The following is a 56609-nucleotide window of genomic DNA, read 5'->3' as shown; positions in this document are numbered from 1 at the left end:
GGCGGATGGCCGAGCGGTTCGCCCGGTTCCTCGGCACCGCCCGGTTCCTCGTGTACATGACCGTCTTCGTGACGGTGTGGCTCGGGTGGAACGTCCTGGGGCCGCGCGGCTGGCGCTTCGACCCCTACCCGTTCATCTTCCTGACCCTGATGCTGTCGCTCCAGGCCTCCTACGCCGCGCCGCTGATCCTGCTCGCGCAGAACCGGCAGGACGACCGGGACCGCATCCAGAACGAGCTCGACCGCGCCGCCGCCGAGCGCAACCAGGCGGAGGTGGAGTATCTCACCCGGGAGATCGCCGGCCTGCGCCTGGCGCTGGGCGAGGTGGCCACCCGCGACTACATCCGCTCGGAGTTCCAGCGGCTGCAGGACGAGCTGCAGGAGTCCTGACGCGGGACGCCCGGCGCGGGCCGGTCCGGCACGGCCGTGTCACCCGCCCGGCCGCGTCACCCCTCGCCGGACGGCGGCCCGGCGAGTCTGGCGAGCACGGCCGCGCACCGGCTCAGCTCGTCGGCGCCGAGCGCGCCCAGCAGGTGGGCGTGGACCCCGCGCAGGTAGGTGGGGGTGGCCTCGGCCAGCCGTACGGCGCCGTCGTCGGTGAGGACCGCGAACAGGCCCCGGGCGTCGTCGGGGCACGCCTCCCGCTCGACCAGGCCGTCTCGCTGGAGGCGGTCGACGAGCCGGGTCAGGCCGCTGCGCGACAGCAGCACCCGGTCGGCCAGGTCGTTCATCCGCAGCCGCCGGTCCGGCGACTCCGCCAGCCGGGTCAGCACGTCGTAGGAGGCCAGGGCCAGGTCGTGCCCGAGCAGCAGCTCGGCCTCCAGCGCCCGCGTGATGCGCGCCTGCGCCCTCTGGAGCATGCGCCAGAGCTCCGGTCCCCCGGGGCCCCCGGAGCCCTCGGACCCACCGGGGCCGGTGGCCTCTCTTGGCTCGCCCGCCGTCACGGTCACGGGGTAACCTTAGAACGTTGCACATGCATCTACATAGGGGATCTCCCGAATTCGGCGCTCACCGCCGGATCCCGGAATTCCCCGTGACGACCCCGGGTTCATACCATGGGCCGTGACCTCTTCTCCGCTCCCCCCGGGGAGCGGCTCCTCGCCCAGCCGCTGGGCGTCGCGACGCACGGGCACCCGCCCGCACGACCCGCCCGGACGATCATAGACAAGGAGGGACGGCACCCCGTCGCCCCAGGGTGACGGTCGTTGCCGACACTTCGATGGCACCTACCCCGGAACTGGTGACGGCCGCCCTCGCGACCGTCAACGATCCTGAGATCCGTCGGCCGATCACCGAACTCGACATGGTCAAAAGCGTCGACATCTCCCCCGCCGGGGTGGTGCGTGTCGGGATCTTCCTCACGGTGTCGGGCTGTCCCCTGAAGGACACCATCACCCGCGACGTCACCGCCGCGGTCTCCCGGATCGACGGCGTGACCGGCGTCCAGGTGGAGATGGACGTCATGAGCCCCGAGCAGCGCAAGGCCCTGCAGACCAAGCTGCGCGGCGCCCGGGGCCCGGAGAAGGAGATCCCCTTCGCCAAGCCCGGCTCGCTGACCCGCGTGTTCGCGGTCGCCTCGGGCAAGGGCGGTGTCGGCAAGTCCTCCGTCACCGTCAACCTCGCCGCCGCCATGGCCGCGAGCGGCCTCAAGGTGGGCGTCGTGGACGCCGACATCTACGGCCACAGCGTGCCGCGCATGCTCGGCGTCTCCGAGCGGCCCACCAAGGTCGAAGACATGATCATGCCGCCGGTGGCGCACGACATGAAGGTCATCTCGGTCGGCATGTTCAAGCCCGAGGGCAACACCCCGGTCGTGTGGCGCGGCCCGATGCTCGACCGGGCGCTGCACCAGTTCCTGGCCGACGTCTACTGGGGCGACCTCGACGTGCTGCTGATGGACCTGCCCCCGGGCACCGGTGACATCGCCATCTCGGTGGCGCAGCGGATGCCGTCGGCGGAGATCCTCGTGGTCACCACCCCGCAGCAGGCCGCCGCCGAGGTGGCCGAGCGCGCCGGGTCCATCGCCGTGCAGACGCACCAGCAGATCGCCGGCGTCATCGAGAACATGTCGTGGCTGCCCTGCCCGCACTGCGACGAGCGGATCTCGGTGTTCGGCGAGGGCGGCGGCCAGACCGTCGCCGACGCGCTCACCCGCACCCTCGGCGCGCGCGTGCCGCTGCTCGGCCAGGTGCCGATCGACATGCGGCTGCGTGAGGGCGGCGACGCGGGCAAGCCGCTGGTGCTCAGCGACCCCGACGCCCCGGCCGCCGCCGAGCTGATCCGCATCGCGAACGGCCTGGGCAAGCGGGCCGGCAGCCTCAGGGGCATGCAGCTCGGCATCTCCCCGACCCGGGGCCGCTGACGCGGCAGCCGGATCCCGGGACGGCGGAGGACCGGAACGGCGAAAAGGCCCGGACGATGAGAAAGAGGAGGCGCCCCCTTCGGCGGGGGCGCCTCCTCTTTCTCGTCGTCCCGGGCCGACGGCCCTCCCCGGGTCAGGTCGCCTCGGAGTCGTACGGCGGGATCTCGCCGTATCCCAGCTCGCCGCCCGCCTGGGCGGCGTAGGAGCCGGCGGGGGCCGGCGTGGCCGTGGCGGTGGCCGCCGCGGAGGCGCCGTTCCAGTCGTCCTCCAGCTCGCCGGTGAGGTGCTTGCGGACGAAGTTCTTCGGGTTCAGGTCGGCCGGGTCGAAGTCGGCGAACTCCGGCCCCAGCCCGGTCCGGAGGTCCTGCTTGGCGGTGTTGGCCATCTGCCGCAGGTTGCGCAGCGTGCGGCCCGCCTGGGCGGCCGCCTGCGGCAGCTTCTCCGGGCCGAAGACGAGCAGACCGATGACCACGAGCGCCACGATCTCAGGCCAGCCGAGTCCGAACACTGTGATCTCCTAACGGGGCAACGCCGGGCGGCTCCCGGGGCACACACCCCGGGAGCTTCCAGACTAATGTCCCCGCACCTGAGCCCGCACCCGTCCGTCGCCGCCTCAGGAGGGGCTGGGCGAGGGCTGGGCGGTCGCGGTGCCGATGGTCACGACGGCCGTCTTCTCCCGGCCACCGCGCTGATACTTGACCGTCACCTTCTCGCCGGGCGCCTTGTTGCGGATCACCGCGATCAGCTCGCTGCCGTCCTGGAGCACCGTGCCGTCGACCTCCATGATGATGTCGCCGGGCTTGAGGCCCGCCTTGTCGGCGGGGCCGTTCGGCTCGACCGGCTGGGCGCCGCGCTCGGCCTCGCTCGCGATCCGGACCCCCGCGCCCTGGTAGGTCTGGTCGATGGTGACGCCGATCCGCGACTTCTTGGCGACGCCGGTGCTGATCAGCTCCTCGGCGACCCGGCGCGCGTGGTTCACCGGGATGGCGAAGCCGAGGCCGATGCTGCCGCTCTGGCCGCCGAGCGACCTGCCGAGCGTGGCGATCGCCGAGTTGACCCCGATGACCTCGCCGTTGGCGTTGACCAGCGGGCCGCCGGAGTTGCCGGGGTTGATGGCGGCGTCGGTCTGGATCGCGCTGAACCAGGTGGTGTCGGAGCTGTTCTCCTCGCCCGCCTGCACGGTGCGGTTGAGCGAGCTGACGATGCCGGAGGTGACGGTGCCGGTCAGGCCGAGCGGGGAGCCGATGGCCACGACCGGGTCTCCGACGACCACGTTCTCGGAGTTGCCGAGCGTGGCCTGGGGGGCGCCGAAGGTGTCGTCGGGCTTGACCACGGCGAGGTCGGACTCGGGGTCGCGGCCGACGATCCGGGCCGGGGTGGACTTGCGGTTGCTGAACTGGATCTGGATCTCACCGCCGTTCGCGGCCCCGGCGACCACGTGGTTGTTGGTCACCACGTAGCCCCCCTTGATCAGGAAGCCCGAGCCGGTGTTCGCCCCGGAGCCGCCGCTGACCGCCAGCGAGACCACGCTGGGCAGGACCCGGGCGGCCACGCCCGCGATCGAGTCCGGCGGCCGGGCCGAGGAGCCGTTCGGCGGCTTGCCGAGGCTGAAGGACGGGTCGGTGCCGGAGGCCGCGGACCGGGTGAGGAGGTAGGTGCCGAGGCTGCCCAGCGTCGAGGCGAGCAGCGCGATCACCACGGCCAGGATGACAAGGGTGCCGGTGCGCGGCCCGCGCCTGCCGCCGGGGACCGCGCCGCCCATCGGAGGGCCGGGGGGCGGGGCCCAGCCGGGGCCCATGCCGAACGCGTGCTCCGGCGGAGGAGGCGGGCCGGCCGGGGTGGTGAAGATCGCCGTGTCCTGGTGGGCCCTGCCCGACGGGTCGCCCCAGCCGCCGGCGGGGCCGGGCCCCTGGCCGGGGTTCCGGTTCGGGTCCTGGCCGGGATGGTGAGCCGGGTCCTGGCCGGGGTTGTGAGCCGGGTCATGGCCGCCCTCCCCGGGCCGGGCCGCCCACTCGCCGGTCTCCGGCCACCCGGGCCGCTCGGCGGGCCCGGGGTGCTCGCCGGGGTTCCGCTGCCCGTGCGGGTCCGGCCCGCCGTACTGACCCGACTGCCCGGCCTGACCAGGCTGACCGGGGTCTCCCAGCCGGTTCCAGCCGTCGCCGCGCGGCGGCTCGCCGCCGGACGGCGGCGCCTCTCCGGCGGGCAGGAAGTCCGGACGAGAGGGTTCGGGGGCGGCCCCCCTGTCGTCGGCGAAGCCCGACGGCGTGCGCCCCTCGGCGTCGTTCGCCTCGTGGGGGCGGGTCTCGTCGGTCATCGAATATTCACCACTCCTTGCCTCGCACGAGGCCGCTCACCGGAACGATCCGGCAATCCTCCCCTGAGCGGCATACGAGAGATGTAAAACGTGCCTTCCCGAAGGGATCGGAACAGAAGGGTGAACGGCTCGCGCCTTCCCCCGAGTGGTGCGGCGGCCCGGTCCGGGCCCGTGCGGCGGCGCCACCGCTGCGGTGTCGGCCATGCCGGCCGGAACGCCCGCGCAGACGGTGTAGACATGACCTCCACTCGCCCAGATCGTCTCCTGCTCGGCTGAGTCCCGGATCCAGATCGTATGCCCGTTGCGCCGCCCGGCATGCCAGCCATGGAACTTTTCCCATCAAATCCGGCAAAGGGGATTGAATTCGGCGTGGTCCCGGAACACGGCGACGCGCCGCCCGGTGGACCTGGCGGCGCGTCGTCACGGGCGCGGACCGGAGCCGGTCCGCGCGGAGATCAGGGAACGGTGGGCGACGGGGTCGGCGTCGCCGTACCCGAGGGCGCGACCTGCCGGTGGTGGTTGGCGAACATGTCGGCCGGCGGCACGTGCGTGGCCGGGGTCGAGCCGTTCACGGCGAACATCGTGCCGATCGCCACCGCGGCGGAGGCGACGCCCACCGCGACGTAGCCGAACCTCCTGGACCGTCGGGCGCCCGGGGCGCGGCCTCGCGGCCGGTTGTCCGGCGGGGCCACGCTGTGCATGCTCGGGATCGGCGCGCCGCCGAAGGTCCGCCCGGACGGGAAGGGCCGCTCGCGCGGCGGCAACGGGCCGCCGGGCTCGGCCATCCTCAGCAGCGACATCGACAGGTCGGCGGGCACGGCCGGACCGTCCAGGGACCGCAACCGGGTCTTGAGCGCCCGCACGGCGTCGACCTCGGCCCGGCAGGTGGCGCAGAAGGCGAGGTGCGACAGGGCGCGGTCGCGCTCGTGGTGGTTCAGCTCACCGTCGACCAGCGCCGAAACGCGTTCTCCAAGATGACTCATGCGCACTCCTTGCCAAGCGGCCCGCGGTGATGTCCGTCACGACTGAGACCGGTCATGCGAACTCCTCCCCGCGGGTGATGGTCGGGGGAAGCTGGTCGCCCCTGGGCGCGCGGTGCTCCAGCGCGTCACGCAGTTGCGCCCGCCCGCGGTGGATGCGGCTGCGGACGGTGCCGAGCTTCACCCCCAGCGTCGCGGCGATCTCCTCGTAGGACAGCCCCTCGATGTCACAGAGAACGACGGCCGCGCGGAACTCCGGCGCGAGCGCGTCGAGTGCCGCCTGGATGTCGGGCTCCAGGTGGGTGTCGTCGTACGCCTGCGCCGGCGACGGCTCACGCCCGCGCAGCCGCTCGGCGGCGTCGTCGGCGAGACCCTCGAACCTGATGCGCTGCCTGCGGCGCGCCATGTCGAGGAACAGGTTGGTGGTGATGCGGTGCAGCCAGCCCTCGAAAGTGCCGGGCGTGTAGTTCGACAGGGACCGGAAGACCCGGACGAAGACCTCCTGGGTGAGGTCCTCCGCGTCGTGGACGTTGCCGGTCAGCCGGTACGCCAGCCGGTAGACGCGGGCGGAATGAGTGCGGACCACCTCCTCCCAGGTGGGAGGTGTCCATTCGGACACGGGAGCGTCTGCCTGGTGGTTGGGATCCTCCACCGGCACTCCTCTCTCCGGGACCACCGCTATCGCCATAGTGCCTGGTTTCGCCCCCTCATGTGCACTGCCAGTCCTGAGGACCGGCAAAGGCCGCTTAAACCGTGCAACGCACCGCGGGCGACATGAGTTCCCGATCCGGCCCGGCTCCCTTAGGCTGCGACCCAGTGCCTATATGGACTATGGGCCCCACTGCCTGACTGTGTACGGAGAAAGCGGGAGGAGAGGCCGATGGCAGAGTCGCCGACAAGTCCGTTGGAGGCCACTCTGGCCTATGCCGACGGGTTCCACACGGAGGACGAGATTCTGCGCACCGCGCGGCAGCGCGGCGCGGAGGTGGGAGCACCTCCGATCCCGCCCGGAGGCGGCGCGGCCCTCTGCTTCCTGGCCACGGCCATCAACGCCCGAGCCGTCGTGGAGATCGGCACCGGCTGCGGGGCGTCCGGCCTGTGGCTGCTGCGCGGCATGCGCCAGGACGGCACGCTGACCAGCGTGGACGTGGAGCCGGAGCACCAGCGGCTGGCGCGGGAGGTCTTCGCCCAGGCGGGCTTCTCCGGCGGCCGCGTCCGGCTGATCACCGGCCGGGCGCTCGACGTGCTGCCCCGCCTGTCGGACGGCGGCTACGACCTGGTCTTCTGCGACGGCTCCCGGCAGGAGTACGTCGACTACCTGGCCGAGGCGGTGCGCCTGCTGCGCCGCGGGGGCATCGTGGTGTTCGGCGACGCCCTCCCGCGCCACCGGATCGCCGACCCGGCGCACCGCGACCCGGACGCCGTCGCCATGCGGGAGCTGGGCAAGCTCGTGCAGTCCGACGAACGGCTGCGCCCGCTGATGATCCCTCTCGGCGAGGGCGTCCTGGCCGCGGTCAAGCTCGACGACTAGGCCCCGCTCCGCGGGTCCCCGCCACGGCCGGGACCCGTAGGACGGGTCCCGGGTTCCGCGGGTCCCCGCGGAACCCGGCCCGGCTCACCGGCCGGTCAGCCACGCGAGGAGCAGGCGCACGCCGTACCCGGTGGCGCCCTTGGCGAAGACGCCCTCGTCGGCGGTGCTGCGCCCGACGCCGGCGATGTCCAGGTGCGCCCAGGGGCGCTTGCCGGTGAACTCGCGCAGGAACAGCGCCGCGGTGATGGAGCCCGCGCCGTAGGTGGACCCGGCCTCGACGTTGGCCAGGTCGGCCACGGACGACTTCAGGGCCGGCGCGTAGTCGTCGATCAGCGGCATCCGCCACAGCCGCTCGCCGGAGGTCTCGCCCGCCGCGGCCAGGCCGGCGGCCAGGGTGTCGTCGGAGGCGAAGAGCGCCCCCAGCCCCTTGCCGAGGGCGATGCCGATGGCTCCGGTCAGCGTGGCGATGTCCACCATGACGTCGGGGTCGAGCTCGGCGTCGGCGTAGGCCAGCGCGTCGGCCATCACCAGACGCCCCTCGGCGTCGGTGTTGAGGACCTCGACGGTCCGCCCGCCGTACTGGGTGATCACGTCGGAGGGGCGCTGGGCCGAGCCGGAGAAGGAGTTCTCGGCCGCGGCGATCAACCCGGTGACACGGACCCGCGCGCCGAGGGCGGCCAGCGCGCCCAGCACCGCGATGACGACGGCGCCGCCGGCCATGTCGGTCTTCATGAACTTCATGCCCTCGGTGGGCTTGAGCGACAGGCCGCCGCTGTCGTAGGTGATGCCCTTGCCGACCAGCACCACGTGCTCGGTGGCGCCCTCCGGCTCGTACGACAGCTGGATCAGGCGCGGCGGGTTGGGCGAACCCTGGCCGACCGCGAGGATGCCGCCGAACCCCTCGGCGCGCAGCGCCTCGGCGTCCCACACCTTCGCGGCGACCCCCTGCTCCAGGGCGCGCTCGGCGAGCCAGGCGGGGGACTTCACCGACGCCGGGGTGTTGGCGAGGTCCCTGGCGAGCGCCACCGCCCGGGCGACCGTCTCGCCCCGTTCCACGGCGGCCTCGGCCCCCTCGCCGACGAACTCGATCCGCTCCACCGGTCCGGGCTTCTGCGGCTCGCCCATGCGGAAGGTGTAGGTCGCCAGCAGCGCGCCCTCCACGAACGCCTCGACCGGACCCTCGGGCAGCACGGCCCGCAGCCCGTCGCGGCCCCTGCCGCGCCGGGCCACGGCCGCGCCCGCCTTGCGCAGCGCGTCGGCCGAGCCGTCGCCGACGCCGTACAGCAGCACCCGGCCGACGGAGTCGCCGTCGGCGACGGACACCTCGACGATCTCCCCGGCCTCGCCCTTGGCCCGGTGGTGGGCCAGCAGCGCGGCCACCGGCACCGGCAGCGCGACCCCGGCCGCGGCCTCCTGGAGGGCGAGGTCCGGGCCGAACGGCACGGCCAGCAGCCCGGCGTCCCCGGCGACCCGCTCACCCCCCTCGGCGGACGCGCCGGCCGGTCCGGCGTCGGGCAGGCCGAGGCCCGCCGGCGGCCGGGGGACGAGGGAACACGGGGAGATGGGCATGGAAAGCACTCCAGTCAGTCAGCCGGGGACAACACCACGGCCCCGGCGCGAGCCGCCTCTTCGGGCGGTCCGGCGGCCAGGGCCGTGGTCATGCGTTCATCGGTCGCGGTCGCGCGGGTCGTGGCGGGCGTCATGCTCCCCTGGGGAGCGCTCAGGAGGACCCGGTGGCACCGCCGTTTCGGATCGGGATCAGCCGACGACCTTCTTCAGTTCCTCACCGAGGGAAGCAGCCTCGTCCGCCGAGAGTTCGACGACGAGCCGGCCGCCGCCTTCGAGGGGAACACGCATGACGATCCCCCTGCCTTCCTTGACGACCTCCAGCGGACCATCGCCGGTCCTCGGCTTCATAGCCGCCATGCGTGTATCCCTTCCTGCTTCGGGCTCCGGATCTCCGTCAGACCCGAGGGTGGCCGACGCATTCACGTCTTCTGTGATGTCCTATTATCCCGCCTCCGCGCTCGGAATGGTAACGATCAGCCTCCCCTTCGACTCATCCGGCAATCGGCACCGTTGTCCGTGACCCCGTCCGGCGACCAGACTTGTCCCCGTGAACGCCCGCGCCGCACTGTTCGATCTGTACGGGGACCATCTGCGCTCCCGGGGCGACCGCGCGTCCGTGGCGGCCCTCGTCCGGCTGCTCGCACCCTTGGACATCGCCGGTCCCGCCGTCCGCACCGCCGTCTCCCGGATGGTCCGGCAGGGCTGGCTCTCCCCCGCCAGACTGCCCCAGGGGCCCGGCTACGAGGCCACCGCCAAGTGCGTGCGCCGCCTCGACGAGACGGCCATGAGAATTTACCGAGTTGAGACGATCACGTGGAACGGCCGGTGGCACATCCTCGTGGTGGAACCGGTGCGCGAGCGGCCCCGGCGGGAGCGGCTCCGGGCCGACCTCGCCTTCATCGGGTACGCCCCCCTGACGGAGAGCACCTGGATCGGGCCCCGCCCCTCCCCCGAGCTGGACGGGGTCCTCGCCGCCGAGGGCGCGCGGGCCGACCGGTTCGAGGCGGCGCTGGACGGCGACCCCGCGGCGCTGGCCGCCCGTGCCTGGGACCTGGACGGCGTCGGGGCGGCCTACGAGGAGTGGCTGTCCCGGGCCGTCGACCTCGTCGGCGGGCTGCCCGCGGACGCCTCCGGCGACCGGGTGTTCGCCACCCGCAGCAGGCTCGTGCACGGCTGGCGCAACTTCCTGTTCCGCGACCCCGGGCTGCCCGCCGCCCTGCTGCCGCCCGGCTGGCCCGGGGAGAAGGCGCGGGCCTACTTCGAGCGGGAGGCCGCCCGGCTCCTGCCGGCCGCCGCCGCGTTCGTCGACCGCCATCTCACCCTCACCGAACCGCAGGAAGCCAAGGAGCCAGCTTCGTGAACGACGTGAACGACGTCCTCTACGCCGTCGGCGACGGCGTCGCCGCCATCACCTTCAACCGGCCGGAGGCGATGAACTCGCTGACCCTGCGGGCCAAGGCCGCCCTGCTGGACGCGCTGACCCGGGCCGCGCAGGACCCCGCCGTGCGGGCGGTGCTGCTGACGGGCGCGGGCCGGGCGTTCTGCGCGGGCCAGGACCTGGCCGAGCACGCGGCCTCCCTGGACGCGGGCCAGGGGCTGAACGACACCGTGCGGGCCCACTACAACCCGATCGTCCGGACGATCACCGAGATGAACAAGCCGGTCGTCGCCGCGGTGAACGGTGTCGCCGCCGGGGCGGGCGCCTCCCTGGCCTTCGCCTGCGACCTGCGGATCGCCTCCGAGAAGGCGAGGTTCGCCATGGCCTTCACCGGAATCGGCCTGGCCCCCGACTCCGGCGCCTCGTGGACCCTGCAGCGCCTGGTCGGCCCGGCCCGCGCGGCCGAGCTCCTGCTGCTCGGCGAACCGCTCGACGCGGCCCGCGCGCTGGAGCTGGGGGTCGTCTCCAGGGTCGTCCCGGCCGCCGAGCTGGACGCCGCCGCCCGGGAGCTGGCCGTACGGCTGGCGCAGGGCCCGACGAGCGCCTACGGGGCCACGAAGCGGGCCCTGGCGTTCGCCGCGGGCGCCTCCCTGCCGGACGCCCTGGACCAGGAGGCCGTCCTCCAGGACGAGTGCGCGAGGACCGACGACCACGTCAACGCCACCCGCGCCTTCCTCAGGAAGGAGCGGCCCGTCTTCGAGGGCCGCTAGGCGAGAACAGATCAGGTCCATTAGGGATAGTCCACAACAAAACAATCTGTTAGCGTCTCTCCTGTTGCCCCACGGAACAGGAGACGACCCGTGTCGTTCGCATCCCCTCGCAGACCCCTGGCCCTCGGCGTGCTGTCCGCCGCGGGACTGATGACGATCCTGGACGGCAGCATCGTGACGGTCGCGATGCCCGCCATCCAGCGGGACCTGGGCTTCTCGCCCGCCGGCCTCAGCTGGATCGTCAACGCCTACCTCGTCGCGTTCGGCGGGCTCCTCCTGCTGGCGGGGCGGCTGGGCGACCTGGTCGGCCGCAAGAAGATGTTCCTGGCCGGGAACGCGGTGTTCACCGCGGCCTCCGTGCTGGCGGGGGTCGCGGACGGCCAGGGCCTGCTCATCGCGGCACGGTTCGGCCAGGGCGTCGGCAGCGCGATGGCCTCGTCCGTCGTGCTCGGCATCCTGGTGACGCTGTTCACCGAGGAGCGGGAACGCGGGAAGGCGATCGCGGTCTTCGCGTTCACCGGCGCGGTGGGCGCCTCGCTCGGGCAGGTGCTGGGCGGAGTGCTCACCGACCTGCTCGACTGGCACTGGATCTTCCTGATCAACCTGCCGATCGGGCTGCTCACCATCGCCCTGGCGATCCCGGCGCTGCCGCGTGACCGCGGGCTCGGCCTCTCCGCCGGGGCGGACGTCGCGGGCGCCGCGCTGGTCACCTCGGGACTGATGCTCGGGATCTACACGGTGGTCAAGGTCGAGGAGCACGGCTGGCTCTCAGCCCCCACGCTCGGCCTCGGCGCCGTCTCGCTCGCCCTGCTCGCCGGGTTCGTCGTCCGCCAGGCCACCGCGGGAACCCCGCTCATGCCGCTGCGCGTCCTGCGCTCGCGCAACGTCGCGGGGGGCAACCTCGTCCAGATGCTCGCGCTGTCGGCGATGTTCGCCTTCCAGATCCTCGTCGCGTTCTACATGCAGCGGGTCCTCGGGTACGGCGCCCTCGAAACCGGCCTGGCGATGCTCCCCGCCGCGGTGTCCATCGGCGCCGTCTCCCTCTTCGTCTCCGCGCGGCTCAGCGCACGGTTCGGCGCGCGCGCCGTCCTGCTGGGCGGCCTGCTCATGCTGCTGGCCGCCATGCTGTGGCTGGCCCGCGTCCCGGTGAACGCGGGCTACGCGATCGACCTGCTGCCGGTGATGGTGCTGATCGCGGGCGGCGGACTGGTCCTCCCGGCGCTGACCACGCTCGGCATGTCCGGTGCGCGCGAGGACGACGCGGGCCTGGCCTCCGGCCTCTTCAACACCACCCAGCAGATCGGCATGGCCCTCGGCGTCGCGGTCCTGTCCACGCTGGCCGCGTCCCGCACGGAGGAGCTGCTCGGGAACGGCGAGAGCCGGGCCGCCGCGCTCACCGGCGGTTACCACCTGGCCTTCGCAACCTCCGCCGGCCTGCTCGTGGCGGCCGTCCTGGTGACGCTCGCCGTACTGCGCCGGACCGGGGACACGCGGGCCGTGACGGCGGAGCACGACGGCGAGGTCTCCCTCGTCGCCTGACCGCCGCGCCCGGCCACCGGAACCGCCCGACCACGGAGCGGACGAGACCGCGTTCCTCGAACAGATGGTGAAGGACCGGCGCGTGGTGATCAGGCTCCGGGTGTCCCGTCTGTATGGAACGGCCCTGGACGCGCGGAACTGATCCGTGCCGAGCCGGGTCCGGGAGGGCTCACCGGGGCGGCACGGCCCGGCGGCGGGCGGGACCGGAGGTCAGCGGCAGGCGTCGCGGACCCAGCAGTCGGCCAGGTGGTCGTTGACCAGGCCGATGGCCTGCATGAGCGCGTAGGCGGTGGTGGGGCCGACGAAGCGGAACCCGCGCGCCCTGAGCTCCTTGGCGAGCGCCTTCGAACCGGGAGTCTGGGCGGGCACGTCGGCCAGGGTCTTCGGGACCGGGGTTCCGGGGTCGGCGTACCGCCAGACCAGCTCGGACAGGCCCACGTCGAGCGCGACCCGGGCGTTGGCGACGGCGGCCTCGATCTTGGCGCGGTTGCGGACGATGCCGGCGTCGCCCATCAGGCGCTCGACGTCGGCCGGGCCGAACGCCGCCACGGCGGGGATGGAGAACCCGGCGAAGGCCGCCCGGAAGTTCTCCCGCTTGCGCAGGATCGTGATCCACGACAGGCCGGACTGGAACGCCTCCAGGGTCAGCCGCTCGAACACCGGATCGTCGCCCTCGACCCTGCGGCCCCACTCGTCGTCGTGGTAGGCGATGTACTCGGGGGCCGAACCGGCCCAGCCGCAGCGCACCGGCTCGGTCATCGCGCCTCCCGCACTTCCCGGTCGCCGCGGTCGTTCCGGTCGCCGCGGTCGCTCCTGTCATCCTGGCCGGGCCGGTCGTCCTCGCCCGCCCCGTCGGCCCCGTCGGCCCGGTCGTGCTCGCCGGTCCGGCCGTCCCGGTCGTCGCCGCCCGCCTGACCGTCCCGGTCGTCCCGGTCTTCCCGATCGCTTCGGTCACCGTGGGCGGGGCGGCCGCCGGGCTCCGGGGCCGCGCCGGTCCCACCGGTCTCGCCGCCCTCGCCGTCCGCGGCGGCCTCCTCCGGGCCGTCCTCGGCCTCCGGGCCGTCCTCAGCCAGGAGGGCGGGCCGGGCACCGCTCCCGGTCACCCGGTCGCCGTACGGCACGGCGGGGACGTCCGGGGGACCGCCGGGGGCCGCCAGCTCCTCCGGATGGGTCTCCAGCAGCTCCGTGGCGCCCCACGGCGCCTCGGGCTCGTGCTCGGTGCGCGGACCGCTCAGCGGCCCGGCGTAGGCCTCCTGGCGGGCCTTGAGCCGGCCGGCCAGCAGCTCCGACACCCGCTGCTCCAGCACCGCGATCCGGGTGTCGCGCTCGCTCAGCGCGGCGGCGACCCGGTTCAGCGCCTCGTCCACGCTCTCGGTGTGGTAGCCGACGAGGCTCACCGGCAGGTGCAGCGCCATGAGATCGACCGCGCCGAGCTGCCCTGCCTCGGGCAGGCCGAGCGGCGGGACGTCCGGGGTGAACTCCCCCAGTTCGTCACCCCGTCCCGTGGCGACCGCCCAGACACCGGCGAGTATGGCGATGGCGGCGAGCGCGAGCGCGAGTACGACCAGCACATACGAATCGTGCCACAACTCCCCTGATCTAAGGTTGGGGTCATGGCAGCTCTTGTGGTGATCGGCCCCGGAGATCCGGATGATCCCGGCTGGGTGGAGGCCCGTTCCGTCGCCGAGATCGCCGGGCTGGCCCGCGCCGGGCACACCGTGGTCGTGACCCCCGCGGCCCTGGTCGGAGACGCCGCCGAGGATGCCGCGGAGCTGGCCGTGGCCGCGGTCTGCGTCTGGGCCGGGGCGCGGGTCCTGCGCACGACCCGCCCCGGCCCGGTACGGCAGGCCGCCGAGATGGCCGACGCCCTCGCCGGGCGGCGCCCGCCCGCGCTGACCCGCCGCGGCCTGGCCTGAGGCCGGGCCAGGCCGGGTCGGGTGTCTACGGCGTGGACTCGCCGATCTCCTCGGGGCTCGGCACCAGGTGCCGCGTCCGCTTCTCCAGGTGCTGGAACGCCTCCTCGACCGTGGTGGCCCAGGAGATCGCGTCGAAGACGTTCGGCCGGGTGAAGCCCGCCTCGTGCAGGTTGTCCACGAGCTGCCGCAGCGGCGCGTAGAGCCCCCAGGGGTCGAGGACCACGAGCGGCTTGTCGTGCAGGCCGAGCGTGCGCGCCGTCCAGATCTCGAACAGTTCCTCCAGCGTCCCGATGCCGCCGGGCAGCACCAGGAACGCGTCGGACCGGGCGTCCATGACGCCCTTGCGCTCCCGCATGTCGGTGGTGACGACGATCTCGTCGGAGTCCTCGTCGGAGACCTCGATGTCGACCAGGGCCTGGGGGATGACCCCGATGGTGCGGCCGCCGCCCGCGCGGGCGGCGCGGGCCACCGCGCCCATGCAGGAGACCCTGGCGCCGCCGCTGACGAGTGTGTGTCCCCGCCGGGCGATCTCGGCCCCCACCTCCTCCGCCAACGTCAGATACTTCGCGTCGATCTTCTGGCTCGACGCCAGGAATACGCATACGAACACGTTGAGACCTTACGACGCTTCTTTTACTGGGCGTCGCCGACGGTGTCCGCGGCCGCCCGCTCCTCGTCCTGGAGCTGCCGCGACCGGTTCCGGTCGGCGTCGGTGATGATCCGTACGGCCTCGTCCACGTCGTCGGTGACGTAGATCAGGTCGACGTCGGCCGGGGAGATCTTTCCGGAGCCCACCAGGGTGGTCCTCATCCAGTCGAGCAGGCCGCCCCAGTACTCGGTGCCCATGAGCACCACGGGGAAGGAGGTGACCTTGCGGGTCTGCACCAGGGTCAGCGCCTCGAACAGCTCGTCCATCGTGCCGAAGCCGCCGGGGAGCGTCACGAACCCGCACGCGTACTTCACGAACATGGTCTTGCGGACGAAGAAGTAGCGGAACTCGATGCCGAGGTCGACGTACTCGTTCATCTGCTGCTCGAAGGGGAGCTCGATGCCCAGGCCCACGGAGACGCCGCCCGCCTCCCTGGCGCCCCGGTTGGCCGCCTCCATGCAGCCGGGCCCGCCCCCGGTGATCACGGCGTAGCCCGCCTCGGAGAACTTGCGGCCGAGCTCGATGCCCATCTCGTACTCGGGCGTGCCCTCCTTGGTCCGCGCGGACCCGAAGACGGTGACCGCCTGGGGCAGTTCGGCGAGCTGTCCGAAGCCCTCCACGAACTCCGCCTGGATGCGCATGACCCGCCAGGGATCCATGTGCAGCCAGTCCGCCGGTCCCCTGCGGTCGAGGAGCCTCTGGTCGTGGGTGGAATCGGAAACGAGGGCGCCGCGCACCAGGGATGCCCCCTGCCGGCGTTCCGGGCGTGTCTTCTTCATGCCGAACACGCTAGCCCGTTCAACAAAAATCTTGAAAAATCTCCTGGCGAACACGGAACCGGATTTCGCCGAACGCGCGTCTAACCGCCGAGGGTGCTGCTCGGGACTGAAAGTGGCTTTCCCCGTCAAATGGCCGACGAGGAAAGCCACTTTCATTTGGGCCCGGCCCGTCCGGGTCGCCGGGCGGGCCGTCAGCCCAGCCAGGCAGGCATGCCGGCCGTCAGCCCAGCCAGTCGAGCATTCTGCGCTCGCACTCGAAGATCTTCTCCAGCGCGACGTACTCCCCCCGCTGGTGCGCGAGATTGGGATCACCAGGCCCGTAGTTCACCGCGGGAACGCCGAGACCGGAAAAGAGCGAGACGTCGGTCCAGCCGAGTTTGGCCCGCGGTTCGCCGCCGACGGCCGACAGGAAGGCCGCGGCCACCGGGTGGGACAGGCCGGGCCGCGCGCCGGGCGCCCCGTCGGTGAAGTGGACCTCGAACCCGTCGAACACCTCGCGCACGTGCTCCTGGGCCGCCTCCAGCGACAGGTCCGGGGCGAAGCGGTAGTTGACGGTGACCACGCACTCGTCGGGGATCACGTTGCCGGCGACGCCGCCGTTGATCGCGACCGCGTTCAGGCCCTCGTGGTACTCCAGCCCGTCCACGACGGGCCGCCGGGCGCGGTGGCCGTCGAGGATCGCGAGGACCGGGCCGGCCGCGTGGACGGCGTTGACCCCGAGCCAGGACCGGGCGCTGTGCGCGCGTTTGCCGCGGGTGATGACCTGCGCCCGCAGCGTGCCCTGGCAGCCGCCCTCGATCACGCCGTCGGTGGGCTCCATGAGCACCGCGAAGTCCCCGGCGAGCCAGTCGGGGTGCCGTCGGCTGAGCCGGAGCAGGCCGTTGCGCTCGACCTCGATCTCCTCGCAGTCGTAGAAGACGTACGTGACGTCCCGGCTCGGCTCCGGCAGCGCGGCGGCCAGCCGCAGCGCGACCGCGACGCCGGACTTCATGTCGGAGGCGCCGCAGCCGTACAGCAGGCCGTCCTCGACCCGGCTCGGCAGGTTGCCGGCGACCGGCACGGTGTCGATGTGCCCGGCGATCACCACCCGCTCGCCGCGGCCCAGCGTGGTGCGGGCGACGACCGCGTCTCCGTCGCGGTGCACGGTCAGGTGCGGCAGCGCCCGCAGTGCCTCCTCGACCGCGTCGGCCAGCGCCTTCTCGTGACCGCTGACCGACTCGACGTCCACGATCCGCGCGGTGAGCGCGCCGACGTCCTGTGTGAGATCCAGACGCGTACCCATGCTCGCGACCTTACCGGCCCGGCCGCGGATCTCCCCGGGGCACGTGACCGTCCGGCGGGTCCGCCGCGGCCGGCTCCGGTACGGCGGGCGGGCGCGCGGCCGGCCGGAGAGCCCGCCACGACCGGATGGACCGGCCCGGAGACGGGTCTCCGCACCTCGCCGTACCGGTAGGTTCTTCAGGGTGCGACGGCGCTTCTCCAAAGGGGTCATCGCGATCATCGTGATCGTGGTCCTGCTCGCGGTGTCCATCACCGTGGGCGTCCTCAGGCTTCTCCACCGGACTCCCGCCCTCACCGAACTCGGCGAGGGCTGCCGGGTCACCACCCCGAAGGGCACCCGCGACCTGGACATCGAGCAGGCCCAGGTGGCCGCCGTCATCGCCGCGGTGGCGGCCCGCAGGAAACTGCCCGAGCGGGCCGTGGTCATCGCCTACGCCACCGGCATCCAGGAGTCCAAGCTCTACAACCTCGCCTACGGCGACCGCGACTCGGTGGGGGTGTTCCAGCAGCGGCCCTCCCAGGGCTGGGGCAAGCCCGAGCAGCTCGTGGACCCCGTCTACGCCACGGGGAAGTTCTTCTCGGCGCTGGTGAAGGTCAAGAACTACCGCAAGCTGCCGCTCCACGAGGCGGCCCAGCGGGTGCAGCGCTCGGCCGACGGGTCGGCCTACGCCCAGCACGAGGACGACGGGAAGATCCTGGCCGCGGCGTTCACCGGGCGGGTGCCCGGGGCCGTGCACTGCTGGTTCCCCCCGAAGCCGAGCAAGAGCCCCACGGCCGCGCGCGCCACGGCGAAGCCGGCGAGCGCGACGCCGCTACCCGCCACCGAGCGGGCCAGGCGGCGGCTGGCCCGCGCGCTGGGGCCCGGCTCCACGCTCGACACCGACTCGCGCAGGCGCGGCTGGCTGGTGGCCTCCTGGTCGGTGGCGCACGCCCAGGAGTTCGGGCTGCGCCGGATCCGTTACGACGGCCGGGCATGGACGTCGGCGAAGGGCGAGGACGGCTGGCGCCCGGACGCCGCGGCGTCGGCGGCGCGGGTCGAGATCTCCTGAGGGATCCGGTCCGTCGCCGACGGCGCAGGGCCCGGCCGTCCGGGAGCCGCGCCGCCCGGCTCGGCACCGGGAGACGGCTCGGCGCCGGGAAACGGTTCCGTACCGGGAGACGGTTCCGCACCCGGGGGACGGTTCCGGCGCGTACCGGGCCGAGTGGGCCGGGTGGGCCGGGGCTCCCGTCAGGCGAGGTCGGCCCGCCGGTGGAAGGTGATCGAACCGGGCGGCAGGGGCTGGGCGTGGAAGGACCTCCAGCGGTGGCCCTGGAGCCGTTCGAAGCTGAGCAACCGGCCGTCGGCGGCGCGGTAGTCGGCGAAGTCGAGCAGCCCCCGCTCGGGCATGCTGACACCCTCCCCGCGGAAGGCGGCCGTGCCGCGCTCCACCGGGAAGAACTCGACCCCCTCGACGGTCAGCGTGGTCTTCGCGGGGATCATGCCCTGGGTGGGCACCCGCGTCCACAGCAGCACCTCCAGGTGGAGGGCGTCGTCGGAGCCGGGGCGCGTCTCGATCGACAGCCACCGGTCGCGGCGGGAGCCGTCGTCGAGGAGGTACTCGGTCCACTGGTTGCCCTGCCACGACAGGTACAGGGCGCCCATGACGCGGCTCCGCACGCCCTGGCACTCGATGGTGTCGCCCACCTTGATGGCACGGGGGTCGGGGTCGTCGACGCCGGCGTGGCCCGCCTCCGGCCCGGACGGCGACGCGGGCGGCGGCGCGGTCCCGGCGGGTGGCGGCGCGGTCCCGGCGGGCACGGCCCGCGCGGGGGATGTCCCAGCCGGTGAGCGGCGCGCGGAGCGCCGCCCGCCCCGCCGGGCGGCCGCCACGAACGCGCCGGCCAGCAGGACGAGGGCGACCACGCCCAGTCCGACTGCCACGGCGGCCCCAGAGATCATGCCGCCGGATCCTACTGGAGGCGCCGCACCGCCGCACTTATCCGCTCATCCGTCGCGGTCACCGCGATCCGGACATGCGACGCGCCGGCCGGGCCGTAGAAGTCGCCGGGGGCCGCCAGGATGCCCTTCTCGGCCAGCTCGCGGACCTGCGACCAGCAGTCGGCGCCGTTGGAGGCCCAGAGGTACAGCCCGGCGACGGAGTGGTCGATCTTCCAGCCGGCCGCCTCCAGGGCGGGGCGCAGCGCCGCGCGCCGGGCGGCGTAGCGGGCGCGCTGCTCGTCGGCGTGCCCGTCGTCGTCCAGGGCGGCGGCGGCCGCCGCCTGCACCGGCCCGGGAACGATCATGCCGGCGTGCTTGCGGACCTCCAGCAGCCGCCTGACCAGCGCGGGATCGCCCGTGACGAACCCGGCGCGGTATCCCGCCAGGTTGGAACGCTTGGACAGCGAGTGGACGGCGAGCAGGCCCTCGTGCGAGCCGCCGCACACGTCCGGGTGCAGGATCGAGACCGGCCGCTCCTCCCAGCCCAGCTCGATGTAGCACTCGTCGGAGGCGATGACGGCCCCGCGCTCGCGCGCCCAGGCGACGACCTTGCGCAGGTGCTCGACGGGCAGGACCTTGCCGGTCGGGTTGGACGGGGAGTTGACCCAGACCAGCGGCACCCGCTCCGGGCCGAGCGAGAGCAGCCCGTCGGCGGCGTACGGCTCGGCGCCCGCGAGGCGGGCCCCGACGTCATAGGTCGGATAGGCCAGCTCGGGGAAGACGACCCGCTGCCCGGGGCCGACGCCGAGCAGCGTGGGCAGCCAGGCCACCAGCTCCTTGGAGCCGATCAGCGGCAGCACGTCCGCCTGGTCGACGGTCACCCCGTGCCTGCGCCGCAGCCAGCCGGCCGCGGCGGCGCGGAGCCGCTCGGTGCCGTGGGTGAGCGGGTAGCCGGGGCTGTCGGAGGCGTCCGCCAGGGCCTGCCGTACCAGGGCGGGGACCGGGTCGACGGGGGTGCCCACCGACAGGTCGACGATCCCCTCGGGATGCGACCCCGCGAGCTTCTTCAGCGGCGTCAGCCGGTCCCATGGGAAATCAGGCAGATCGATCACGGCTCTCCCCCGCTGGACGTCTCCCCCGCCGGCGCGGGAGATGGCTTGTCATCGGTGTGGCCCCGCGAGGCGGGGCCGGGCGGCTCCGCCGGGGAGGGCGGAGCCCCGCCGGGCGGGGCGGCTCCGCGCCGCCGCCGCCCGCCGGCGTTCGCTCGGTGACGCTCAGTGGCCCTCGGCCTGCGGGGGCAGGACCGCGACGACCGGGTGGTCCTTTTCGATCTTGCCGACCTTGGAGGCGCCGCCGGGGGAGCCCAGCTCCTCGAAGAACTCCACGTTGGCCTTGTAGAAGTCCTTCCACTGCTCGGGGAGGTCGTCCTCGTAGAAGATCGCCTCAACGGGGCAGACGGGTTCGCACGCACCGCAGTCCACGCACTCGTCGGGGTGGATGTAGAGCATGCGCTCGCCCTCGTAGATGCAATCGACGGGGCACTCCTCGATGCACGCCTTGTCCAGGACGTCCACGCAAGGCTGCGCGATGACGTAGGTCACCTCGGGCTCCTTCTTCCTTTACGCACCTAGGCGCGACTTCGACCGCGGGGTTGCTACGCCCTAGTATTGCCGTGCCCGTCACATGTCCGAAACGGGAGGGGGCAAAAACGGTGGCCCCAGGCCTCGGCGCTCGCCTCGTCATCACCATAACCCCATCCGACGTGGGGAAAAGGGTAACCACGCGACGACGGGTCCCCGAGGGCTTCCGGGACGCGGTGGGCGTGCTGGAGTTCTGGCGCGACGGCACGCTGGGCGTGCGCAGGCGCGACGGCTCCCTGGTGGAGATCGCCGAGGACACGCTCGCGGCGGCCAGGATCGTGCCGGACCGCCGGGGTTAGGCCCGCTCCCCGAAGACCCGTGCCCGTCCTCCGACGCTCCGGGCCCGCGCACCGGAGACCCGGGCCCGCGCACCGGAGATCAGGGGCCGCGCACCGGCCACGCCGCTCCGGACCGCACCGGCCACGCCCATCCGGACCGCCCCGGCGCGGCGCCGAGGTCTTCCCGGCGTAACCCCTTTCCCAAGAACGGCCGCGCCTCCTCGACCGCCCCGCGTGTCGCGGCGAGTATCCGATGGGTGACCGTACGCATCAGCGCCGCCGCCGTGCTCCTCGTCGCCACGATCGCCGGGTGTGGCGCCCCGGCCACCGAGACCAGGCAGCTTCCACCGGTCAAGGTGAACGCCGCCTCCATGCGGGAGGGGTTCTCGACCATGGACCGTCTGGTCGAGGCGGCCCGCAAGGAGGGCTCGCTCACCGTGATCGGGCTGCCGCGCGACTGGATCAACTACGGCGAGATCATCGACACCTTCTCCCGGGAGTACGGGATCAAGGTCGATCAGCTCGAACCCGGCGCGAGCAGCGAGCGGGAGATCCAGGCCGCGGGCCGGCTCAGGCCCGACGTGTTCGACCTGAGCCTGGAGGTCGCGGTCGCCCACGCCGGCTCCTTCGCCCCCTACCGGGTGCAGGGCTGGCAGGACATCCCCGACCGCGTCAAGGACCCCGCGGGGCGCTGGTACGCCGGGTACGGCGGCTACATGTCCATCGCCTACGACTCCTCGAAGGTCGCGGCCCCGTCGTCCTACGCCGACCTGCTCAAACCCGGCTACCGTGTCGCGCTGCCCGGCGACCCCCGGCAGTCCGCGGCGGCCTTCGGCGGGGTGATGGCGGTGTCCCTCGGCGACGGCGGCGCCAAGGTGGAGCGGGGCGTGGAGTTCTTCGACCGCCTCCGCCGGGCGGGCAACCTCGCACCCGCGGAGCGGACGGCCAACGCCGTCATCGACTGGGACTACCAGAACGCCGTACGGGCCGCCGCGGCGGCCGGGACGGGCCGGCCCGGCTGGAAGGTCGTCGTCCCGGGCGGCACCGCGCTCGGCGGCTACTACGTGCAGGCGATCAGCAGGAACGCCCCGCACCCGGCCGCCGCGCGCCTGTGGGAGGAGTTCCTGTTCTCCGACCGGGGCCAGAACCTCATGATGAAGGGCTACGCCCGCCCGGTGCGGACGGAGGCCCTGCGGATGCGCGGCGCCCTCGACCAGGCGCTGGCGGCCAAGCTGCCCGCGACCAGGGCCGAGCCGGTCTACCTGACCGTGTCGGAGATCGACGCGGCCAAGGGCTACCTCCGCCACCGCTGGGACGCGAAGAAGGCCGACTGACACAGGGAACCCGTGGGACGGTCGCTGACCAAAGGGGCTTCTCGGACTGATATGTCGGGGCATCTCCGAGGCTCTAAAGTGTCTCGTGAGCACCGGCAAGAGGCGTGGTGTTCGGAAGAGAGCTGACGTCTTGCTAAACGACACCCCCGGCATGACGAGGTGGAGCGTTCGCACCCACGACACCGGCTTCGGATACGTCTCCGCGTACGGCGCGCCCCTGGTCGACCTGCTGGACCCGCGGCCGGGTGAGCGGGTCGTCGACCTCGGCTGCGGCATCGGGGTGCTGAGCGCCGAGATCACCGCCCGGGGCGCCCACGTCCTCGGGATCGACGGCTCGGCGGCGATGATCGAGAAGGCCCTGGCGCAGTACCCCGGAATCGACTTCATCGTCGGCGACGGCAGCGACTTCACGGTCGCCCAGCCGTACGACGCGGTCTTCTCCAACGCCGCGCTGCACTGGATGGGCCGCGAGCCGGACGCGGTGATAGCCAGCGTGCGGGAGGCACTGGCCCCGGGCGGGCGGTTCGTCGCCGAGATGGGCGGCGCGGGCAACTGCGCCGCGCTGACGGCGGCGATGTCCACCGCCTGGCGGGAGCACGGGCTGCCCGAGCCCGACCTGCCGTGGTACTTCCCGACTCCGGCCGAGTACGCCGCGCGGCTGGAGCGGGGCGGGTTCGTCGTCCGGCTGCTGGAGTACTTCGACCGGCCGACCCCCATGGACGAGTGCCCGGACGGGGCGGCCGGCTGGGTGCGGATGTTCGCCGGGTCGCTGCTCCGCACGGTCCCCACCGGGATGGTCGAGCCGCTGCTGCGCCGGGTCAACGAGCTGGCCGCGCCCGCGCTGCGCCGGGAGACCGGTTGGATGGCGGATTACGTGCGGCTCAGGTTCGCGGCCGTACGCCGCTGAACCGGCCCGATGCGCCGGGGTGATTTGCCAGACTATGGTCTGTTCCATAAGTCTCGTTCCCCGGCGACGTGAAGCGAATCGGGCGGCTGGAGGGGCTGGGAAGGGGAGCGGATGAACTTCTGTCTGAGTGACCTCGTGCCGCCGCTGCGCTGGAGCGACGCGGCCACGATCCCGGAGCTGGCCGACCAGCCCGACCTGCCGGGCGCCTGGTGGCGCAGCCTGCCGCTGCACCGGGTGCTGGCCGTGCTGGGCACGGAACGGCTGGCGGAGCTGCTGGCCCGGATCGCCCTGGACCACTGGCCGGCCGCCGCCGTGGGCGACGTGCTGCCCGCGCTGTACGTCCTGGACCCCGACGAGGCGGACGAGCCGTGCACCGCCATCGCGCTCGACCGCACCGGCTCCTGGGCGGGCCTGCTCGCCCTCACCGGCCGCGAGCTGCGCGACCAGCCCTTCATCCAGGCGTTCCCCGTGGTGCACGTGCTGTTCTGCGCGGTGTTCGACCACTTCGCCCACCCCGAGCGGGCTGAGGCCGACCGCTCCCCGGTGTCCGGGGACGCCGGCGCCGTGCGCGCCGCCCCTCTCGCCTCCGCCGCCCCCGAAGCCCCCGAGTCGGATCACGGGGCCCACGAGGCGGATCACAGGGCCCGTGAGGCCCATGAGGTGCCCCGGAGCCCCGAGGCCTCCCGGGGCCCCGAGGCTCTCCGGGCCGAGGCCGGGCCGGTCCCCGGCTCCGGGCCCGGGCCCGGACCGCTCCCGGAACCGACCCCGAACCCGGAACAGGCCTCGGACTCGGAACCGGCCCCGGACTCGGAACCCGTCGCGGCCCATGAGCCGGATCACGGGCCGGAGCACGAGCCGGTCCACGCGGCCGAGCAGGCCGCCGAACCCGAACCGGTCCCCGCGGCCGAGCCGGTCCCATCCCCCGCGCCCGTCCCCTTCTCCGCGTTCGCTCCGGCGTCCGGGCCGGCCCCCGCACCGGCCTCGGCCCCGGAACCCGTCGCGGCCCATGAGCCGGATCACGGGCCGGAGCACGAGCCGGTCCGCGCGGCCGAGCAGGCCGCCGAACCCGAACCCGAGCCGGAGCCCGTGGCCGAGGCCGAGGCCGAGCCGGACTCCGCGCCCGTCCCCGACTCGCTCCCCGCGGCGTCACCGGCCGCGGCGGACGCCGGAGTCGCGGCGGACGACGCGGACCCGGCCGGGCCCGCTGCCGAGCACGCGCCCTCCGACCTCCCCGACCTGCTGGACGCGGCCTTCGCCGACCTGGACGACCGGAGCTGGGCCGTCGCGCAGAACAGGGTGTTCAGCGACGACCCCGCCGCGGTGGAGGCGCTGGCCAAGCTCTTCGCGGTGCCGCCCGCCGCCATCGCCGAGGTGGAGGCGGACCTGCGGCGGCGGCTCGCCGAGTGGCTCGCCTCACCGGAGGCGGCGCCGTACCGGGAGCACCTGGCGGAGGTCAGGCGGACCCTCGGCAAGGCGGCCCCCAAGTCGCGCCTGGTCTCGGCCGCCGGCTGGCATCGGCGGGAGCTGTCCTCCCTCGACGTTCCGGCCTGGCAGTTCGTGCTGGCCACCCTGGACGGCTACCACCTGGTCGACGAGTGGCTGGTGGAGGGCGACATCGTGGCGCTGCGCCACCACACCCGCGACGTGATCAGCCGCGCGAAGCCGCCGCTGACCATGACCAAGGCGCTGTCGCTGGTCGCCTCGCTGGGCATCCATCCCGACGTGTCCAAGGAGTGGCTGGAGAACGTCCCCCAGCTCCGCATCCTCAGCGCCGGGCAGAAGGCCCCCCAGCGCCAGGGCGGCGGATCCCAGGCCGGGCGTCCCAAGGAGGCCAGGGGGCCGAAGGACTCCAAGGGGCCCAAGGAGCCGAAGAGGGCCGGGGAGAAGGCCGAGGCCCCCGCGCCGCGGGCCTCGGCGGAGAACGCGGGCCGGGAGCCGGACACCCCCGTCCGGAACGGCGACCGGCCGCCCGGTGAGGCCGGCGGGCGGCCCGCCGCGGCGGGGCAGGCCGGCCGGTCGCCGTTCCGCCCGCTGAAGGACGTCTCGGTGACCCGGCGCTGCTTCCGCCAGCCGGACGGCCGCTGGTGGCTGCGGGTCGACATCACCGCCGAGCACCTGCGGGGCGACGAGTGCCCGCTGCCCAGCGGTTTCGCCGCCTACCTGGGCATGTCGCCCGGCGCCGCCCGTACGGTCGACAGCGCGGTGGGCGAGGTCACGCTGAGCTGGCGCGAGGGGCCCGTCCTCTCGTCGCTCGGGCCGCTCCTCGCCGACGTGGGCGCCAAGGAGGGAAGTCACCTGTTCCTGACGCTGTCGGACGAGGGGGTGCTGCGCGCCAGGCACCTGCCCGCGGCGGACCCGGACGACGAGCCGCTCGCCCGGGCGCTGCGGCTGGTCGGCTACACCGCCCCGGGCGGCACCCCCGAGCAGGCCGTCCGGGTCATCGCCACCAGGGTCGGCCTGACGGGGCCGGTCAACTCGCCCGACCTGCTCAGCCGGCTGCGAGAGCGCGGGGACCGCGACCTGCTGTCCCTGCTGGCGTAGCCGATGCCCCGGCTCGCCATCTCCCCGGAGTTCCCCGCGGAACTCGGCGCCCTGGCTCAGCCGGCGCGCCGGGACGTCGTGGTCGCGGTGCGCCGGTTCATGCAGGGCGTGGCGGGCGCGCCGCACCCGGAGCGGATCAGGGGGGCCGGCGACCCCCGGGTCGCCACCCTCCGACTGGCCGAGGGGCACCGCGGCGTCGTGGTCAGGCAGCGCGACGTCCACTGGCTGCTGACCGTGCTGCCCGACGCCGAGGCGTGGGCCTACGGCCGGCGTCACCGGTTCGGGGTCAACACCGCGCTGGGCGTGGTCGAGATGTGGGACGCCGAGGCGCTCGGCCGGGCCGAGCCCGCGCTGCGCCGGGCCGCGGCCGCCACCTCCGCGCGGCTGTTCGCCGACAACTGCGACACCGACCTGGCCGAGCTGGGCGTCGACCGGCGGCTGCTGCCGCTGGTCCGGTTGATCACCGACGACCTCGCCCTGGAGGCGCTGGAGCCGCTGCTGCCCCCGACGCAGTACCAGCCGCTCGCCGCGCTGGCCCGGGGCGAGTCGCTGGCCGGGGCGTGGCGGGAGCTTGACGCCTGCCGCGCGGTCCCCCCGGACGGGCGCCCGGTCGATCCGGACGACTTCGCTGCGGCGCTCCTGCGCAGCCCGGACCGGGCGGTCTTCGTCGGCAGCCCGCGCGAGCTGAACCACGTACTCGACGCCCCGGACTGGTGCGTCTTCCTGCACCCGCCGCAGCACCGGCTGGCCTACCACGAGCCGTACGAGCGGCCGGTGCTGGTCACCGGCGGCGCGGGCACCGGCAAGACCCTCGTGGCCCTGCACCGGGCCGTCTGCCTGGCGCGGCGTGGCGCGGGCCCGGTGCTGCTGGTCACGTTCTCGCAGAAGCTGAGCGCCGACCTGTCCGCCCGGCTGGACCTGCTGGCGGAGGACGAGGAGGTCCGGGAACGGATCGAGGTCGGCAACGTCGACCGCCTGGCGCACCGGGTCGTCTCCGAGGCCGAGGGGCGCGCGCCCGCGCTGGCCGACTCCGCCGACCTGGTCGCGCTCTGGGAGGAGGGCGGCGGCGGCCACAGCCCGGCGTTCCTGCTGCGCGAGTGGGAGCAGGTGGTGCTGGCGCAGAACCTGCGGACGCTGGAGGAGTATCTCGCCGCTCCCCGCCCGGGGCGCGGCGTGGACCTCGGGCCCGCCGAGCGGGAGGCCGTGTGGCGGGCCGTCGAGCACGTCACCGGGCGGCTGCGGGAGCGGGGCAAGCGCACCCTGCTCCAGCTCGCGGCGGAGGCGTCGCTGCTGCTCGGCCGGACGACCGGCGACCTGCTGGGAGACGAGGAGCCGTCCCGCGAGCCGTACCGGCACATCGTGGTGGACGAGGCGCAGGACCTGCATCCGGCGCAGTGGCGGCTGTTGCGCGCGGCGGTGCCGTACGCCCCCGACGACCTGTTCATCACCGGCGACCCCCATCAGCGCGTCCTCGACACGCGGGTGCCGCTGGGCTCGGTCGGCATCGACGCGGTGACGACACGGCTGCGGGTGTCGCACCGGCTGCCGCAGGAGATCCTCGCCTGGGCGGTGCGGCTGCGCGGCGGCGGGCCCGCCGACGGCCTGGTGGACGGCGTCCAGGAGATGTACGGCTTCCGCTCGCCCGGGCACGGGCCCCGCCCGATGGTGCGGGCCTACGATTCGCCGGAGGAAGAACTGACCGGTCTGGCGGTCCAGGTGAGAGAGTGGGTCCGGGACGGCGTGCCGCCGCGGGAGATCGGGGTGGCCGCCAGGACCGCCGGTCTGGTGCGCGACGCCCGGGCCGCGCTGCGCGATCTGGGGGTGGGAGTGACGACACTGCACGGAATGAAGGGTCTGGAGTTCCGGCGGGTCGCCGTGATCGGCGTGGCCGACGGGATCGTGCCCGCCCCCGGAGCGCTCACCCCCGCCGCGGAGGACCCCGCCGCGCGGGCGCACGACCTGCAGCGTGAGCGCGGCCTGCTCTACGTGGCCTGCACCCGGGCCAGAGAGCTGCTCTACGTGTCTCACACAGGACGCGCCAGTCCCTTCCTCCCCACCTGAGTACATATTCTGAACTGCGGATATATTCCCCTTTTGCCGGTTGGACCTCAATGAACCTCAGCCTGAGCGACATCGTGCCACCCCTGCGCTGGACCTCCCCCGGCCAGGTCGCGCCGATCGCAACCGATCCCCGGCTCCCCGAGGCGTGGTGGCAGGCGCTACCGCTCGACCGGGCATGCGCCGCCATCGGGACCTCCGAGGTCGCCGGACGTCTGGCCGACCTCGCCCTGACGTGCTGGGGACATCTGACGCTCGGTGACGTCCTGCCGCTGCTCAGGTTCACCGACCCGGCCGCCAGCGTCCGCATGTCCGAGGGCCTCGGCCGCGAGGCGGTGCACAGGCTGTTCACCGAGGTGCTGGAGCGGCTGCTCGAACCGGTCACCCCGGAGAGCGTCGCCGCCCGGACGCGCCCCGCCCGGCCGGACCGGCCGCTGCCGGAGCTGATCGACGAGGTCTTCGCCGACCTGGACGAGCGGCAGCGCGCCATCGCCAGGGACCGCCTCTACGCCTCCCAGCGCGCCACGCTCGACGACCTGGCCCAGCGGTTCTCGGTGACCAGGGAGCGCATCCGGCAGATCGAGCGCGACCTGCGCGACCACGTCGAGGCGTGGCTGTCCGGCGAGGGCGCCGCGCCGCTGGTCGCCCACGTTTCGTGGCTGCGGGGCCGACTGGGCTCGGCCGTGCCCGCCGACGACCTCGCCGCGGCGGTGCCGTGGCACCGCACCGACCTCGCCACGCTGGGCATCCCGGCCTGGCGGTTCGTGCGGACCCTGCTGACCGGCTACGAGCAGGTGGACGGCTGGCTGGTCGCCGGCGGGGCCGACGAGCTGCGCGAGAAGACCCGGCAGCTGTTCGCCGACGGCCCCCGCCCGCTGGAGGAGGCCGTCACGCTGGTCAGCCAGCTCGGCATCCGCGAGGACGTGGCCGAGCGCTGGCTCGTCTCCGTCCCGCAGCTGCGGGTCTTCGAGAACCACGTGGTGCCGTGGCCGCGCAGCGTCAACGACAAGGCCGAGGCCGTGCTCGCGGTGTCGGGCAGCGCGCTGACGCCCGAGGAGATCCAGGAGCGCATCGGCGAGGACTACAGTCTCGTCGGCATCCGCAACCAGCTCACCGCCGACGACCGGTTCCTGCGGCTCGACCGCAACAAGTACGGCCTGACCCGCTGGGGCGGCGACCAGTACCTCGGCATCCGGGAGATGATCGTCCGGGAGATCGAGCGGGCGGGCGGCGAGGAGTCGGTCAACACGATCGTGGCGAACCTCACCTCCCGCTACGACGTGAGCGAGAGCTCGGTCCGCGCCTACGCGGGCGGCCCCGGCTTCGAGCGCACCCAGCGCGGGTGGATCCGGGTGGCCGGCACCGAGCAGGCCGACTACCAGCCGCGCCGCGACGTTTCGGCGACCCGGCGCTGCTTCCGCAGCCGCGACGGGCGCTGGTGGCACCGGGTGGACATCAACGCCGAGCACCTGCGCGGCTCGGGCTCCCCGCTGCCCACCGGGTTCGCCGCCCACCTGGGCATGGCCCCCGGCGGCCAGCTCACCGCGGCCACCCCCTCGGGCGACGTGGTGATCAGCTGGCACAACCAGCCGACGATGGGGTCGATCCGCCCGATCCTGGTGGCGGCCGGCGCCTCCGAGGGCGACCACGTCTTCCTGACCGTCTCCGACGGCGGCGAGCTGCTGACCCGCTTCCTGCCGGCCGCCCAGCCGAACCTGCCGTCGCTGAACCGGGCGCTCCACCTGATCGGCTACACCGCCCCGGTCGCCTCCGAGGCCGAGGGGATCCGGCTGATCGGCGCCCGCATCGGCCTGCCGGAGGGGGTGGGCCGCGAGGAGGTCCTGGCGCGGCTGCGCGAGCGCGGCGACCGGGAGATCCTGGCGCTGCTGGAGGGCACGGCCGCCTGACCCCGCCCGGCTCGCCTTCCCGGTCACGCGCCCGGGGGCGGTGCCGTACGGTCCCGGGCGGGGTGTGCCGTACGGTCCCGGGCCGGCCGCCGCGCGCGGCCGGCGGTTAGGCTCGGGGCATGTTGCGGCTGTACGACACGCGGAACCGCCGGGTCGAGCCGGTCCTCGCCGAGGGGGCCCGCTCGATGCGCATGTACACCTGCGGGCCGACCGTCTACCGTCACGCGCATCTGGGCAACCTGCGGTCCTACCTGCTGTCGGACCTCATCCGCCGGGTCTGCGAGCGGCGCGGGGTCCGGGTGGCCGTCTGCCGGAACGTCACCGACGTCGGGCACCTGGTGGACGACGCCGAGATCGACCCCGCCGGCGAGGACAAGGTCCTGGCCCGGGCGCGGGCCGAGGGCCGTTCCGCCCTCGAACTGGCGCGGTCCTACGAGGAGGCGTTCCTCGCCGACACCCTCGCCCTGAACATCCGGCCGCCGGAGCACTCCCCCCGCGCCTCCGAGACGATCGAGCCGATGATCGAACTGATCGCGAAGCTGGTCGAGAAGGGGCACGCCTACGCCACCCCGGACGGGTCGGTCTTCTTCGACGCCGCCTCCTTCCCCTCCTACGGCGAGATCTCCGGCAACCGGCTGGACCGGCTGCGGCCCGGCCACCGGGTGGCGGGCGTCGACGAGCGCAAGCGCTTCCACGCCGACTGGGCCCTGTGGAAGCCCGCCGACCGGGAGCTGACCTGGGAGTCGCCCTGGGGGCGCGGCTTCCCCGGCTGGCACGTCGAGTGCTCGGCCATGTCGCTGCGCTTCCTCGGCGAGCGCGTCGACGTGCACACCGGCGGGATCGACCTGCGCTTCCCCCACCACGAGGACGAGCGCGCCCAGTCCGACGCGGCCGCCGGCCGCGAGGTGGTCGCCCACTGGGTCCACGGCGAGCACCTGCTCTTCGAGGGCCGCAAGATGGCCGAATCCACCGGGAACGTCGTCCTGCTCTCCGACGTCGCCGAGGCGGGTCTCGACCCGCTGGCCGTACGGCTGGCGATGCTGGAGCACCCCTACCGCCGGCAGATGAACCTCACCTGGGACACCCTGCGGGCCGCGGACCGCACCCTGCGGCGCTGGCGCTCCCGGGTGGCCGGGTGGTCGGAGTCGCCGAGCCGGCCGATGCCCGCCGAACGGGTCGCGGCGGTCGAGGCCGCCTTCGACGACGACCTGGACACCCCGCTGGCCCTGCGGCTGCTGCGCGAGCTGGAGCGCGACGAGTCGATCGCGCCGGGCTCGCGGCTGGAGGCGTTCCTCCACCTCGACCGGGTCCTCGCCCTGGACCTGGCGTCCGAGATCGGCCGGACCCCGAGCCTGCCCCCGGGCGCCGCCGAGCTGCTGGACCGGCGGGAACGGGCGCGGGAGGCCGGGGACTGGGCCGCCTCCGACCGCCTCCGCGACGAGCTGGCCGCCCTGGGTGTCCGGGTGGCCGACGCCCCGGAGGGTCAGATCTGGTCCTGACCGGACGCTCCTGAGGGGCCCGGAAACCGTGCGCCCGCCCCGTCCGGCTCCGAAGTGCTCCGGAGTGCTCCAGAGTGCTCCAGAGTGCTCCGGACGCCTGGTGCCAGGGCGTTCGGCGCGACGGTGTCGCCAGATGTCCCTGATCGCCCTCCCGACGGGCTCGGAAGAGGCGCTCCCGCTCCAGGGTGCTGCCAAACTTGTTCGAGCACGTCGCATAGGAGGTCTTTGTGAGGTTCCGGCCGTATGCCTGGATGCCCCGGCCGCTCAGGTGGCTGGCTCGGGCGTTCACCGTCGTGGTGGTACTCGCGGTCGTCATCGCCGGGGTGGGCGTATGGGCCGTTCGCTCGTCCTTCCCCCAGCTCGCCGGCGACCTGAAGGTGGACGGCCTGGCGGGGAAGGTCACCGTCTACCGCGACAAGTCCGGCATCCCGCAGCTCTACGCCGACTCCGCCGAGGACCTCCTCCTCGCCCAGGGCTACGTGCACGCGCAGGACCGCTTCTTCGAGATGGACTTCCGGCGGCACGTGACCGCCGGGCGGCTGTCGGAGATGTTCGGCTCGGCGACCCTGTCCGAGGACAAGGCCATCCGCACCATGGGCTGGCGCAGGGTGGCCGAGAAGGAGCTGCCGCTGCTCGACGAGCGGACCCGGCGCTACCTCGACGCCTACGCCAAGGGCGTGAACTCCTGGATGAAGCGCAACCCGGGCTTCGCCGACCGGAGCCTGGAGTACGCGGTCCTCAAGCTCACCAACTTCGGCTACCAGCCCGAGCCCTGGACCCCGGTGGACTCCCTCGCCTGGCTCAAGGCCATGGCCTGGGACCTGCGCTCCAACATGGACGCCGAGATCAGCCGGGCGATCGCGGCGAGCGAACTGCCGGCCGACCGGGTCGGGCAGCTCTGGCCCGGCTACCCCTTCGACACCCACCAGCCGATCGTCACCCGCGGCGCGCTCACCGACCGCGGGTTCGACCAGAACCGGGAACCCGGCGACAAGGACCCCGCCGACGCTCGAACCGACGCCGGGACGGGCGCGGGCACACCGGCCGGCACCGGAACCGACGCCGGGACGGGCGCGGGCACACCGGCCGGCACCGGAACGGGCGCGGGCGCGCCGGCCGGCACCGGAACGGACGCGCTGGCCCGTGCCTCGCGGGCGCTGCGCGCGGTGCCGAGCCTGATGGGCGACAGCGCCGATTCCAGCGGCATCGGCTCCAACTCCTGGGTGGTCGGCGGCTCGCACACCGGATCGGGCAAGCCGCTGCTGGCCAACGACCCCCACCTGTCGCCCAACATGCCCTCGGTGTGGTACCAGGCCGGACTGCACTGCCGTACGGTGAACGCCGAGTGCCCGTTCGACCTCACCGGATTCACCTTCTCCGGCGTGCCCGGCGTGATCATCGGCCACAACGACCGGATCGCCTGGGGCTTCACCAACCTCGGGCCCGACGTCGCCGACCTGTACCTGGAGCGGGTCAAGGACGACTCCTACCTCTACATGGGCTCCTGGAAGCCGCTGTCCACCAGGACCGAGACGATCCAGGTGGCGGGCGGCGACCCGGTCCGCCTCAAGGTCCGCGAGACCATGCACGGGCCGATCATGTCCGACGTCATGGACGACGTGAAGGACACCATGGCCGGCGCCGACGCCGCCTTCGGGGAGAAGGCCGACGCCGTGGCGCTGAAATGGACGGCGCTCGAACCCGGCCGGACCGCCGACGCGATCTTCGAACTGAACACCGCCCGCAACTGGCAGCAGTTCCGCGCCGCGGCGAGCAAGTTCGAGGTGCCCGCGCAGAACCTCGTCTACGCCGACGTCGACGGCAACATCGGCTACCAGTCGCCCGGCCGCATCCCGGTGCGCAGCCGGGGCGACGGCACCTGGCCGGTGCCGGGCTGGACCGGGGACTACTCCTGGAAGGGCGTCATCCCGTTCGACGAGCTGCCCAGCGTCTACAACCCGCCCGAGGGCTACATCGTGACGGCCAACAACGCCGTCATCGACCCCGAGCGCTACCCGAACCTGCTCACCAAGGACTGGTCGTACGGCTACCGCTCCCAGCGGATCGCCGACCGGCTGAAGGACGAGCTGAAGAAGGGCAAGGTGGACGCCTCGACGATGGGCGAGATCCAGAAGGACAGCCGCAACGGCTTCGCCCCCGTCCTGGTACCCCGGCTGCTGGACGTGGAGGTGGCCGGCGGCGCCGCGGACGCCCGCGAGCTGCTGTCCGGCTGGGACTACTCCCAGGACGCCGACTCCGGGCCCGCGATGTACTTCAACGCCGTCTGGCGGCACCTGCTCATCGAGACGTTCAACGACGACCTGCCCGAGGGCTCCCGGCCGACCGGCGGCGACCGCTGGTTCGAGGTGGTCCGCCTCCTGCTGGGGACGCCGGACGACCCGTTCTGGGACGACTCCCGGACCAAGGGCGTCGAGACCCGTGACGACATGCTGCGGCGCGCCATGGCCCTGGCCTACGACGAGCTGCGCGACCGCCTCGGCCCGGACGTCAAGAGCTGGCGCTGGGGCGACCTGCACACGCTGACGATCACCAACCAGACCTTCGGCACCTCGGGGATCGCCCCGATCGAGTGGCTGTTCAACCGGGGACCGTTCGCGGTGGGCGGCAGCAAGGACGCCGTCGACGCGGCCGGCTGGGACGTCCAGAAGGACTACTCCGTGCAGTGGCTGCCGTCCATGCGCATGGTCGTCGACCTGTCGGACCTGGACAGGTCGCAGTGGATCAACCTCACCGGGGCGTCGGGACACGCCTTCCACGACAACTACGCCGACCAGGCGCCGCTGTGGGCCGACGGGCGGACCGTCCCGATGCCCTTCCACGAGGACGCGGTGAAGCGGGCGGCCACCCACACCCTGACGCTCGGTCCCTGACGGCCTCCGGCCGGTCCCGGCGGCGCACGGGGCCGGTCAGGAGCCGGCCGTCCCCCGGGGTCCGGGGCCGGGCGCCGGGCCCCGTCCGGGCGGGCGGGACCGGCGCCACAGCGGCGGGCGGCGGGGGTAGCCGCCGTCCTCCAGGCCGGCCAGCCGCTCGAAGACGTTCCAGGCGGCCTGGTGACCGCTGAGCAGCAGGGACACCACGGCCGCGGCGCCGTACGCCGGGAGCATGGGCAGCCCCAGGCAGGCCGCGTACTGCGAGGCGTGCCGGGCCTCGTGCCGGAGCAGCGCGCCGGTGAGATGGCCCTCGCCGTGTCTGGTCAGCACCACGTTGCCGACGGTGAACGCGCCCGCGATCGGCAGCGGCAGGCGGTAGCCGTGGGCGAGGACCAGCCCGCCGGGGCCCGGCGCCGTCCTGGCCCGGCCCGCCCGCGCCACCAGCAGCCCCAGCGGCGTGGACAGGTTCGCGTAGTTGAGTGCCCGCCGTACCCGATACAACCGCCGCATACCGCACATTGTGCTCCACCTCCCGGGGCCGCGGCCCCGGGGCACGCGGCGGTCAGGCTCCGGTCCCGCGCTCCCCCGGGGCCCGTCCGGCCGGGCGGGGACCGAAGGAGTGCTGCGTGAGCAGCCACGAGCCGCCGCGGGCCGACGGGGTGAGCAGGACGGCGGCCAGCACCGCGACCAGGCCGCCGTAGAGGTAGACGTAACCCGACAGGTCATTGGCGATGACGAGGTCGCCCTCGGGCCGCTGGCCCAGCCAGATCATCGTGACCACCAGCCAGGCCACCGCGGGCGTCAGGGCCCCCAGCTTCCCGCCCATCATCCGCCCGGCGCCGTGGCAGGCGCCGAACAGCACGACGACGCAGCCGACGGCCGAGACCGGGACGGGCCAGAGGTACCACGAGTGCTGGAACGCGCCCACGACCCCGAAGCCGAGCCCGAACAGGGCGAGCACGCAGTACGCCGCCGCGGTGACCGCCGCCTCCGACGGCCCCCGCCGGGCCGGGTTCCGCTCCTCCGCGGGCATGGGATCCATGGGCACCGAGGCTAGTCGATGCCGGCGAACAGGTCGTCCTCCAGCTTGTACGGCTCCCCCAGGCCGCCGAACTCGACCGGCAGCGAGGGCGCCGCCGGGCCCGTCACCCCGGCCCGCAGGACGAAGTGCTCCACCCTCGCCACCTCCTGGCAGACGTCGTTGGACAGGGCGAACCACGGGGCGTCCACGGTGATCTGGGTGGCGTGCGCCCGCATCGCGGCGAGCTTGTGCCCGAAGTACGCGCGGACGTCGATCTCGGTGGTGATCTCCTCGTCCGCGCGGCCGGGCGACTCCTCGGCGTCCTCGACGCGGAACCGCGTCCCGGTCACCCGCATCGCCTCGACCGCCCGGCGCGTCGTGGAGCGGGCCACCGCCGTCAGGTAGAACTTGGCGACCTGCCACGGCTCTCCCTCGCCGAACGCCGGGTCGGCCGCCAGCTCGAAGGCCCGCCAGGAGACGCGGTGGGCCTGGATGTGGTCGGGATGGCCATAGAAGCCGTCCTCGTCGTAGGTGACGAGCACCTGGGGCCGCACCTCGCGGATGATCTTCACCAGCTCCCCGGCGGCCTCGTCGAGGCCGGCCCGCCAGAAGGCCCCGGGGCGGTCGTTGGAGGGGACGCCCATCATCCCCGAGTCGCGCCAGCGGCCCCGGCCGCCCAGGAAGCGGTGGTCGGCGACCCCCAGCTCCCGGCAGGCGGCGGCCAGCTCCCCGACGCGGTGCGCGCCGAGGGCGTCGTCGCGGTCGGCCGCCAGGTGCGCGAGCTCCGGCGGGATGACCTCGCCCTCCTCGCCGAGCGTGCAGGTCACCAGCGTGACGTGGGCGCCCTCCGCGGCGTACCTGGCCATGGTGCCCCCGGTGCCGATCGTCTCGTCGTCGGGGTGGGCGTGTACGAGCAGGAGGCGCCGGTCAGTCATGGCTCAGAGGTTATCCGGCACCCGATTCCCCGCCGCCACCGACACGGCCTCATCCGGATCCCGGCGCACCGATCCCGCCGGATCCCGCCAGACCCGCCGGACCCGCGGGATCCCGCCGGTCCGCGCGGACACGCGCCGATTCACGGGAGCACGCCCGGACGCCCGGCGGTCCCTCAGCCCTGGGAACGCGGAGCTGGCAAGATGGCTCTCATGAGTGAGAGCTTTCCTCGTCTTCACGCCAGGACCCGCCGGTTCAGCCTCGGGGCGCCGCGTGGTTTCACCATCGCCCCCGGCGGGGATCGCGTCGTCTTCCTGCGATCCAAGGGAGGGTCCGACCCGGTCACCTGCCTGTGGGAGTACGACGTCGCCGGCGGCCGGGAGCGGCTGATCGCCGACCCGCGCGTCCTGGCGGGCGGCGAGGAGGACCTGCCGCCCGAGGAGCGGGCCCGCCGGGAGCGCAGCCGGGAGCAGGCGGGCGGCGTCGTCGGCTACAGCACCGACGCCGCGGTGACCACGGCGGCCTTCGTGCTCTCCGGAAGCCTGTACGTCACCGACCTGAGGACCGGCGGGGTGCGCCGGCTGAAGACCGCCGGGCCGGTGATCGATCCGCGGGTGTCGCCCGACGGCGGCTACGTCGGCTACGTGACCGGCGGCGCGCTGCACATCCAGGACCTGGAGGACGAGGTCGACCACGTGCTGGCCCGCCCGGAGTCTCCCGAGGTGACGTACGGCCTGGCGGAGTTCATCGCCGCCGAGGAGATGAGCCGGATGCGGGGCTACTGGTGGTCCCCCTCCGGTGACGCGCTGCTGGTCGAGCGGGCCGACGTCTCCCCGGTCGAGCGGTGGCACATCGCCGACCCGGCCAACCCGTCCCGCCCGGCCGTCGAGCAGCGCTACCCCTCCGCGGGCACGCCGAACGCGAAGGTCGAGCTGTTCGTGCTGTCCCTGGACGGCTCCCGGGTCGCCGTCCCGTTCACCGACGAGTACCTCGTCAACGCCGTCTGGGACGCCCACGGCCCCATGATCGTCACCATGTCGCGCGACCAGCGGTCCAAGCGGCTCTTCGCGGTCGATCCGGCCACCGGCGCCACCACCCTGCTGCGCGAGGACACCGACCCGGCCTGGGTGGAGGTCTACACCGGCGTGCCCGGCCGCCTCACCGACGGGTCCGTGGTCTGGGTCGCCGCCGCCGAGGGCGGTCACCGCCTGTTCGTCGGCGACCGGCCGGTCACCCCGGCCACGCTCCAGGTCCGCGAGGTCCTCGACATCGAGGGCGACACCGTGCTGTTCCGGGCGAGCGGCGAGCCCACCGAGATCGCCCTGTGGGCCTACAAGGACGGCCGGATCACCCTGGTCAGCCCGGCCGGGAGCGGCGTCTACAGCGGCCACACCGCGGGCGGCACCCTCGTGCTCACCACCCAGACGATGACCCACGAGGGCGCGGTGACGACCGTCCTGCACCACGGCAGGCAGTGCGGCCACATCGCCTCGTACGCCGAACGGCCCGGCCTGGACCTGCGGGTCTCCCTGATCCGGGCGGGCGAACGCGACCTGTCCACCGCCGTGATCTTCCCGTCCGGGCACGAGCCCGGCTCGGCGAGGCTTCCGGTCCTGATGGACCCGTACGGCGGGCCGCACGCCCAGCGCGTGCTGACCGCCTCCGGCGCCTACCTGACCAGCCAGTGGTTCGCCGACCAGGGTTTCGCCGTGGTCGTGGCCGACGGCCGGGGCACCCCGGGCCGCGGGCCGGACTTCGAGCGGGCCATCCTGAACGACCTGGCCACCCCGCCGCTGGAGGACCAGGTGGACGCCCTGCACGGCGCCGCGGCCCGGTTCCCCGACGACCTCGACCTGTCACGGGTCGGCATCCGCGGCTGGTCCTTCGGCGGCTTCCTGGCGGCGCTGGCGGTGCTGCGCCGTCCCGACGTGTTCCACGCGGCGGTGGCCGGCGCTCCGGTGACCGACTGGCGGCTGTACGACACCTGCTACACCGAGCGCTACCTCGGCCGGCCGGACGAGGGGCACTACGAGGCGTCGTCGCTGTTCGCCGACGCCGAGAAGCTGGAGCGCCCGCTGCTGCTGATCCACGGCCTGGCCGACGACAACGTGGTGGCCGCGCACACGCTGCGGCTGTCGTCCGCCCTGCTGGCGGCCGGCCGCCCGCACACCGTGCTGCCGCTGTCGGGCGTCACCCACATGACGCCTCAGGAGGTCGTGGCGGAGAACCTCCTGCTCCTCCAGGTCGACTTCCTCAAGAAGGCCCTGGGCTAGCCGCACGGCCCGGACGGCGTCGCCCCGCGGGCGTCCGCCGGCCGGGATCGCCGTTCCCCGCGGACGCCCGCGGGGAACGCGCCGGTCCCCGCTTCGCGGGGCCGGGAAACCCGTCGGCCCACCTCGCAGAGAAAAATCCCTTTTGTCACTTATGTGAATATGTGGCGCATTCGTCAATTCAGCAGGGGGTACGTGCGGGGGTATTGACCGAAACGGACGATCCAGCACTGGGAGCCGGTCACGAGGTCCCGCTCCGCGTCCGCCGTCACGAGACCGGCCACCGGTGCCACGGGCCTGGGAACACGGCTCATCGGGAGGTCCCTATGCACAGCCGACGATCCGCCTGGCGGAAGACCGGTGCCGTCGTCCTCGGCGCGGCCGCCATCGTCGCCGTCCCCGCCGGGGCCGCCATGGCGGCGACCGCTCCCCGGGGCGACGACCTGAGCCCGGCGACGCGGGCGCACCTGAACAACGCCATACAGGGCGAGGCGTTCGCGTCCGCCAAGTACCGCGCCTACGCCGAGCAGGCCGCCCAGGAGGGACTGCCGAAGGTGCGGGAGCTGTTCGACCGCACCGCGGACACCGAGCTGCGAGAGCACCTCACCGAGCAGGCCAAGCTGACCGGGCTGGTCGGCGACAACGCGGCCAACCTCCGCCGCAGCATCGGAGGGGAGTCCTACGAGGCGTCCAGGATGTACCGCGGCTTCGCCAAGCAGGCCAAGGCGGACGGCGAGCGGAAGGCCGCCAGGCTCTTCACGGAGATCGGTCGCGACGAGGCCGGCCACCGCGCGAGGTTCGCCCAGGCGCTGAAGGCCGTCACCGCCCCGGCGGCCGGGGTCACCGTTCCCACCGACGTGACCGTCAAGCCGGTGCGGATCAAGGCCGGACCCCCTCAGGTGTCGGCGCGGCGCACCCTGGAGAACCTGCGGACCGCGCTGCGGGGCGAGGCGCTCGCCAGCGCCAAGTACACCCTGTACGCCGACCGGGCCCGGCAGACCGACCAGCCGGAACTCGCCACGCTGTTCGACCGCGCCGCGGGGGTCGAGCGCACCGAGCACTTCGCGGAACAGGCGGAACTCGCCGGTCTGGTCCGCGACACCCGGACCGACCTGCGCACCGCGGTCGCCGGGGAGAAGCAGGAGGGCGAGCGGATGTACCCGGGCTACGCCCGGCAGGCCGAGGCCGACGGTGACCGGAAGGCGGCGGAGGTGTTCGCGGACACCGCACGCGACGAGCTCAAGCACTCCGCCGCCTTCGCCGACGCCCTGTCCGGCCTCCAGGGGCAGGGGTCCGGCGCGGGCTGACCCGGCCCCGGGAAGGCCGGAACGCGGGCCGTCCTCCCGTCCCGGGCGGCGGGAGGACGGCCCGTCACCGCGTCCCGGGAGCCTCGGCGCTCACGCCGGACCGCCGCCGTGCCAGCTGCTCCACAGGGCGGCGTAGGAGCCGCCGGTCGCGACCAGCTCGTCGTGGGAGCCCAGCTCGCTGATCCGGCCGTCCTCGACCACCGCGACCCGGTCGGCGTCGTGCGCCGTGTAGAGGCGGTGGGCGATGGCGATCACCGTGCGGCCGTCGAGGACGGCGGCCAGCGACCGCTCCAGGTGACGGGCGGCCCTGGGGTCGATCAGCGAGGTCGCCTCGTCCAGGACCAGGGTGTGCGGGTCGGCCAGGACCAGCCGGGCGAGGGCGATCTGCTGGGCGTGTGCGGGCGGGACCGCGTGGCCGCCGGAGCCGACGACCGTGTCCAGGCCGTCCGGCAGGGCCGTGACCCACTCGGTGGCGTCCACCGCGGCGAGCGCCGCGTGGACGGCGTCGTCACCGGCGTCGGGGCGGGCGATCAGCAGGTTGTCGCGCAGGGTGCCCCGGAAGACGTGGTGCTCCTGGGTCACCAGGGCGACGTGGCCGCGCAGGTCGTCCAGCGGCAGCTCGACCAGCGGGACGCCGCCGACGGTGACCTCGCCGTCGCGCGGGCCGTGGACGCCCGCGAGCAGCCGGCCCAGCGTGGACTTGCCCGCGCCGGACGGGCCGACCATGGCCAGCCGCTCCCCCGGCCGGACCACCAGGTCGATGCCGTGCAGGACGTCGTGGCCCTCGCGGTAGGCGTAGCGGACGTCGTCGGCCCGCAGTTCGTCGCCGTCCGGGACGCGCGCGCCGGGCGCCCGGTCGTCGGGCACCTCGGCGACGCCCAGCAGGCGGGCCATGGAGGCGCCGCCGACCTGGAGCTCGTCGATCCACATGAGCAGCCGGTCCAGCGGGTCGATGAGCTGCTGGACGTAGAGCGTGGCCGTGGTGACCTGGGCCAGCGTGACCCAGCCGTTGACGTGGAACAGGCCGCCGATGACCAGGGTCGCCGCGATCGGGATGACGTAGCCCGCCTCCACCGCGGGGAACCAGACCGTGCGCAGGCCCAGGGTGTAGCGCTCGGCCGCCCACGAGCGGGCGATGTCGCCGTCGGTACGGCGGTGCCTGCGCTCCTGCAGGCCGAGGGCCTCCACGGCGCGGGCGCCGTTGACCGTCTCGGCCAGGCCGTCGGTCATGTCCGCGTAGGCGGCGCTCTCGCGCAGGTAGCCGTCGCGCGCCCGCCTGAGGTACCACCGGGTGGAGAACCACAGGATCGGTACGGCCAGCAGCGAGGGCAGGACCAGCAGCGGCCCGGCGATCAACAGCGCGCCGATGGTGATCACGCAGGTGACCAGGGCGATCAGCGTCTCGGGCACGGCGCGCCGTACGGTGCGCGACAGCGAGTCGACGTCACGGGAGGTACGGGTGATCAGGTCTCCCGAGCCGGCCCGCTCCACGGTGGACAGCGGCAGGTCGAGCACCCGGCCGACGAACTCCTCGCGCAGCTCGGCGAGGACCTTCTCACCCAGCGAGGAGGAGGCGTAGACGGCGTACCTGACCAGCACCGCCTGGGCGGCCAGGAAGGCCGCGATGCCGAGCGCGACCGCCGTGACGTTCACCCCGGTGCCGTCCTGCACGTCCTGGACCAGCCGGCCCAGCAGCCACGGCACGGCCAGGCCCGCGACGGCGGCCAGCGCGTGCAGGCCGAGCGCCAGTGACAGGGCATGCGGGTACTTCAGGGTGAGCCTGCGCGCGTAGGCGCGGACCTGCGCCTCCCCGGCGACCGGGAGGATCTTTTTGGTCATGATTCTCCTCGGGTCACAACGGCGGCGTAGGCGGGGGCGGTGGCGAGGAGGTCCCGGTGGGTTCCCTGGGCTCGTACCACGCCGCCCTCGACGTAGATCACGTGGTCGGTGCGGTCGAGTACCAGCGGGCTGGTCGTGCAGACCAGCGTGGTACGGCCGGCCCGCGCCTTGGCCAGCCGGTCGGCGATGCGGGCCTCGGTGTGGGCGTCCACCGCGCTGGTGGGCTCGACGAGGACCAGCACCTCCGGGTCGGAGAGCAGCGCCCGGGTCAGGCGGAGGCGCTGCCGCTGGCCGCCGGAGAACTCCCGGCCCGACTCGGCGACGTGTCCGTCGAGGCCGTCGGGCAGCGCGTCGACGATGTCGGTGGCGCACGCGGCGTACAGCGCGTCGGCGAGGTCGTCGTCGGAGGCCGTACCGGCGACGTCCAGCTCCTCGCGCAGGGTTCCGGCGAAGAGCGCGGCGTCGTTGTCGGCGACCAGGATGCGGCGGCGCACCTCGGCGATCGGCAGGGTGTCCAGCGGCACGTCGCCGAAGTCCACGTCGCCGTCGCGGTAGCGGCCGAGCCGGTCGGTGATCGCGATGGCGTCCTCGGGCGTGGCCGCGGCGAGGGCGGTGAACGTGCCGGGCCGTACGGCCACGCCGGAGGCCACGTCGCGCAGCAACCCGCCGGGGGAGGTCGCGGCGCCGCCGTCCACCTCGGGTTCGAGGGAGAGGATGCGCACCACCCGGCGGGCGGCGACGTGTCCCTTGGTGAGCTTGTCGGCCGCCTCGATGAGCGTCCGCAGGGGGGTGATCAGGAACGCGGCGTAGCCGTAGAAGGCGACGAGCTGGCCGATGGTGATCTCGCCCCGCGTCGCGAAGGTCGCGCCCAGCCAGGTGACCGCGGCGATCAGCAGGCCGGGCAGCAGGATCTGCGCGCCCTCCAGCAGCGACTCGACCGAGGCGACCTTCACGCCGGCCCGCCGTACCCGCTGGGACTCGGTGACGTAGCGGTCGGCGAAGACCTGCTCGCCGCCGATGCCGCGCAGCACCCGCAGGCCGGCGACGATGTCGGCGGCGCGGGTGGACAGCTCGCCCGACAGGTCGCGGTGGGCGTGCTGGCGCCGGTTCAGCGGCCGCAGCAGCGGCGTGACGGCGAGGGCCATGGCCGGGACGCCGACGAGCACCGTCAGGCCGAGCGGCAGCGAGGTGCCGATCAGGATGACCGTCACCGCGACGATGGCGACGACCGAGCCGCTGCCGCGCAGCAGGATGTCCATCGCGTTGCCGATGTGGGCGATGTCGGAGTTGCCGACGCTGACCACCTCGCCGGTGGACATGCGCCTGGGCAGGGTGGCGCCCAGCCGGGTGGCCTGCCGTACGGTGACCTGGACGGTGCGGTAGGCGCCGGCCAGCCAGTTGTAGACGGCCATCCGGTGGCGCAGGATCCCCGCGGCCGCCTGCACGGCGCCGAGGACCAGCAGCACGATGCCCCAGGTGAGCAGGGCGGAGGTGTCCTTCGTCCGGACGGCGTCGATGCCCCTGCCCATCACCATGGGCACGAGTGCCATCGCGAGCCACCACAGGGTGGCGTATCCGGCGCCGATGAGCAGGGGACCCGCCTGGTTGCGGGCGACCCAGCACAGGTACCGGAACGGGCTACGGGCGTCGGGAGCGCCGGGATCGGCGACGGGTAAGGAGCGCATGGCCGTTATAGCCTGACAAGATCCCCTCTCACCAGGCAAACCATTTTCCGACAAAACGATCACGTCAACTCTGGTTGACGAGAGCGCCATGTCAACCTAAATTGACGGATATGAGCGACACGGCGCAGCTGGCCTCCGACGCCGGCAGCCGCGACCCCGCCGTCGGCCTGCGGGCCGTGCGGGCACTGCGGATGCTCGTCGAACGACTTGAGGCCCTACAGGTGGAGAACGCCCGCGAACAGGGCTGGTCCTGGCAGGAGATCGCGCACTGCCTGGAGGTCAGCCGGCAGGCGGTGCACAAGAAGTACGCGGGCGGCCGCGGGCTGCTGAGAAGGGAGAGGTAGATGTTCGAACGGTTCCAGGGGGATGCCCGGCAGGCGGTGATCGGCGCCCAGGAGAACGCCCGCCGGCTGAACCACCGCTTCATCGGCCCCGAGCACATCCTGCTCGGCCTGCTCGACCGGCCCGAAAGCCTCGCCGCGCGGGTCCTCGCCCGCCACGGGCTCGACCACGACCGGGCCTACCGGGCGGTCGCCGGCCTGGTCCCGCCGCCGGGCGGCGGCCTCGACGCCGAGGCGCTGGAGACCATCGGCATCGACCTGTCGGCCGTCCGGGAACGGGTCGAGGCCGTCTTCGGTCCCGGAGCCCTGGACCGCGGCCCCGCGCGGGGCCGGCGGACCGGCGGGCACATCCCGTTCACCCCCCGCGCGAAGAAGACGCTGGAGCTGTCGCTACGCGAGGCCCTGCGCCTCAAGCACGGATACATCTCCGACGGCCACGTCCTGCTCGGAATCCTGCGCGAGGGCCAGGGCGTGGGCGCGCGCGTCATCGCCGGCGCGGGCATCGACGCCGAGACCCTCCGCCAGGAGATCGCCGCCGAACTGGGCTGACGGACCGCGGCATGGACGAACGCGCCCGGGGGGACCGGACCCGGGCGACCGGCGGCGGACTCCGCGACCGTCAGGCGTTCACGATCGGGAAGTCGGTCCGGGGAACGCCCTCGGTCGCGGAGCCCGTCCCGGTCACCTCCGCCGTCATCATGACCGCGCACGCCGCGGCGATGAGACCGTGGAGCACCAGGACGGTCCGGCTGATCTTCCAGCCGATGAGTTCCTTGGAGAATCTCGCGTTCGGGAAGAAGGCCGCCACGGCGTGCAGGGCCGCCAGGACGACGAGCTCCCCCAGCACGAGCTTGTACGCCAGGTCGTGGAGCCGGTTGAGCCTCTGCACCGCGTGGTGGAGCCCCCAGGCCATGGCCATGGCCTGGTCGGTGGTCTGGACGGCCGCCGTGACGAAGTCACGCATCTTCCTGTCCGCCGCGTCCATCGCGTCACCGCTCCACGCCTCGGCCAGTTTCTCCCGCTTCGCCGGGTCCGTCACCCCGAACATGTCACCCAGAGAGCTCACGGTGTGCACCCAGTTCTGCAGGGCGGTGTCGAGGGCCTCGTCGCTGGGGACGACCGCGCTCGCCCAGAGGGCGGCACCGGTGAAGGCCGCGGCGGACATCCTCGCGGCTCCCCTGAGCAGTGCCTCCGTCCGCCGGCTCGTCTCGGCCAGGCGTGCGAGCTCCGCACGCTCCGCGGGGAGGAGGGGAGGGCCGTATCCCAACGGTCGCGCCGCCTCCTCGACCGACATGTGCAGGTCCTTCATGATCGCGGAGCCGATGCCGAAGATGACCCCCTCCCCCACCAGCCCCATGAGGTGCGGATCGCTGAAACCGCCCAGGGGAGAGGAGTCGTAGGCGGAGTTCAGGTAGAGCCTGTCCCCCGGCAGGGACGGGTCACCCGGGCGGCGCTGCGCGGACTCGGCGTAACTCATGTCGCCGAGGACCGCGAGCGCGTCCCGGAGGGCCGCGTCCTCCACCTCCGCGTAGCCGTCGGCGCTCTTGCCCAGGCCGCGGGTGAGCCCCTCCGCCGACGCGGTCCCCCGGGCGAGGCGCTCGCGGAAGTCCTCCAAGGCGTGCGTGTAGCGCAGGCGCGCCGGTTCCCCGATGAGGCTGAGCGCCCCGAAGGAGAGGTCGGTGCGGCCGAACACGTCGAACGCCTGCTGGATCTCTCTCATCTCCAGCGCGGTCCGCTCCATGTTCAGGCCGACGGCCCGGATGCCCCGCTGATGGGCCTGGAAACCCTCTTGGGAAGACATGAGGGGATCCTGCCACAGGGCAAGGTCCATGATCGTCTTTTCCGGCGGATCCGATGGATCCGGCGAACCCGGCCAAACCGGCGGACCCGACGGACTCGGCGGACCCGGCGGACCTCACGGCCGGAAGCCCGCCCTGCGCACCGTACGGCTCCCCGGGCACCGATCCGGCCGGAAAGCGGGACGGCTCCCCGGCCATGGCCGGGGAGCCGTCCGCTCCGGGTGCGGACCCGAGGGTCCGCGCCGTGACCTACTTGGAAGCCCGCAGGTAGTCGCGGTTCATCCGGGCGATGGTGTCCAGCGGGATGCCCTTGGGGCAGACCGCGGTGCACTCGCCGGTGTTGGTGCAGCCGCCGAAGCCCTCGGCGTCCATCTGCTCGACCATGGCCTTGGCGCGGGACTCGCGCTCGGGCTGGCCCTGCGGCAGAAGGCTGAGGTGGGTGATCTTGGCGGCGGTGAAGAGGGAGGCCGAGCCGTTCGGGCAGGCCGCCACGCAGGCGCCGCAGGCGATGCAGGTGGCCGCGTCGAAGGCGTTGTCGGCGTCCTCCTTCTTCACCGGGACGCTGTGCGCGTCGGGCGCGGATCCGGCCGGGACGGAGATGAAGCCGCCGGCCTGGATGATCCGGTCGAACGACGAGCGGTCCACGACCAGGTCCTTGACCACCGGGAACGGCGCGGCCCGCCACGGCTCGATGGTGATGACCGCGTTGTCCTCGAAGTGCCGCATGTGGAGCTGGCAGGTGGTGGTGGCCACCTGCTCGCCGTGCGCGACACCGTTGATGACCATGCCGCACATGCCGCAGATGCCCTCGCGGCAGTCGTGGTCGAAGGCGACCGGCTCGTCGCCCTCCAGGATGAGACGCTCGTTGAGCACGTCGAGCATCTCCAGGAAGGACATGTCAGGAGAGACGTCCTCCACCCGGTAGGTGACCATGCGACCCCTGTCCTGCGGGTCCTTCTGGCGCCAGATCTTGAGGGTGAGGTTCATGCCCGCGGCTCCTCGCTTTCGCTCACTCGCCCGACGCGGGCGTGGACGACGTCGCCGTACTCGCCGGCTCGCCGAATCACTTGTAGCTCCGCTGGGTCATCTTGACGTATTCGTACTCGAGGGCCTCCTTGTGCAGGACGGGGCCCTCCGCGCCGTGCTCCCAGGCCGCGACGTAGGCGAAGTTCTCGTCGTCGCGCAGGGCCTCGCCGTCGGCGTCCTGCGACTCGGCGCGGAAGTGACCGCCGCACGACTCGGTGCGGTGCAGGGCGTCGATGCACATCAGCTCGGCCAGGTCGAAGAAGTCGGCCACCCGGCCGGCCCGCTCCAGCGCCTGGTTGAGCTCGTCGGCGGTGCCGGAGACCTTGACGTTCTTCCAGAACTCCTCGCGCAGCTCGGGGATCCGCTCCAGCGCCTTGCGCAGCGACTCCTCGGTGCGCTCCATGCCGCAGTAGTCCCACATGAGCTTGCCCAGCTCGCGGTGGTAGGAGTCGGCGGTACGGGTGCCGTCGTTGGTCAGCAGCCGCTCGATCTTCTGGCGCACCGCGGTCTCGGCCTCGGCCACCGCGTCCTCGTCGACCTCCCCGTAGGGGCCGTTCGCGAGGTAGTCGCCGATGGTCGTCGGCAGCACGAAGTAGCCGTCGGCCAGGCCCTGCATCAGAGCCGAGGCGCCCAGGCGGTTGGCGCCGTGGTCGGAGAAGTTGGCCTCGCCGATCACGAACAGGCCGGGGATGGTGGACTGCAGGTCGTAGTCCACCCACAGGCCGCCCATGGTGTAGTGCACGGCCGGGTAGATGCGCATCGGCTGGGTGTAGGGGTCCTCGCCGGTGATGCGCTCGTACATCTCGAAGAGGTTGCCGTACTTCTTCTCCACCGCGTCGCGGCCGAGCCGCCTGATCGCGTCGGCGAAGTCGAGGTAGACGCCCAGCCCGCCGGGGCCGACGCCGCGGCCCTCGTCGCAGACGTTCTTGGCCGCGCGGGAGGCGATGTCACGCGGGACCAGGTTGCCGAACGCCGGGTAGATGCGCTCCAGGTAGTAGTCGCGCTCGTCCTCGGGGATCTGCGCGGCCGGGCGGGTGTCGCCCTTCTTGACCGGCACCCACACGCGGCCGTCGTTGCGCAGCGACTCCGACATCAGCGTCAGCTTGGACTGGTAGTCGCCGCTGACCGGGATGCAGGTCGGGTGGATCTGGGTGTAGCACGGGTTGGCGAAGTAGGCGCCGCGCCGGTGCGCCCGCCAGATCGCCGTGGTGTTGCAGCCCTTGGCGTTGGTGGACAGGAAGAACACGTTGCCGTAGCCGCCGGTGGCCAGCACGACCGCGTCGGCGGTGTGCCGCTCGATCTCGCCGGTCACCATGTCGCGGACGATCACGCCGCGCGCCCGGCCGTCCGCGACGATCAGGTCGAGCATCTCGTGGCGGGTGTGCATCTTCACGGTGCCGGCCGCGATCTGCCGCTCCAGCGCCTGGTAGGCGCCGAGCAGGAGCTGCTGGCCCGTCTGCCCGCGGGCGTAGAAGGTGCGCGACACCTGGGCGCCGCCGAAGGAGCGGGTGTCCAGCAGGCCGCCGTACTCGCGGGCGAACGGCACGCCCTGGGCCACGGCCTGGTCGATGATGTTCACGCTGACCTGGGCCAGGCGGTAGACGTTCGACTCGCGGGCGCGGAAGTCGCCGCCCTTGACCGTGTCGTAGAACAGCCGGTAGATCGAGTCGCCGTCGCCGCGGTAGTTCTTGGCCGCGTTGATGCCGCCCTGCGCCGCGATGGAGTGCGCCCGCCGGGGCGAGTCCTGGTAGCAGAACGACGTGACGTTGTAGCCGAGTTCGCCGAGCGTCGCGGCGGCCGAGCCGCCCGCGAGGCCGGTGCCGACCACGATGACGTGCAGCTTGCGCTTGTTGGCCGGGTTGACCAGCTTGGCGCTGAACTTCCGCTTCTCCCAGCGGTCCTCGATGGGACCCTCGGGAGCCTTGGTGTCGCGGATCGGCGCGCCCTCGGTGTAGTTCATGGTCATCTCTCGCTCACCGTTCCTCGTTCACCGCGCTGAAGACCTGCCGCGCGGCCTTCGCCGCGCCTGTCGTACGGGTCCCGCTCACTTGATGACTCCGGCCATGACACCGGCGGGGACCGCGAGGAAGCCGACGACCATCAGCACCGAGACCGTGACGGCGAAGGCGTTCAGCCCCCGGTAGCTGCGGCGACCGGCCTGGCCGAGGGACTGGAAGGCGCTCCACAGGCCGTGGCGCAGGTGCAGGCCGACCGCGAGGACGGCGAGCACGTAGAACAGCGTCACCCACCAGCGCGAGGGGGCGAAGCCCTCCACCAGGCGCTCGTACGGCGTGCCGGAGCCGCCGGCCGGGTTGACCGTGCCGAAGGTGAGGTCCAGCAGGTGCCAGATCAGGAAGAGGAAGATCGCGGTGCCGCCGTAGCGCATGGCGTGGATGGCGTAGCCGCCCGCCTGGGACTTCCGCCGGACCGCGTACCTGACCGGGCGGGCCCGGCCCGCGCGCCGCGCCAGGGTGATCGCCGCCCACATGTGCAGCACGAGGGCGGCGGCCAGCACGATCTCCAGCACGGTCAGCAGGGTGCGGTGCGGGAGGATCGGCTCGCCGAGAGTGCGCAGGGAGGCCGCGTAGGCGTTGAACTCCTCGGCGCCGAGGAAGCTCTTGAGGTTTCCGGCCATGTGCAGGACCAGGAAGAGCACCATGACGGCGCCCGTGACGGCCATCACGGCTTTCTTGCCGGGGGAGGAGTTCAGGAACCCGCCACGCCTCCTGGGCGTCTTCTTGTCAGCGGTGGCGTCGCCGGGGGGATTGATCGACGCGGTGGCGTTGCCGCGCTCAATTGTGGCAGTCACGAACGTGACGCTAGGCAGCGGAAGTTCCCGTCGTCCAAGTCATCGTGAGCCTCGTTTCCATAGCCGCGGGCTATCGACTCTGCGTTCACGCAGGTTGAGAGGTCGCGCCCGGCGGCCTGATGCGAGCAATCTCACATCCTCCCCCTCTCCGGGGGCCACCCCGGATCCGCCCCCGGGGTATCCGTACGCTAAAGGCGTGCAGCTCCAGCAACTCGCCTACTTCGTGGCGGTCGCCGAGGCACGGCACTTCACCCACGCCGCCGAGCGGATGCGCGTCGCCCAGCCCTCGCTGAGCAAGCAGATCAAGGCGCTGGAGGCCGACCTCGGGGCACCGCTGTTCAGCCGTGCCCGGGGGAACGTCACGCTCACCGCCGCGGGTGAGGCCCTGCTGCCGCTGGCCCGGCGGATGCTGGCAGACGCCGACACCGCCCGGCGGGAGGTCGCCGAGCTGGCGGGGCTGCGCCGGGGAAGGGTACGGCTCGGCGCCACACCCTCGCTGTGCGCCGGGCTGATGGCCGACGCCCTGGCGCGGTTCCACCGCGACTACCCCGGAATCGAGCTGCTGGTGGAGGAGGGCGGCTCCCGCGACCTGGTCCGCGCCCTGGCCCGCGGCCAGCTCGACCTGGCGCTGATCATCATGCCGCTGCAGAGCGACGATCCGGCGCTGGCCACCGAGGAGGTGCTGCGGGAGAACCTGGTCGTCGTCTCCCCCACCGACTCGCCGGTGCGCCGGCCGTACCTGCGGATGGAGGAGCTGCGCGGGCGGCCGATGGTGATGTTCCGCCGCGGCTACGACCTGCGGGAGGCCACGCTCAGCGCGTGCCGCCAGGCCGGGTTCGAGCCGAGGCTGTCGGTGGAGGGCGGCGAGATGGACGCCGTGCTGCGGTTCGTGGAGGCCGGGCTGGGCATCGCGCTGGTCCCGTCGATGGTCCTGGACGGCCGCCCCGGGCTGACCGGCACGCCGCTGGCGCCGCCCGGACTGCAGCGCACCATCGCCATCGCCCACCGCAAGGACGTCGAGCCCACCCGGGCGGCCCGGGCCTTCCACGACACGCTGCTGTTCTTCCTCGCCGAGGCCGCGCACGACGGCAGCCTGCCCGAGGGACTGGAGCTGATCACCACCGGGTGAGCGGCCCGGCGTTCTCCCGGGGACCGGCGCCCACCGGGGACCGGCGTGGCGCCTCCCCACCGGCGCAACAGAAGTCTCACAACGGCGCAACGGTTTCCCGATCGGCGCGCGGAAGCGGGGCGGGCCGTACAGGATGGAAGGCGGGGCGATGGCGGACGCACCCGGACCACCGCCGCCCGGTCGGACCATCGAGGGGGCCACCAGGCGGTTGCGAGAGGGCTGCGAGGCCGCGGGCCTGATCACCACACGGTAAGTCCCGATGTCACACTATTCTTCATACGTTGACAAGGTGCCCCCGATCCATGAAGAGGCGTCCGTGACCGCCCCCTCCAACGACACGCTCACGATCCTCCTCATCGAGGACGACGCGGGCGACGCCTTCCTCGTGGAGGAGCTGCTCGGCGAGTCGGAGAACCCTCCTAAGATCATTTGGGCGCGCTCCCTGGCCGAGACCAGGGAGCGGCTCACCCCCGACGTGCAGTGCGTGCTCGTGGACCTCTCCCTGCCCGACGCCAGCGACCTGGAGGCGCTGGAGCAGGTGCTGTCGATGGCGCCCGACACCGCGGTGCTCGTGCTGACCGGCCTCAACGACACCCACGTCGGCGTCGAGGCCGTCGCCGCGGGCGCCCAGGACTTCCTGGTCAAGCAGGACGTGGAGGCCAGGCTGCTGGCCCGGGCGATCAGCTACGCGATGGAGCGCAAGCGCGCCGACCTGGCGCAGCGCAGCCTCGTCGAGGCCCAGCTGACGGCCAAGGAGAACGCCCGCCTCGAACGCAGGCTGCTGCCGGTCCCGCTGCTGAAGACCGCCGACCTGGAGCACCAGGCCCGCTACCTCCCCGGCCGCCGCCGCGCCCTGCTCGCCGGTGACTTCTGGGACACCGTGCAGGGTCCCGACGGCGCCGTGCACGTCGTCGTCGGCGACGTGTGCGGGCACGGCCCGGACGAGGCGGCCCTGGGCGTGGCGCTGCGGATCGCCTGGCGGACCCTGGTCCTGGCCGGGCACACCGGCAACGAGCTGCTGCGCACCCTCGACTCGGTGCTGCGCCTCGAACGCAAGTCCCCGGAGATCTTCACGACGCTCTGCATCGCCACGATCGACGCCTCCCTGGACCGCGCCCGGATGCACGTGGTCGGCCACCCCCCGCCCCTGCTGATCCGCGACGGCGCGATCGGCGTGCTGCAGGGCACCCCCTCCGGCCCCCCGCTGGGGATCTTCCAGGGCATCGACTGGTCGGAGATCGAGGTGCCGCTGGGCCACGAGTGGTCGATGCTCCTTTACACCGACGGCCTGATCGAGGCCACCGTGGGCGGCGGCCCCGACCTGCTCGGCACCGAGGGCCTGCTCAGACTGGTCCACGAGCAGGGCGGCATCCACCTCGACCGGCTGATCGAGCGGGTGATCGAGCTGAACCGCGACGCGCTCAGCGACGACCTCGCCACCGTCCTCATCTCCCGGTCCGGCGCGCGGGAGCCGGAGGAGGCGTGATGAGCGACCGCGGACGCCTGCGCCCGCTGCCCGCCCCCGAGCCCGCGACGGGCTTCGGCAAGCTGCGGGTCGGGCAGTGGTTCCTGCTCACCGGGGTGCTGATCGCGGCGGCCCTGGCGATCACCGGCCTCTTCGCGGTCGCCTCGATGAAGGACTTCACCCGACTGCGGGGCGCCGTGGTCGACGTCGTCGACCCCGCGGCGCTGCGCACCCTGGAGATCTCCAACGCGCTGACCGCGCAGGAGAGCTCCGCGCGGACGTACGGCAGGACGAACGAGGAACGCTCCCTGCTGGCCTACCGCGCCGCCGTCGCCGACGAGGCCAGGGCGATGGCCGAGCTCGAACGGCTGATGCCCCGCATGCCGGAGGGTGACGCGGTCCGCGCCGAGGTCCAGCGGATCGGGGCCGTCGGGGACGCCTGGCGGCGCGACTACGCCGAAGCGCTCATCGCCTCGGTGCCGACCTACAAGACCGAGACCGCCCAGCGGATGGCGCCGGTCAACGCCGAGCGGTTCACCGAGGTCCGCCGGTCGCTGGACACCCTCCGGGCGCACCTGAACCGGCTGCACGACGAGGGGAGCGTCCGGCTGGACCGGGGCTGGTCCGCGCTCTACGTGGCGCTCGGCGTGATCGTCGCCGTCCTGGTGCTGGCCGGGATCGGCTCGGTGCTGATCGTGCGCTTCGCCGTACTGCGTCCGCTGGCCGAGCTGACCGAGCAGGTCCGCGCGGTCGGCCAGGGGGATTTCGACCACCGCCTCAAGGTCGAGCGGCCGTCGGAGCTGTCGGAGCTGTCCGGGCACGTCGACGCCATGCGCCGCCGCATGCTGGCGGAGTGGCGGCGCGCCTCCGAGGCGCAGGTCAAGCTGGAGGAGCAGGCCGCCGAGCTGCGGCGCTCCAACAGCGAGCTGGAGCAGTTCGCCTACGTCGCCAGCCACGACCTGCAGGAGCCGCTGCGCAAGGTGGCCAGCTTCACCCAGATGCTCGACCAGCGCTACGGCGACCAGCTCGACACCCGCGCCAAGCAGTACATCGCCTTCGCCGTGGACGGCGCCAAGCGCATGCAGCTCCTCATCAACGACCTGCTCGACTTCTCCAGGGTCGGCAGGATCGGCGGGGAGATGGCCACGCTCGACGCCGACGTTCCCCTGCAGGCCGCGCTGAAGAACCTCGCCGCGCCCATCGAGGAGGCCGGCGCGACCGTGACCTCCGACGAGCTGCCCGTGGTGCGCGGCAACCGGTCCCAGCTCACCCAGCTCTTCCAGAACCTCATCGGCAACGCGGTGAAGTTCCGCTCGGAGGAGCCGCCGAAGATCCACATCGGCGTGCGGCGCGACGGTGACGTGTGGGAGTTCTCCTGCACCGACAACGGCATAGGCATCGACGGCAAATACACTGAACGCATCTTCCTGATCTTCCAGCGCCTGCACGGCCGGGACGCCTACGCCGGCACCGGTATCGGGCTGGCCCTTTGCAAGAAGATCGTCGAGTACCACGGCGGCCGGATCTGGGTGGAACAGCCGGAGCCGGGCACGACGGGCACGGCGGGGACGACCTTCAAATGGACCCTTCCTGATGGAGAGAGCGATGAATGACCTGCGCTGGATCGACGTGCTCCTGGTCGAGGACGACCCGGGTGACGTCCTGCTGACCAAGGAGGCGTTCGAGCTCAACAAGGTCCGCAACAAGCTGCACGTCGTCAACGACGGCGAGCAGGCCATGGCCTTCCTGCGCCAGGAGGGCGAGTACGCCGACGCCCCCCGGCCCGACCTGATCCTGCTCGACCTCAACCTCCCCCGCAAGGACGGCCGGGAGGTGCTGCAGGACATAAAGTCCGACGAGAAGCTGCGGGGCATCCCCGTGGTCGTGCTGACGACGTCGGAGTCCGAGGAGGACATCCTGCGCAGCTACAACCTGCACGCCAACGCCTACGTCTCCAAGCCCGTCGACTTCGACCAGTTCATCAGCGTGGTCCGGCGCATCGACGACTTCTTCGTGACCGTGGTCAAGCTGCCCAACAGCAGCCAGCGGTACTGACCTCTCCTCTCTTTCTGTCCCGTCCGGCCGGCGCGGGGCCGCCGCCCGTCGCGGCCCCGCGGCCCGCCCGCCGTTCCCTCGCGCTCCGCCACGCGCGCCTCTCCGGTCCCGTCTCGCGCCCGCCCGCGGCTCTCTGATCTCGCCTCACGCCTCTCACGTCCGCCCGCGGCCCTCCGGCCCCGCCCCGCGCACCGGCCCGCGCCCGTCCTCACCGGCCCGTGCCGCCGGTCTCCGGACCTTCCGCGCCGCCGTCCGCCGTGACCGACGATCTCCCCACGTCCCGCCCTCCCGTGCGGTCTTGACCGGCCGGTGACTTTTTCCTGACCAACGTGACGGGAATCACACCGAGAGCGGGAAAATGTGAGTGACCTTTCTCACACAACCCCCGGGCAGCGTCGTAACGTATCCCCCACCAATACACGCGCGCACGCTGAGCCGGCGCGACGACGGCCTCCGGCGCGCCGCACACATTAAATGACCCGGACCCCACGGCAGCAGGGTTCGCGGGAGGTGGAGAGGTCAAAAATGACCCAGACAACGGCCGAGAACACGGCCAGAAGGCAACGTGCGCAGATCAAGGAACGCACCCTGCGGACGGACCAGTGGTGGCGCTACCCCCTGGTCACCTTCATCATCTTCATGGCGTTCCTGATCTACGCCACATGGGCGATCTTCGATAAGAGCTTCTTCGTCTCCCCATATCACGCGCCGTTCGCCTCCCCGTGCCTGGCGCAGGCGACCTGCCCGGAGGAGGCCCGGCTGTTCGGCTTCGCGCCGTTCGGCGACTGGTACACCCTGCCGCCCGGTCTGCTGATCCTCGGCCTGCCCGCCGGGTTCCGCTTCACCTGCTACTACTACCGCAAGGCCTACTACCGCGGCTTCTGGCTCTCGCCCCCGGCGTGCGCGGTGGGCGAGCCGCACCGCCGCTACACCGGCGAGTCCCGCTTCCCGCTGATCCTGCAGAACATCCACCGCTACTTCTTCTACGCGGCGATCGTGATCGGCCTGATCCTCGCCATCGACGCGGTGAAGGCCCTCATCGGCAAGCCGGACGGCCTCGGCACGTGGATCCTGATCATCAACGCCGTCTTCATCAACCTGTACACGTTGTCGTGCCACTCCTGCCGCCACATCACGGCCGGGCGTCTGAACCACTTCTCCCGGCACCCCGTCAGGTACCGGGCGTGGGGCTTCGTCTCCAAGCTCAACGCCAAGCACCAGGAGCTGGCGCTGATCTCGATGTTCACGGTCATGGGAGCCGACCTCTACGTCCGGCTGGTCGCCAAGGGCATCATCAACTTCCCGTTCGCATAAGGATCTGCTGTGGAAATCGAGCGTCACGAATACGACGTCGTCGTCATCGGCGCCGGCGGCGCGGGGCTGCGGGCGGCCATCGAGGCCCGCCAGCAGGGCAAGCGGACCGCGATCATCTGCAAGTCGCTGTTCGGCAAGGCGCACACCGTCATGGCCGAGGGCGGCGCCGCCGCCGCCATGGGCAACGTCAACAGCGACGACAACTGGATGGTGCACTTCCGCGACACCATGCGCGGCGGCAAGTTCCTCAACAACTGGCGGATGGCGGAACTGCACGCCAAGGAGGCGCCGGACCGGGTCTGGGAGCTGGAGGCGTGGGGCGCGCTGTTCGACCGCACCAAGGACGGCAAGATCAGCCAGCGTAACTTCGGCGGGCACGAGTACCCCCGGCTGGCCCACGTCGGCGACCGTACCGGCCTGGAGATGATCCGCACCCTGCAGCAGCGGGTCGTCGCCCTCCAGCAGGAGGACGAGCGGCGGCACGGTGACGCCGAGGCATACATCAAGGTCTTCGCCGAGTGCACGGTGACCCGCCTGCTCAAGGACGGCGACGCGGTCTCCGGCGCCTTCGGCTACTGGCGGGAGAACGGCAGGTTCGTCCTCTTCGACGCCCCGGCGGTCGTGCTGGCCACCGGCGGCATCGGCAAGTCCTACGTGGTGACCTCCAACTCCTGGGAGTACACCGGGGACGGCCACGCGCTGGCGCTGCTGGCCGGGGCCAAGCTGATCAACATGGAGTTCATCCAGTTCCACCCCACCGGGATGGTCTGGCCGCCGTCGGTCCGCGGCATCCTCGTCACCGAGTCCGTACGCGGCGACGGCGGGGTGCTGAAGAACTCCGAGGGCAGGCGCTTCATGTTCGACTACATCCCCGAGGTGTTCAAGGACAAGTACGCCACCACCGAGGAGGAGGCCGACCGCTGGTACACCGACCAGGCGGGCAACCGCCGTCCCCCGGAGCTGCTGCCCCGTGACGAGGTGGCCCGCGCCATCAACTCCGAGGTCAAGGCCGGTCGCGGATCACCCCAGGGCGGCGTCTTCCTGGACGTCTCCAGCCGGCTGCCCGCCGCGGAGATCACCCGGCGGCTGCCCTCGATGTACCACCAGTTCAAGGAGCTGGCCGACGTCGACATCACGAAGGAGCCCATGCAGGTCGGCCCGACCTGCCACTACATCATGGGCGGCGTCGAGGTGGACGCCGACACCGGCGCGGCGTCCGTCCCCGGCCTCTTCGCGGCCGGTGAGGTCTCCGGCGGCATGCACGGCTCCAACCGGCTCGGCGGCAACTCGCTGTCCGACCTGCTGGTCTTCGGCCGCCGCGCGGGCGCCGGAGCCGCCGCCTACGTCGACGGCCTCCGGGCGCGGCCCAAAGTCGCCGAGGACGCGGTGGAGGCGGCGAAGGCCGAGGCGCTGGCGCCGCTGGAGCGGTCGGGGGAGAACCCCTACGTGGTCCACCAGGAGCTGCAGCGGACGATGAACGAGCTGGTCGGCATCATCCGCAGGTCCGAGGAGATCACCGAGGCGCTGGAGGCGGTGGGCAAGCTCAAGGAGCGGGCCGAGCACGTCGGGGCGACCG

At 73.0% G+C, this 56609-nt stretch carries 50 protein-coding genes (2 of these 50 only partly in view); 26 read left to right on the top strand and 24 right to left on the bottom strand.

All coding sequences use genetic code 11. The annotated features are described in order from the left end of the window. On the top strand, window positions 1-389 hold the 3' portion of the coding sequence (locus tag IEZ10_RS29415) for a DUF1003 domain-containing protein (protein ID WP_189249775.1). It extends 73 nt beyond the left edge of the window; only the last 389 of its 462 coding nucleotides appear in the window; its start codon lies off the left edge, out of view; it ends in the stop codon at window positions 387-389. A 56-nt stretch (window positions 390-445) separates the two neighbouring features. On the opposite strand, the gene IEZ10_RS29410 is transcribed toward IEZ10_RS29415, so the two are convergent. Then, window positions 446-949, bottom strand: coding sequence for a MarR family winged helix-turn-helix transcriptional regulator (locus tag IEZ10_RS29410; protein WP_229811763.1), 504 nt, complete (start codon window positions 947-949; stop codon window positions 446-448). Between the two features lie 269 nt (window positions 950-1218). Here IEZ10_RS29410 and IEZ10_RS29405 point away from each other — a divergent pair, with 269 nt between their 5' ends. Next, window positions 1219-2361: an Mrp/NBP35 family ATP-binding protein gene (locus tag IEZ10_RS29405; RefSeq protein WP_189249774.1), complete on the top strand. Its 1143-nt coding sequence runs from the start codon at window positions 1219-1221 to the stop codon at window positions 2359-2361. A gap of 133 nt (window positions 2362-2494) precedes the next feature. Here the strand turns inward: IEZ10_RS29405 and IEZ10_RS29400 are convergent, their stop codons facing one another. The 4 genes from IEZ10_RS29400 to sigE all read right to left on the bottom strand — a co-directional run bounded on the left by IEZ10_RS29400 (window position 2495) and on the right by sigE (window position 6343). After that, on the bottom strand, window positions 2495-2869 hold the full coding sequence (locus IEZ10_RS29400) for a sec-independent translocase (RefSeq protein WP_179825308.1): 375 nt from the start codon (window positions 2867-2869) through the stop codon (window positions 2495-2497). A gap of 105 nt (window positions 2870-2974) precedes the next feature. Then, window positions 2975-4675, bottom strand: a complete 1701-nt coding sequence (locus IEZ10_RS29395; RefSeq protein WP_189249773.1) for a S1C family serine protease — start codon at window positions 4673-4675, stop codon at window positions 2975-2977. 455 nt (window positions 4676-5130) lie between these two features. Beyond that, entirely contained in the window at window positions 5131-5658 is a 528-nt protein-coding gene (locus IEZ10_RS29390) for an anti-sigma factor family protein (RefSeq protein WP_189249772.1), read from the bottom strand. Window positions 5659-5710: 52 nt separating this feature from the next. Then, the gene (gene sigE, locus IEZ10_RS29385; RefSeq protein WP_179825311.1) at window positions 5711-6343 is read right to left on the bottom strand and encodes an RNA polymerase sigma factor SigE; all 633 of its coding nucleotides are present in this window, start codon (window positions 6341-6343) and stop codon (window positions 5711-5713) included. Between the two features lie 192 nt (window positions 6344-6535). On the opposite strand from sigE, the gene IEZ10_RS29380 reads away from it, so the two are divergent. Next, a complete protein-coding gene (locus IEZ10_RS29380) occupies window positions 6536-7186 on the top strand; it encodes an O-methyltransferase (protein WP_189249771.1) in 651 nt (216 codons plus the stop codon). Between the two features lie 84 nt (window positions 7187-7270). Here IEZ10_RS29380 and IEZ10_RS29375 read toward each other — a convergent pair whose 3' ends face one another. Both IEZ10_RS29375 and IEZ10_RS29370 read right to left on the bottom strand, forming a co-directional pair. Beyond that, on the bottom strand, window positions 7271-8755 hold the full coding sequence (locus tag IEZ10_RS29375) for a leucyl aminopeptidase family protein (protein WP_189249770.1): 1485 nt from the start codon (window positions 8753-8755) through the stop codon (window positions 7271-7273). 189 nt (window positions 8756-8944) lie between these two features. Continuing rightward, window positions 8945-9112, bottom strand: coding sequence for a DUF3117 domain-containing protein (locus tag IEZ10_RS29370; RefSeq protein ID WP_189249769.1), 168 nt, complete (start codon window positions 9110-9112; stop codon window positions 8945-8947). Window positions 9113-9302: 190 nt separating this feature from the next. Between IEZ10_RS29370 and IEZ10_RS29365 the strand changes: the two genes are divergently transcribed. The 3 genes from IEZ10_RS29365 (at window position 9303) to IEZ10_RS29355 (ending at window position 12442) form a co-directional block, all read left to right on the top strand. Further along, on the top strand, window positions 9303-10115 hold the full coding sequence (locus tag IEZ10_RS29365; protein WP_189249768.1) for a PaaX family transcriptional regulator: 813 nt from the start codon (window positions 9303-9305) through the stop codon (window positions 10113-10115). Window positions 10116-10120: 5 nt separating this feature from the next. Further along, window positions 10121-10903 carry an enoyl-CoA hydratase-related protein gene (locus tag IEZ10_RS29360; RefSeq protein ID WP_189249826.1) on the top strand — a complete coding sequence of 261 codons (783 nt, stop codon included), beginning with the start codon at window positions 10121-10123 and terminating at the stop codon, window positions 10901-10903. 90 nt (window positions 10904-10993) lie between these two features. Then, a complete protein-coding gene (locus IEZ10_RS29355; RefSeq protein WP_229811762.1) occupies window positions 10994-12442 on the top strand; it encodes an MFS transporter in 1449 nt (482 codons plus the stop codon). A gap of 210 nt (window positions 12443-12652) precedes the next feature. Here the strand turns inward: IEZ10_RS29355 and IEZ10_RS29350 are convergent, their stop codons facing one another. Next, window positions 12653-13201, bottom strand: a complete 549-nt coding sequence (locus IEZ10_RS29350; RefSeq protein ID WP_189249767.1) for a DNA-3-methyladenine glycosylase I — start codon at window positions 13199-13201, stop codon at window positions 12653-12655. Continuing rightward, on the bottom strand, window positions 13198-14013 hold the full coding sequence (locus IEZ10_RS29345) for a hypothetical protein (protein WP_189249766.1): 816 nt from the start codon (window positions 14011-14013) through the stop codon (window positions 13198-13200). Before IEZ10_RS29345 ends, IEZ10_RS29350 begins: the two co-directional genes overlap by 4 nt. A 42-nt stretch (window positions 14014-14055) precedes the next feature. Between IEZ10_RS29345 and IEZ10_RS29340 the strand changes: the two genes are divergently transcribed. Further along, window positions 14056-14358 (top strand): hypothetical protein, encoded by a 303-nt coding sequence (locus IEZ10_RS29340; RefSeq protein WP_189249765.1) that lies wholly within the window; start codon window positions 14056-14058, stop codon window positions 14356-14358. Between the two features lie 25 nt (window positions 14359-14383). On the opposite strand, the gene IEZ10_RS29335 is transcribed toward IEZ10_RS29340, so the two are convergent. From IEZ10_RS29335 to dapE, 3 genes are all read right to left on the bottom strand, one after another. Next, complete coding sequence (locus IEZ10_RS29335; protein ID WP_189249764.1) at window positions 14384-14968, bottom strand: LOG family protein; 585 nt, start codon at window positions 14966-14968, stop codon at window positions 14384-14386. Between the two features lie 23 nt (window positions 14969-14991). Then, entirely contained in the window at window positions 14992-15786 is a 795-nt protein-coding gene (locus IEZ10_RS29330) for an LOG family protein (RefSeq protein WP_189249763.1), read from the bottom strand. Window positions 15787-16006: 220 nt separating this feature from the next. Then, the gene (dapE, locus tag IEZ10_RS29325; RefSeq protein ID WP_189249762.1) at window positions 16007-17068 is read right to left on the bottom strand and encodes a succinyl-diaminopimelate desuccinylase; all 1062 of its coding nucleotides are present in this window, start codon (window positions 17066-17068) and stop codon (window positions 16007-16009) included. Window positions 17069-17249: 181 nt separating this feature from the next. Between dapE and IEZ10_RS29320 the strand changes: the two genes are divergently transcribed. Then, window positions 17250-18116, top strand: a complete 867-nt coding sequence (locus tag IEZ10_RS29320; protein WP_189249761.1) for a hypothetical protein — start codon at window positions 17250-17252, stop codon at window positions 18114-18116. Between the two features lie 179 nt (window positions 18117-18295). Here IEZ10_RS29320 and IEZ10_RS29315 read toward each other — a convergent pair whose 3' ends face one another. The 3 genes from IEZ10_RS29315 to fdxA form a co-directional block, all read right to left on the bottom strand. Beyond that, window positions 18296-19006 (bottom strand): DUF4178 domain-containing protein, encoded by a 711-nt coding sequence (locus IEZ10_RS29315; RefSeq protein WP_189249760.1) that lies wholly within the window; start codon window positions 19004-19006, stop codon window positions 18296-18298. 11 nt (window positions 19007-19017) lie between these two features. Continuing rightward, window positions 19018-20097 (bottom strand): succinyldiaminopimelate transaminase, encoded by a 1080-nt coding sequence (gene dapC, locus IEZ10_RS29310; protein WP_189249759.1) that lies wholly within the window; start codon window positions 20095-20097, stop codon window positions 19018-19020. Window positions 20098-20259: 162 nt separating this feature from the next. Further along, entirely contained in the window at window positions 20260-20586 is a 327-nt protein-coding gene (gene fdxA / locus IEZ10_RS29305; protein ID WP_189249758.1) for a ferredoxin, read from the bottom strand. Window positions 20587-20747: 161 nt separating this feature from the next. Here fdxA and IEZ10_RS29300 point away from each other — a divergent pair, with 161 nt between their 5' ends. The 8 genes from IEZ10_RS29300 (at window position 20748) to IEZ10_RS29265 (ending at window position 34040) form a co-directional block, all read left to right on the top strand. Further along, window positions 20748-20924 carry a putative acetyltransferase gene (locus IEZ10_RS29300; protein ID WP_308426320.1) on the top strand — a complete coding sequence of 59 codons (177 nt, stop codon included), beginning with the start codon at window positions 20748-20750 and terminating at the stop codon, window positions 20922-20924. 236 nt (window positions 20925-21160) lie between these two features. Further along, window positions 21161-22237: an ABC transporter substrate-binding protein gene (locus IEZ10_RS29295; RefSeq protein ID WP_189249756.1), complete on the top strand. Its 1077-nt coding sequence runs from the start codon at window positions 21161-21163 to the stop codon at window positions 22235-22237. A gap of 151 nt (window positions 22238-22388) precedes the next feature. Continuing rightward, window positions 22389-23144 carry a class I SAM-dependent methyltransferase gene (locus IEZ10_RS29290; RefSeq protein WP_189249755.1) on the top strand — a complete coding sequence of 252 codons (756 nt, stop codon included), beginning with the start codon at window positions 22389-22391 and terminating at the stop codon, window positions 23142-23144. A gap of 111 nt (window positions 23145-23255) precedes the next feature. Then, complete coding sequence (locus IEZ10_RS29285; RefSeq protein WP_189249754.1) at window positions 23256-25685, top strand: hypothetical protein; 2430 nt, start codon at window positions 23256-23258, stop codon at window positions 25683-25685. A 3-nt stretch (window positions 25686-25688) separates the two neighbouring features. Beyond that, entirely contained in the window at window positions 25689-27746 is a 2058-nt protein-coding gene (locus IEZ10_RS29280; RefSeq protein ID WP_189249753.1) for a UvrD-helicase domain-containing protein, read from the top strand. A 50-nt stretch (window positions 27747-27796) separates the two neighbouring features. Continuing rightward, complete coding sequence (locus tag IEZ10_RS29275; RefSeq protein WP_189249752.1) at window positions 27797-29650, top strand: sigma factor-like helix-turn-helix DNA-binding protein; 1854 nt, start codon at window positions 27797-27799, stop codon at window positions 29648-29650. A 119-nt stretch (window positions 29651-29769) separates the two neighbouring features. Beyond that, complete coding sequence (gene cysS / locus IEZ10_RS29270) at window positions 29770-31149, top strand: cysteine--tRNA ligase (protein WP_189249751.1); 1380 nt, start codon at window positions 29770-29772, stop codon at window positions 31147-31149. Between the two features lie 251 nt (window positions 31150-31400). Beyond that, window positions 31401-34040, top strand: a complete 2640-nt coding sequence (locus IEZ10_RS29265; protein WP_189249824.1) for a penicillin acylase family protein — start codon at window positions 31401-31403, stop codon at window positions 34038-34040. A gap of 36 nt (window positions 34041-34076) precedes the next feature. On the opposite strand, the gene IEZ10_RS29260 is transcribed toward IEZ10_RS29265, so the two are convergent. The 3 genes from IEZ10_RS29260 to mshB are packed head-to-tail and all read right to left on the bottom strand — an operon-like array spanning window position 34077 to window position 35996. Next, the gene (locus tag IEZ10_RS29260; RefSeq protein ID WP_229811761.1) at window positions 34077-34550 is read right to left on the bottom strand and encodes a hypothetical protein; all 474 of its coding nucleotides are present in this window, start codon (window positions 34548-34550) and stop codon (window positions 34077-34079) included. Between the two features lie 52 nt (window positions 34551-34602). Continuing rightward, window positions 34603-35082, bottom strand: coding sequence for a DUF6113 family protein (locus tag IEZ10_RS29255; protein WP_189249750.1), 480 nt, complete (start codon window positions 35080-35082; stop codon window positions 34603-34605). Between the two features lie 11 nt (window positions 35083-35093). Next, complete coding sequence (mshB, locus tag IEZ10_RS29250) at window positions 35094-35996, bottom strand: N-acetyl-1-D-myo-inositol-2-amino-2-deoxy-alpha-D-glucopyranoside deacetylase (RefSeq protein WP_189249749.1); 903 nt, start codon at window positions 35994-35996, stop codon at window positions 35094-35096. A 210-nt stretch (window positions 35997-36206) separates the two neighbouring features. Here mshB and IEZ10_RS29245 point away from each other — a divergent pair, with 210 nt between their 5' ends. Next, complete coding sequence (locus IEZ10_RS29245; protein ID WP_189249748.1) at window positions 36207-38267, top strand: S9 family peptidase; 2061 nt, start codon at window positions 36207-36209, stop codon at window positions 38265-38267. Window positions 38268-38590: 323 nt separating this feature from the next. Further along, complete coding sequence (locus tag IEZ10_RS29240; protein WP_229811760.1) at window positions 38591-39571, top strand: ferritin family protein; 981 nt, start codon at window positions 38591-38593, stop codon at window positions 39569-39571. A gap of 90 nt (window positions 39572-39661) precedes the next feature. On the opposite strand, the gene IEZ10_RS29235 is transcribed toward IEZ10_RS29240, so the two are convergent. Beyond that, a complete protein-coding gene (locus IEZ10_RS29235) occupies window positions 39662-41410 on the bottom strand; it encodes an ABC transporter ATP-binding protein (RefSeq protein WP_189249747.1) in 1749 nt (582 codons plus the stop codon). Continuing rightward, window positions 41407-43095, bottom strand: coding sequence for an ABC transporter ATP-binding protein (locus IEZ10_RS29230; RefSeq protein WP_189249746.1), 1689 nt, complete (start codon window positions 43093-43095; stop codon window positions 41407-41409). The genes IEZ10_RS29235 and IEZ10_RS29230 overlap by 4 nt, the downstream gene beginning before the upstream one ends. Window positions 43096-43205: 110 nt before the next feature. Between IEZ10_RS29230 and IEZ10_RS29225 the strand changes: the two genes are divergently transcribed. Next, the gene (locus IEZ10_RS29225) at window positions 43206-43439 is read left to right on the top strand and encodes an RNA polymerase subunit sigma-70 (protein ID WP_179825381.1); all 234 of its coding nucleotides are present in this window, start codon (window positions 43206-43208) and stop codon (window positions 43437-43439) included. Beyond that, window positions 43440-43985, top strand: a complete 546-nt coding sequence (locus IEZ10_RS29220; RefSeq protein WP_189249745.1) for a Clp protease N-terminal domain-containing protein — start codon at window positions 43440-43442, stop codon at window positions 43983-43985. 70 nt (window positions 43986-44055) lie between these two features. Here the strand turns inward: IEZ10_RS29220 and IEZ10_RS29215 are convergent, their stop codons facing one another. The 4 genes from IEZ10_RS29215 to IEZ10_RS29200 all read right to left on the bottom strand — a co-directional run bounded on the left by IEZ10_RS29215 (window position 44056) and on the right by IEZ10_RS29200 (window position 49070). After that, window positions 44056-45237 (bottom strand): hypothetical protein, encoded by a 1182-nt coding sequence (locus tag IEZ10_RS29215; protein WP_189249744.1) that lies wholly within the window; start codon window positions 45235-45237, stop codon window positions 44056-44058. Between the two features lie 247 nt (window positions 45238-45484). Beyond that, window positions 45485-46222, bottom strand: coding sequence for a succinate dehydrogenase/fumarate reductase iron-sulfur subunit (locus tag IEZ10_RS29210; RefSeq protein ID WP_189249743.1), 738 nt, complete (start codon window positions 46220-46222; stop codon window positions 45485-45487). Between the two features lie 76 nt (window positions 46223-46298). Continuing rightward, window positions 46299-48227: a fumarate reductase/succinate dehydrogenase flavoprotein subunit gene (locus IEZ10_RS29205; RefSeq protein ID WP_189249742.1), complete on the bottom strand. Its 1929-nt coding sequence runs from the start codon at window positions 48225-48227 to the stop codon at window positions 46299-46301. A 78-nt stretch (window positions 48228-48305) separates the two neighbouring features. Then, window positions 48306-49070, bottom strand: coding sequence for a succinate dehydrogenase cytochrome b subunit (locus IEZ10_RS29200; protein ID WP_189249741.1), 765 nt, complete (start codon window positions 49068-49070; stop codon window positions 48306-48308). 196 nt (window positions 49071-49266) lie between these two features. Here IEZ10_RS29200 and IEZ10_RS29195 point away from each other — a divergent pair, with 196 nt between their 5' ends. The 6 genes from IEZ10_RS29195 to IEZ10_RS29170 all read left to right on the top strand — a co-directional run. Then, window positions 49267-50199, top strand: coding sequence for a LysR family transcriptional regulator (locus IEZ10_RS29195; RefSeq protein ID WP_189249740.1), 933 nt, complete (start codon window positions 49267-49269; stop codon window positions 50197-50199). 289 nt (window positions 50200-50488) lie between these two features. Continuing rightward, window positions 50489-51685: a PP2C family protein-serine/threonine phosphatase gene (locus tag IEZ10_RS29190; RefSeq protein ID WP_229811759.1), complete on the top strand. Its 1197-nt coding sequence runs from the start codon at window positions 50489-50491 to the stop codon at window positions 51683-51685. Further along, complete coding sequence (locus IEZ10_RS29185; RefSeq protein ID WP_229811758.1) at window positions 51685-53277, top strand: sensor histidine kinase; 1593 nt, start codon at window positions 51685-51687, stop codon at window positions 53275-53277. Before IEZ10_RS29190 ends, IEZ10_RS29185 begins: the two co-directional genes overlap by 1 nt. Then, window positions 53270-53719, top strand: a complete 450-nt coding sequence (locus IEZ10_RS29180) for a response regulator (RefSeq protein WP_189249738.1) — start codon at window positions 53270-53272, stop codon at window positions 53717-53719. Before IEZ10_RS29185 ends, IEZ10_RS29180 begins: the two co-directional genes overlap by 8 nt. Before the next feature lie 525 nt (window positions 53720-54244). Continuing rightward, window positions 54245-55033 carry a succinate dehydrogenase subunit SdhC gene (gene sdhC, locus IEZ10_RS29175; protein ID WP_189249737.1) on the top strand — a complete coding sequence of 263 codons (789 nt, stop codon included), beginning with the start codon at window positions 54245-54247 and terminating at the stop codon, window positions 55031-55033. Between the two features lie 9 nt (window positions 55034-55042). Then, window positions 55043-56609: the 5' portion of a fumarate reductase/succinate dehydrogenase flavoprotein subunit gene (locus tag IEZ10_RS29170; RefSeq protein ID WP_189249736.1), read on the top strand. It continues 323 nt past the right edge of the window; 1567 of the gene's 1890 nt are visible here — the first part of the coding sequence; it begins with the start codon at window positions 55043-55045; its stop codon lies beyond the right edge, outside the window.

It is taken from the genome of Streptosporangium pseudovulgare (assembly GCF_014648055.1).
Taxonomy (GTDB): Bacteria; Actinomycetota; Actinomycetes; order Streptosporangiales; family Streptosporangiaceae; genus Streptosporangium; species Streptosporangium pseudovulgare.
The sequence above is the reverse complement of the archived record's forward strand: the minus strand, read 5'-3'. Positions and strand labels throughout refer to the sequence as shown.

What these genes read in the sequence shown, in the direction of transcription:
- IEZ10_RS29405 (WP_189249774.1), top strand. Translation starts at nt 1,219, where the DNA reads ATGGCACCTACCCCGGAACTGGTGACGGCCGCCCTCGCGACCGTCAAC.
- IEZ10_RS29395 (WP_189249773.1), bottom strand. Translation starts at nt 4,675, where the DNA reads ATGACCGACGAGACCCGCCCCCACGAGGCGAACGACGCCGAGGGGCGC.
- IEZ10_RS29390 (WP_189249772.1), bottom strand. Translation starts at nt 5,658, where the DNA reads ATGAGTCATCTTGGAGAACGCGTTTCGGCGCTGGTCGACGGTGAGCTG.
- sigE (WP_179825311.1), bottom strand. Translation starts at nt 6,343, where the DNA reads ATGGCGATAGCGGTGGTCCCGGAGAGAGGAGTGCCGGTGGAGGATCCC.
- IEZ10_RS29380 (WP_189249771.1), top strand. Translation starts at nt 6,536, where the DNA reads ATGGCAGAGTCGCCGACAAGTCCGTTGGAGGCCACTCTGGCCTATGCC.
- IEZ10_RS29375 (WP_189249770.1), bottom strand. Translation starts at nt 8,755, where the DNA reads ATGCCCATCTCCCCGTGTTCCCTCGTCCCCCGGCCGCCGGCGGGCCTC.
- IEZ10_RS29370 (WP_189249769.1), bottom strand. Translation starts at nt 9,112, where the DNA reads ATGGCGGCTATGAAGCCGAGGACCGGCGATGGTCCGCTGGAGGTCGTC.
- IEZ10_RS29350 (WP_189249767.1), bottom strand. Translation starts at nt 13,201, where the DNA reads ATGACCGAGCCGGTGCGCTGCGGCTGGGCCGGTTCGGCCCCCGAGTAC.
- IEZ10_RS29340 (WP_189249765.1), top strand. Translation starts at nt 14,056, where the DNA reads ATGGCAGCTCTTGTGGTGATCGGCCCCGGAGATCCGGATGATCCCGGC.
- IEZ10_RS29330 (WP_189249763.1), bottom strand. Translation starts at nt 15,786, where the DNA reads ATGAAGAAGACACGCCCGGAACGCCGGCAGGGGGCATCCCTGGTGCGC.
- dapE (WP_189249762.1), bottom strand. Translation starts at nt 17,068, where the DNA reads ATGGGTACGCGTCTGGATCTCACACAGGACGTCGGCGCGCTCACCGCG.
- IEZ10_RS29315 (WP_189249760.1), bottom strand. Translation starts at nt 19,006, where the DNA reads ATGATCTCTGGGGCCGCCGTGGCAGTCGGACTGGGCGTGGTCGCCCTC.
- IEZ10_RS29290 (WP_189249755.1), top strand. Translation starts at nt 22,389, where the DNA reads ATGACGAGGTGGAGCGTTCGCACCCACGACACCGGCTTCGGATACGTC.
- IEZ10_RS29285 (WP_189249754.1), top strand. Translation starts at nt 23,256, where the DNA reads ATGAACTTCTGTCTGAGTGACCTCGTGCCGCCGCTGCGCTGGAGCGAC.
- IEZ10_RS29280 (WP_189249753.1), top strand. Translation starts at nt 25,689, where the DNA reads ATGCCCCGGCTCGCCATCTCCCCGGAGTTCCCCGCGGAACTCGGCGCC.
- IEZ10_RS29275 (WP_189249752.1), top strand. Translation starts at nt 27,797, where the DNA reads ATGAACCTCAGCCTGAGCGACATCGTGCCACCCCTGCGCTGGACCTCC.
- cysS (WP_189249751.1), top strand. Translation starts at nt 29,770, where the DNA reads ATGTTGCGGCTGTACGACACGCGGAACCGCCGGGTCGAGCCGGTCCTC.
- IEZ10_RS29265 (WP_189249824.1), top strand. Translation starts at nt 31,401, where the DNA reads ATGCCCCGGCCGCTCAGGTGGCTGGCTCGGGCGTTCACCGTCGTGGTG.
- IEZ10_RS29260 (WP_229811761.1), bottom strand. Translation starts at nt 34,550, where the DNA reads ATGCGGCGGTTGTATCGGGTACGGCGGGCACTCAACTACGCGAACCTG.
- IEZ10_RS29255 (WP_189249750.1), bottom strand. Translation starts at nt 35,082, where the DNA reads ATGGATCCCATGCCCGCGGAGGAGCGGAACCCGGCCCGGCGGGGGCCG.
- mshB (WP_189249749.1), bottom strand. Translation starts at nt 35,996, where the DNA reads ATGACTGACCGGCGCCTCCTGCTCGTACACGCCCACCCCGACGACGAG.
- IEZ10_RS29245 (WP_189249748.1), top strand. Translation starts at nt 36,207, where the DNA reads ATGAGTGAGAGCTTTCCTCGTCTTCACGCCAGGACCCGCCGGTTCAGC.
- IEZ10_RS29240 (WP_229811760.1), top strand. Translation starts at nt 38,591, where the DNA reads ATGCACAGCCGACGATCCGCCTGGCGGAAGACCGGTGCCGTCGTCCTC.
- IEZ10_RS29235 (WP_189249747.1), bottom strand. Translation starts at nt 41,410, where the DNA reads ATGACCAAAAAGATCCTCCCGGTCGCCGGGGAGGCGCAGGTCCGCGCC.
- IEZ10_RS29230 (WP_189249746.1), bottom strand. Translation starts at nt 43,095, where the DNA reads ATGCGCTCCTTACCCGTCGCCGATCCCGGCGCTCCCGACGCCCGTAGC.
- IEZ10_RS29225 (WP_179825381.1), top strand. Translation starts at nt 43,206, where the DNA reads ATGAGCGACACGGCGCAGCTGGCCTCCGACGCCGGCAGCCGCGACCCC.
- IEZ10_RS29220 (WP_189249745.1), top strand. Translation starts at nt 43,440, where the DNA reads ATGTTCGAACGGTTCCAGGGGGATGCCCGGCAGGCGGTGATCGGCGCC.
- IEZ10_RS29215 (WP_189249744.1), bottom strand. Translation starts at nt 45,237, where the DNA reads ATGTCTTCCCAAGAGGGTTTCCAGGCCCATCAGCGGGGCATCCGGGCC.
- IEZ10_RS29210 (WP_189249743.1), bottom strand. Translation starts at nt 46,222, where the DNA reads ATGAACCTCACCCTCAAGATCTGGCGCCAGAAGGACCCGCAGGACAGG.
- IEZ10_RS29205 (WP_189249742.1), bottom strand. Translation starts at nt 48,227, where the DNA reads ATGACCATGAACTACACCGAGGGCGCGCCGATCCGCGACACCAAGGCT.
- IEZ10_RS29185 (WP_229811758.1), top strand. Translation starts at nt 51,685, where the DNA reads ATGAGCGACCGCGGACGCCTGCGCCCGCTGCCCGCCCCCGAGCCCGCG.
- IEZ10_RS29180 (WP_189249738.1), top strand. Translation starts at nt 53,270, where the DNA reads ATGAATGACCTGCGCTGGATCGACGTGCTCCTGGTCGAGGACGACCCG.
- sdhC (WP_189249737.1), top strand. Translation starts at nt 54,245, where the DNA reads ATGACCCAGACAACGGCCGAGAACACGGCCAGAAGGCAACGTGCGCAG.